The organism is Streptomyces sp. NPDC058289, assembly GCF_042880975.1.
Lineage (GTDB): Bacteria > Actinomycetota > Actinomycetes > Streptomycetales > Streptomycetaceae > Streptomyces > Streptomyces stoeckheimensis.
Genome location: NZ_JBHVYI010000018.1, coordinates 1 through 53,106, shown reverse-complemented (window position 1 = coordinate 53,106; position 53,106 = coordinate 1). Strand labels below are relative to the sequence as shown.

48 protein-coding genes and 1 pseudogene are annotated in these 53,106 nt (G+C 72.8%); 19 read left to right on the top strand and 30 right to left on the bottom strand.

Going from position 1 to position 53,106, the window contains the following annotated elements; genetic code table 11:
- Positions 1-57: 57 nt before the first annotated feature.
- Positions 58-642, top strand: a complete 585-nt coding sequence (locus ACFVX6_RS12015; protein WP_389690365.1) for a YdeI family protein — start codon at positions 58-60, stop codon at positions 640-642.
- A 45-nt stretch (positions 643-687) separates the two neighbouring features.
- Entirely contained in the window at positions 688-1,446 is a 759-nt protein-coding gene (locus ACFVX6_RS12010; RefSeq protein WP_389690363.1) for a 2-phosphosulfolactate phosphatase, read from the top strand.
- Between the two features lie 20 nt (positions 1,447-1,466).
- Here ACFVX6_RS12010 and ACFVX6_RS12005 read toward each other — a convergent pair whose 3' ends face one another.
- A complete protein-coding gene (locus ACFVX6_RS12005; protein WP_389690361.1) occupies positions 1,467-2,660 on the bottom strand; it encodes a cytochrome P450 in 1,194 nt (397 codons plus the stop codon).
- A 115-nt stretch (positions 2,661-2,775) separates the two neighbouring features.
- On the opposite strand from ACFVX6_RS12005, the gene ACFVX6_RS12000 reads away from it, so the two are divergent.
- Positions 2,776-3,540, top strand: coding sequence for a dienelactone hydrolase family protein (locus ACFVX6_RS12000; RefSeq protein WP_389690359.1), 765 nt, complete (start codon positions 2,776-2,778; stop codon positions 3,538-3,540).
- 236 nt (positions 3,541-3,776) lie between these two features.
- On the opposite strand, the gene ACFVX6_RS11995 is transcribed toward ACFVX6_RS12000, so the two are convergent.
- Positions 3,777-4,220: a hypothetical protein gene (locus tag ACFVX6_RS11995; protein ID WP_389690357.1), complete on the bottom strand. Its 444-nt coding sequence runs from the start codon at positions 4,218-4,220 to the stop codon at positions 3,777-3,779.
- A gap of 323 nt (positions 4,221-4,543) precedes the next feature.
- Between ACFVX6_RS11995 and alc the strand changes: the two genes are divergently transcribed.
- Positions 4,544-5,674: an allantoicase gene (gene alc / locus ACFVX6_RS11990; protein WP_389690355.1), complete on the top strand. Its 1,131-nt coding sequence runs from the start codon at positions 4,544-4,546 to the stop codon at positions 5,672-5,674.
- Positions 5,675-5,739: 65 nt separating this feature from the next.
- Here the strand turns inward: alc and ACFVX6_RS11985 are convergent, their stop codons facing one another.
- Complete coding sequence (locus ACFVX6_RS11985; protein WP_250741571.1) at positions 5,740-6,150, bottom strand: organic hydroperoxide resistance protein; 411 nt, start codon at positions 6,148-6,150, stop codon at positions 5,740-5,742.
- A 128-nt stretch (positions 6,151-6,278) separates the two neighbouring features.
- On the opposite strand from ACFVX6_RS11985, the gene ACFVX6_RS11980 reads away from it, so the two are divergent.
- Complete coding sequence (locus ACFVX6_RS11980; RefSeq protein WP_389690353.1) at positions 6,279-6,752, top strand: MarR family winged helix-turn-helix transcriptional regulator; 474 nt, start codon at positions 6,279-6,281, stop codon at positions 6,750-6,752.
- Here the strand turns inward: ACFVX6_RS11980 and ACFVX6_RS11975 are convergent.
- The 5 genes from ACFVX6_RS11975 to ACFVX6_RS11955 form a co-directional block, all read right to left on the bottom strand.
- Positions 6,715-7,428, bottom strand: coding sequence for a cytochrome b/b6 domain-containing protein (locus tag ACFVX6_RS11975; RefSeq protein ID WP_389690351.1), 714 nt, complete (start codon positions 7,426-7,428; stop codon positions 6,715-6,717). The genes ACFVX6_RS11980 and ACFVX6_RS11975 overlap by 38 nt on opposite strands.
- On the bottom strand, positions 7,412-8,077 hold the full coding sequence (locus ACFVX6_RS11970) for a molybdopterin-dependent oxidoreductase (protein ID WP_389690469.1): 666 nt from the start codon (positions 8,075-8,077) through the stop codon (positions 7,412-7,414). The genes ACFVX6_RS11975 and ACFVX6_RS11970 overlap by 17 nt, the downstream gene beginning before the upstream one ends.
- Positions 8,078-8,326: 249 nt before the next feature.
- Complete coding sequence (locus ACFVX6_RS11965) at positions 8,327-9,688, bottom strand: FAD-dependent oxidoreductase (RefSeq protein WP_389690349.1); 1,362 nt, start codon at positions 9,686-9,688, stop codon at positions 8,327-8,329.
- A gap of 104 nt (positions 9,689-9,792) precedes the next feature.
- Entirely contained in the window at positions 9,793-10,122 is a 330-nt protein-coding gene (locus tag ACFVX6_RS11960) for a hypothetical protein (RefSeq protein WP_389690348.1), read from the bottom strand.
- 125 nt (positions 10,123-10,247) lie between these two features.
- A complete protein-coding gene (locus ACFVX6_RS11955) occupies positions 10,248-11,042 on the bottom strand; it encodes a hypothetical protein (protein ID WP_389690346.1) in 795 nt (264 codons plus the stop codon).
- Positions 11,043-11,143: 101 nt separating this feature from the next.
- Here ACFVX6_RS11955 and ACFVX6_RS11950 point away from each other — a divergent pair, with 101 nt between their 5' ends.
- Together ACFVX6_RS11950 and ACFVX6_RS11945 are read left to right on the top strand one after the other, a co-directional pair.
- The gene (locus tag ACFVX6_RS11950; RefSeq protein ID WP_389690344.1) at positions 11,144-11,683 is read left to right on the top strand and encodes a hypothetical protein; all 540 of its coding nucleotides are present in this window, start codon (positions 11,144-11,146) and stop codon (positions 11,681-11,683) included.
- Between the two features lie 188 nt (positions 11,684-11,871).
- Complete coding sequence (locus ACFVX6_RS11945) at positions 11,872-12,594, top strand: HNH endonuclease family protein (RefSeq protein WP_389690342.1); 723 nt, start codon at positions 11,872-11,874, stop codon at positions 12,592-12,594.
- 36 nt (positions 12,595-12,630) lie between these two features.
- Here ACFVX6_RS11945 and ACFVX6_RS11940 read toward each other — a convergent pair whose 3' ends face one another.
- The 4 genes from ACFVX6_RS11940 to ACFVX6_RS11925 all read right to left on the bottom strand — a co-directional run bounded on the left by ACFVX6_RS11940 (position 12,631) and on the right by ACFVX6_RS11925 (position 16,975).
- A complete protein-coding gene (locus ACFVX6_RS11940) occupies positions 12,631-13,809 on the bottom strand; it encodes a hypothetical protein (protein ID WP_389690340.1) in 1,179 nt (392 codons plus the stop codon).
- Between the two features lie 203 nt (positions 13,810-14,012).
- The gene (locus ACFVX6_RS11935; protein ID WP_389690338.1) at positions 14,013-14,546 is read right to left on the bottom strand and encodes a GNAT family N-acetyltransferase; all 534 of its coding nucleotides are present in this window, start codon (positions 14,544-14,546) and stop codon (positions 14,013-14,015) included.
- A 314-nt stretch (positions 14,547-14,860) separates the two neighbouring features.
- Positions 14,861-15,856: an isopenicillin N synthase family dioxygenase gene (locus tag ACFVX6_RS11930; RefSeq protein WP_389690336.1), complete on the bottom strand. Its 996-nt coding sequence runs from the start codon at positions 15,854-15,856 to the stop codon at positions 14,861-14,863.
- 60 nt (positions 15,857-15,916) lie between these two features.
- Complete coding sequence (locus tag ACFVX6_RS11925; RefSeq protein WP_389690334.1) at positions 15,917-16,975, bottom strand: GNAT family N-acetyltransferase; 1,059 nt, start codon at positions 16,973-16,975, stop codon at positions 15,917-15,919.
- A gap of 215 nt (positions 16,976-17,190) precedes the next feature.
- On the opposite strand from ACFVX6_RS11925, the gene ACFVX6_RS11920 reads away from it, so the two are divergent.
- Positions 17,191-17,943 carry a VOC family protein gene (locus tag ACFVX6_RS11920; protein WP_389690467.1) on the top strand — a complete coding sequence of 251 codons (753 nt, stop codon included), beginning with the start codon at positions 17,191-17,193 and terminating at the stop codon, positions 17,941-17,943.
- Positions 17,944-18,075: 132 nt separating this feature from the next.
- Here ACFVX6_RS11920 and ACFVX6_RS11915 read toward each other — a convergent pair whose 3' ends face one another.
- Both ACFVX6_RS11915 and ACFVX6_RS11910 read right to left on the bottom strand, forming a co-directional pair.
- Positions 18,076-19,110 (bottom strand): PHP domain-containing protein, encoded by a 1,035-nt coding sequence (locus ACFVX6_RS11915; protein WP_389690332.1) that lies wholly within the window; start codon positions 19,108-19,110, stop codon positions 18,076-18,078.
- A 78-nt stretch (positions 19,111-19,188) separates the two neighbouring features.
- Positions 19,189-20,238 carry a hypothetical protein gene (locus tag ACFVX6_RS11910; RefSeq protein WP_389690330.1) on the bottom strand — a complete coding sequence of 350 codons (1,050 nt, stop codon included), beginning with the start codon at positions 20,236-20,238 and terminating at the stop codon, positions 19,189-19,191.
- Between the two features lie 184 nt (positions 20,239-20,422).
- Here ACFVX6_RS11910 and ACFVX6_RS11905 point away from each other — a divergent pair, with 184 nt between their 5' ends.
- The 3 genes from ACFVX6_RS11905 to ACFVX6_RS11895 are packed head-to-tail and all read left to right on the top strand — an operon-like array spanning position 20,423 to position 23,957.
- On the top strand, positions 20,423-20,935 hold the full coding sequence (locus tag ACFVX6_RS11905) for a DinB family protein (protein ID WP_389690328.1): 513 nt from the start codon (positions 20,423-20,425) through the stop codon (positions 20,933-20,935).
- A complete protein-coding gene (locus ACFVX6_RS11900) occupies positions 20,935-22,815 on the top strand; it encodes a carboxylesterase/lipase family protein (RefSeq protein WP_389690326.1) in 1,881 nt (626 codons plus the stop codon). The genes ACFVX6_RS11905 and ACFVX6_RS11900 overlap by 1 nt, the downstream gene beginning before the upstream one ends.
- Complete coding sequence (locus ACFVX6_RS11895; protein ID WP_389690324.1) at positions 22,812-23,957, top strand: serine hydrolase domain-containing protein; 1,146 nt, start codon at positions 22,812-22,814, stop codon at positions 23,955-23,957. The genes ACFVX6_RS11900 and ACFVX6_RS11895 overlap by 4 nt, the downstream gene beginning before the upstream one ends.
- 46 nt (positions 23,958-24,003) lie before the next feature.
- Here ACFVX6_RS11895 and ACFVX6_RS11890 read toward each other — a convergent pair whose 3' ends face one another.
- A complete protein-coding gene (locus ACFVX6_RS11890) occupies positions 24,004-25,527 on the bottom strand; it encodes an MFS transporter (protein ID WP_389690322.1) in 1,524 nt (507 codons plus the stop codon).
- A 66-nt stretch (positions 25,528-25,593) separates the two neighbouring features.
- The gene (locus ACFVX6_RS11885; RefSeq protein ID WP_389690320.1) at positions 25,594-26,154 is read right to left on the bottom strand and encodes a TetR/AcrR family transcriptional regulator; all 561 of its coding nucleotides are present in this window, start codon (positions 26,152-26,154) and stop codon (positions 25,594-25,596) included.
- Between the two features lie 107 nt (positions 26,155-26,261).
- Between ACFVX6_RS11885 and ACFVX6_RS11880 the strand changes: the two genes are divergently transcribed.
- Positions 26,262-26,543, top strand: coding sequence for a DUF6126 family protein (locus tag ACFVX6_RS11880; RefSeq protein ID WP_389690318.1), 282 nt, complete (start codon positions 26,262-26,264; stop codon positions 26,541-26,543).
- A gap of 36 nt (positions 26,544-26,579) precedes the next feature.
- Here the strand turns inward: ACFVX6_RS11880 and ACFVX6_RS11875 are convergent, their stop codons facing one another.
- Positions 26,580-26,840 carry a DUF6158 family protein gene (locus ACFVX6_RS11875; RefSeq protein ID WP_389690316.1) on the bottom strand — a complete coding sequence of 87 codons (261 nt, stop codon included), beginning with the start codon at positions 26,838-26,840 and terminating at the stop codon, positions 26,580-26,582.
- 113 nt (positions 26,841-26,953) lie between these two features.
- Between ACFVX6_RS11875 and ACFVX6_RS11870 the strand changes: the two genes are divergently transcribed.
- Together ACFVX6_RS11870 and ACFVX6_RS11865 are read left to right on the top strand one after the other, a co-directional pair.
- Entirely contained in the window at positions 26,954-27,571 is a 618-nt protein-coding gene (locus ACFVX6_RS11870; protein WP_389690314.1) for a TetR/AcrR family transcriptional regulator, read from the top strand.
- Between the two features lie 38 nt (positions 27,572-27,609).
- Positions 27,610-28,863 (top strand): annotated as a pseudogene (locus tag ACFVX6_RS11865) (MFS transporter); the annotation flags it as partial.
- A gap of 48 nt (positions 28,864-28,911) precedes the next feature.
- Here ACFVX6_RS11865 and ACFVX6_RS11860 read toward each other — a convergent pair.
- The 4 genes from ACFVX6_RS11860 to ACFVX6_RS11845 form a co-directional block, all read right to left on the bottom strand.
- Positions 28,912-29,826 (bottom strand): LysR family transcriptional regulator, encoded by a 915-nt coding sequence (locus tag ACFVX6_RS11860; protein WP_389690312.1) that lies wholly within the window; start codon positions 29,824-29,826, stop codon positions 28,912-28,914.
- A 143-nt stretch (positions 29,827-29,969) separates the two neighbouring features.
- A complete protein-coding gene (locus tag ACFVX6_RS11855; protein WP_389690310.1) occupies positions 29,970-30,368 on the bottom strand; it encodes a hypothetical protein in 399 nt (132 codons plus the stop codon).
- 108 nt (positions 30,369-30,476) lie between these two features.
- Positions 30,477-31,658: an LLM class flavin-dependent oxidoreductase gene (locus ACFVX6_RS11850; RefSeq protein WP_389690308.1), complete on the bottom strand. Its 1,182-nt coding sequence runs from the start codon at positions 31,656-31,658 to the stop codon at positions 30,477-30,479.
- Positions 31,655-32,323 (bottom strand): amino acid--tRNA ligase-related protein, encoded by a 669-nt coding sequence (locus ACFVX6_RS11845; protein WP_389690306.1) that lies wholly within the window; start codon positions 32,321-32,323, stop codon positions 31,655-31,657. The genes ACFVX6_RS11850 and ACFVX6_RS11845 overlap by 4 nt, the downstream gene beginning before the upstream one ends.
- Before the next feature lie 8 nt (positions 32,324-32,331).
- Here ACFVX6_RS11845 and ACFVX6_RS11840 point away from each other — a divergent pair, with 8 nt between their 5' ends.
- Complete coding sequence (locus ACFVX6_RS11840; RefSeq protein WP_389690466.1) at positions 32,332-32,709, top strand: SDR family NAD(P)-dependent oxidoreductase; 378 nt, start codon at positions 32,332-32,334, stop codon at positions 32,707-32,709.
- Here the strand turns inward: ACFVX6_RS11840 and ACFVX6_RS11835 are convergent.
- Positions 32,607-33,536 carry an aminoglycoside phosphotransferase family protein gene (locus ACFVX6_RS11835; protein WP_389690304.1) on the bottom strand — a complete coding sequence of 310 codons (930 nt, stop codon included), beginning with the start codon at positions 33,534-33,536 and terminating at the stop codon, positions 32,607-32,609. The genes ACFVX6_RS11840 and ACFVX6_RS11835 overlap by 103 nt on opposite strands.
- Before the next feature lie 170 nt (positions 33,537-33,706).
- On the bottom strand, positions 33,707-36,907 hold the full coding sequence (locus ACFVX6_RS11830) for a TIM-barrel domain-containing protein (protein WP_389690302.1): 3,201 nt from the start codon (positions 36,905-36,907) through the stop codon (positions 33,707-33,709).
- 236 nt (positions 36,908-37,143) lie between these two features.
- Between ACFVX6_RS11830 and ACFVX6_RS11825 the strand changes: the two genes are divergently transcribed.
- Both ACFVX6_RS11825 and ACFVX6_RS11820 read left to right on the top strand, forming a co-directional pair.
- Positions 37,144-38,496: a chloride channel protein gene (locus tag ACFVX6_RS11825; RefSeq protein WP_389690300.1), complete on the top strand. Its 1,353-nt coding sequence runs from the start codon at positions 37,144-37,146 to the stop codon at positions 38,494-38,496.
- An 86-nt stretch (positions 38,497-38,582) separates the two neighbouring features.
- The gene (locus ACFVX6_RS11820) at positions 38,583-38,951 is read left to right on the top strand and encodes a hypothetical protein (protein WP_389690298.1); all 369 of its coding nucleotides are present in this window, start codon (positions 38,583-38,585) and stop codon (positions 38,949-38,951) included.
- A gap of 617 nt (positions 38,952-39,568) precedes the next feature.
- Here the strand turns inward: ACFVX6_RS11820 and ACFVX6_RS11815 are convergent.
- Both ACFVX6_RS11815 and ACFVX6_RS11810 read right to left on the bottom strand, forming a co-directional pair.
- Entirely contained in the window at positions 39,569-40,237 is a 669-nt protein-coding gene (locus tag ACFVX6_RS11815; protein WP_389690296.1) for a response regulator, read from the bottom strand.
- Positions 40,234-41,562: a sensor histidine kinase gene (locus tag ACFVX6_RS11810; protein WP_389690294.1), complete on the bottom strand. Its 1,329-nt coding sequence runs from the start codon at positions 41,560-41,562 to the stop codon at positions 40,234-40,236. Before ACFVX6_RS11810 ends, ACFVX6_RS11815 begins: the two co-directional genes overlap by 4 nt.
- A 211-nt stretch (positions 41,563-41,773) precedes the next feature.
- Here ACFVX6_RS11810 and ACFVX6_RS11805 point away from each other — a divergent pair, with 211 nt between their 5' ends.
- Entirely contained in the window at positions 41,774-43,987 is a 2,214-nt protein-coding gene (locus ACFVX6_RS11805; RefSeq protein WP_389690292.1) for an MMPL family transporter, read from the top strand.
- A 129-nt stretch (positions 43,988-44,116) separates the two neighbouring features.
- On the opposite strand, the gene ACFVX6_RS11800 is transcribed toward ACFVX6_RS11805, so the two are convergent.
- From ACFVX6_RS11800 to malX, 5 genes are all read right to left on the bottom strand, one after another.
- Complete coding sequence (locus tag ACFVX6_RS11800) at positions 44,117-45,922, bottom strand: ABC transporter permease/substrate binding protein (RefSeq protein WP_389690290.1); 1,806 nt, start codon at positions 45,920-45,922, stop codon at positions 44,117-44,119.
- Positions 45,922-46,995 carry a glycine betaine/L-proline ABC transporter ATP-binding protein gene (locus tag ACFVX6_RS11795; RefSeq protein ID WP_389690288.1) on the bottom strand — a complete coding sequence of 358 codons (1,074 nt, stop codon included), beginning with the start codon at positions 46,993-46,995 and terminating at the stop codon, positions 45,922-45,924. The genes ACFVX6_RS11800 and ACFVX6_RS11795 overlap by 1 nt, the downstream gene beginning before the upstream one ends.
- A gap of 183 nt (positions 46,996-47,178) precedes the next feature.
- Positions 47,179-48,087: a SigB/SigF/SigG family RNA polymerase sigma factor gene (locus ACFVX6_RS11790; protein ID WP_389690286.1), complete on the bottom strand. Its 909-nt coding sequence runs from the start codon at positions 48,085-48,087 to the stop codon at positions 47,179-47,181.
- Between the two features lie 374 nt (positions 48,088-48,461).
- Positions 48,462-49,724 (bottom strand): MalY/PatB family protein, encoded by a 1,263-nt coding sequence (locus ACFVX6_RS11785; protein ID WP_389690284.1) that lies wholly within the window; start codon positions 49,722-49,724, stop codon positions 48,462-48,464.
- A 3-nt stretch (positions 49,725-49,727) separates the two neighbouring features.
- Positions 49,728-51,323 carry a maltose/glucose-specific PTS transporter subunit IIBC gene (malX, locus tag ACFVX6_RS11780; RefSeq protein ID WP_389690282.1) on the bottom strand — a complete coding sequence of 532 codons (1,596 nt, stop codon included), beginning with the start codon at positions 51,321-51,323 and terminating at the stop codon, positions 49,728-49,730.
- 202 nt (positions 51,324-51,525) lie between these two features.
- Between malX and ACFVX6_RS11775 the strand changes: the two genes are divergently transcribed.
- Positions 51,526-53,088 (top strand): S8 family serine peptidase, encoded by a 1,563-nt coding sequence (locus ACFVX6_RS11775; RefSeq protein ID WP_389690280.1) that lies wholly within the window; start codon positions 51,526-51,528, stop codon positions 53,086-53,088.
- Positions 53,089-53,106 lie beyond the last annotated feature (18 nt).

Below are 53,106 nucleotides of genomic sequence, written 5' to 3'. Positions count from 1 at the left end.
CCCGGCCGCCCTTCGGGCGACGACGGGAGTTTGACGACAGGCCCTAATCTGGCCCGCATGGACGAGCGGGACGAGCTGGACGGCGTGGAGGTCATCGCGTTCGCCGATGCCGGGGCCTTCGAGGACTGGCTGGCCGGACACCACACCCGGCACGAGGGCGTGTGGGTCAGGCTGGCGAAGAAGGCGTCCGGGATCCCTTCGGTCTCCTCGGACGAGCTGGTCGACATCGGGCTGTGCTACGGCTGGATCTCCGGACAGCGCCGGTCCCTGGACGAGCGGCACTACCTCCAGAAGTACGTTCCCCGCAGGCCCCGGAGCCTGTGGTCGCAGGTCAATGTCGACAAGGTGACCGAACTGACGGCCCTGGGCCGGATGCGCGAACCGGGCCTCGCCGAGGTGCGCAAGGCGCAGGAGGACGGCCGGTGGGCGGGCGCCTACGCCTCCCAGCGGACGGCGGAGGTGCCGCCGGACGTCACGGCAGCCCTGGCGAAGAGCCCCGCGGCCCGGGCGGCCTTCGAGGCCCTGGACCGGACCGGGCGCTACCTCGTCGTCCTGCCCCTCCTCCAGGCCCTCACCCCGGAGACCCGGCGGGCCCGCCTGGAGCAGGCCGTACGCCTCCTGGCGCGGGGCGCCTCCGACTGACCCGAGCGGTCCGGGAACGCGGCCGGGCGTGGCATGGTCTCGTCCATGGACGAATGGTTTCTGCAGGCCGGCAGCGGGGCGCGGTTCGACTGGGGGCCCGTGGGCGCGCAGCGGATCGCGGGGGAGGTCGCTTGTCTGGTGGTCGTCGACGTGTTGTCGTTCACGACCTCGGTGACGGTGGCGGTGGAGCGCGGGACGCGGGTGTTTCCGCATGCCTGGCGCGACGAGTCCGCGTCGGAGTTCGCCGAGGAGAAGGGCGCGCGACTCGCCGTCGGGCGGCGGGCGGCCACACCGGCTTCGCCGTGGTCGCTGTCACCGGCGGCGCTGCGGGAGGCCCCCTTCGTCCCGCGCCTGGTCCTGCCCTCCCCCAACGGGTCCGCCATCGCCGCGGCTGCCGCTGCCGCCGGGGCGACGGTGGTCGCGGGGTGTCTGCGCAACGCGAGGGCGGTGGGCCGCAGGCTGGCCCTTCAGGGGTACGGGACCACCGACCGGCCGGTCGCCGTCATCGCCTCGGGCGAGCGGTGGCCGGACGGCAGCCTGCGTCCCGGGCTGGAGGACCTGCTCGGGGCCGGAGCCGTCCTCGCGGCGCTGCGCGAGTACCGCCGCGGGCCGTTGTCGCCCGAAGCGGCCGCCGCGGCCGACTGCTTCGAGGCGACCTCGGACGTGATCGCCGCGGTGGTCGGCAGTGCGTCCGGCCGGGAGCTCGCGAGCGGCGGGTTCGCCCGGGACGTGGACATCGCGACCGAGCTGGACGTCTGCGAGACCGTTCCGGTCCTCGACGGCGGGGCGTTCACGGCCCACTGACCCGGGCCGGGCCGCCGGGGCTACCAGCGCAGCGGCAGGCGGCTCACTCCGTGCATCAGGCTGCCCGGCAGCCAGGCCGGCGGGCCGGCCGCCGGGTCCTCAGCCAGGTCGGGGAAGCGTTCGAGCAGGGAGCGGACGGCGATGCGGCCCTCCATGCGCGCCAGCGGGGCGCCGATGCAGAAGTGGAGTCCGTGGCCGAAGGCCAGGTGGCCCTGCGGGGCGCGGCTGATGTCGAACACCCCGGGGTCCGCGAAGCGGGCGGGGTCGCGGTCGGCGCCGCCCAGGGAGACGAACACCGTGGCTCCGGCCGGGATGGTGGTGCCGCCCACGTCGAGGGGTTCGCGGGCGTAGCGGTACGTGGTGTGCTGCACGGGGCCGTCGTAGCGGAGCATCTCCTCGACCGCCCCGTCGATCAGCCCATCCAAATCACCGCGCAGTGCCGCGAGTTGGTCGGGGTGAGCGAGCAGGGCCCGTACGCCGTTGGAGATGAGGTTCACCGTGGTCTCGTGGCCCGCGACCAGCAGCAGGAAGGCCATCCCGATGACCTCGTCGGAGGACAGGGAGTCGCCGTCCTCGTCGCTGGTCCGGATCAGCGCACTGAGCAGGTCCTCGCCCGGCTCCTTGGACTTGGCTTCGATGAGCTCCGCGAGGTAGATCCCGAGCTCACGGTGCGCGGTGCCGTTCGAGGTGGTCGAGGTGGGGGCGACGATCTCGTTGGACCAGTACCGGAACCTGGCCCGGTCCAGGTCGGGGACGCCGAGGAGCTCGCAGATGACGGTCATCGGGAGCGGGAAGGCCAGCGTTTCGATCAGGTCGCCGCCGCGCTCCGGCACGGCGGCCATCGCGTCGAGCAGCTCGTCGGTGATCTGCTGGACGCGGGCCCGCATGCTTTCCATCCGGCGCGCGGTGAACTCCCGCGAGACCAGGCGCCTCAGCCGGGTGTGGTGCGGCGGGTCGGATTCCAGCATGTTGGAGTTCACGGCGTTGAGCTGGGCGTCCGGGAAGTTGCCCGAGGTGCGCCAGTCCTTGGACAGAGCCGGGTGGTTGAGGGCGCGGCGCGCTTCCTCGTGCCCGACGATCATCCAGCTCGGCTCGACCTCGTCGGCGGCGAGGATGATCCGGTGGACGGGCCCCGCCGCACGCATCCTCTCGTAGAACGCATAGGGGTCGGCATCGAACTCTTCCGCGCTGGCACTGATGTCCACTACTGGCATCGGACCACGGTACGCCCCCTGTTGGAGCCCGGTGAGGGCGGTTTCCGGACACTCCGGGGCAAGAGCCCGATCACGGTAGTCTGCGGCCTTCGCCATACGAAAGAGGGGGACGGCCATGACGACCGCATGCGAGGTAGTCCGGACGACGCTGGAGGTCGTCACTCGGGACGGCACCGCCGATGCCTATCTGGCCCGGCCCGACGGCGAAGGCCCGTACCCCGGGGTGCTGCTGTACGTGAACGCCCTCGGGATCCGTCCGCACATCAAGTCGGTGGCGGACCGGATCGCGGCGGCCGGCTACGTCGTGCTGATGCCCAACCTCTTCTACCGCCACGGGCGCGCACCGGTGTTCGAGCTTCCGGAGTTCGTGGACTTCGGCCGGCAGCCCGAGCTCTTCGAACGGATCGGCCCGGTCCTCGAGTCACTGACGACCGAGCTGGCGATGCGCGACGCCGAGGCCTATCTGGAGCGGCTCGCGGGCCTTCCGGACGTCGCCACCGGGCCGGTGGCGATCACGGGGTACTGCCTGGGCGCCCGGCTGGCCCTGCTCACGGCGGGGACGTACCCGGAACGGGTGGCGGCCGCAGCCGGTTTCCACGGAGGGTTCCTGGCCACGGACGCGGCGGACAGTCCGCACCTGGTGGCGCACCGGGTCACCGCCGAGTTGTACTTCGGCCACGCGGACCAGGACCCGACGCTGCCGGCCGAGCAGATCGACCGGCTGGGCAAGGCCCTCTCGGCAGCGGGCGTCCGCCACCGGGCCGAGGTGTACGGGGGCGCGGCGCACGGCTACACCCTGGCCGACACGAGTTCCTACGACGCGGCCTCGGACGAGCGGCACTGGTCCGCGCTGTTCGCGCTGCTGGACCGAACGTTCTGAGCGGTGTCGGCTTCCAGGGTGACCGGACCGTTGATCGCGTTGCCGGCGCAGTCCGGGCCGCCCCCGCGTCCGCGTCGGAGCCGATCACCACGGAACCGCCGGTGTTCCGTACGCCGACCGGGCCGGTCAGCGTGGATCCGAGAGGGACACGGCGAGCGCCCCGTCGGCGGAGAACGGACCGGTGACGCTGCCGCCCGGGGCGGCGGCCGGGTTCTCGGAGCCCGTCACGGTCGCGGTCAGGGCGAGGCGTGCCCGAACAGCGGGGTGGCGGTGTCCGTGGTGAGGGTGGTCGACGTCCCGTAGCGGAAGGAGATGACGGCCTCGCCGTCTCCGTGCTGGACGCCCGACTCCAGGGAGGCCTCGGAGACACCGGCCTCGGCCGGGGCCGCGTAGCCGCTGCCGCCACCGCCGCCCGCTCCGTAGAGGTTGCCGGGGTTGCCGCCGCCGCCGTGCAGGCCGCCGCCACCGCCTCCGCCGCCGTTGCCACCGCGACCGCCGTTGCCACCGGTGCCACCGGTGCCACCGGAGCCTGGGCTGGGCAGGCCGGGGTGCTGGTCGATGTCGCTCGCGTTGCCTCCCCCTGCGCCGATCGGGTTGGTGTGGGCGCCGGTGCCGTGCTGGGTCTGGGTGCCGCCGGCGCCGGATCCCTCGGGACCCTCGCCCTGGCCGCCGTTCTCCACGGCGGGCCCGCCGCCGTTGCCGCCGCGCAGCAGGGGGCCGCCGTTGCCGGCGCCGCCGCCGGAGCCGCCACCCCCGTGCGCCCCGCCGCCTCCGGTGCCGTGGCCGAACCGCCGGGCCGGGCGTACTCGCCGTGCCGGGAGGTGCCGGAGCTGCCGACGCCTCCCCGGGTGATCTCGACGGCCTGGCCGCCTGCACCCTTCAGTTCTACTGAAAGGAATCATCGAAAACAATCGATGGACCTGAGCAATCCCGGTGGGTGAGAGTCGAGGCATCCCCCCAAGCCCCAACTCCCTTTCTCCACAACGGAAAGAGGCTTCCGCGCATGCAGCTCTCCACCACCGACTTCACCGCCGCGCCCTACGTGTCGGGCGACCCGTACGCCGACTACCGGGGCGGCACCTTCGACTTCTCCCACCTGACCGACCTCGCCGACCGGCGGCTCGGTGCGGGGGTCATCGCCGCCAACGACGAGTTCTTCGCCGAGCGGGAGAACCTCCTGCTGCGCACTCCGGCCGTCTTCGACGTGCACGACTACGGCAACAAGGGGAAGGTGATGGACGGTTGGGAGACCCGGCGCCGGCGCGGGGCGGGCGCCGACGAGCCGTTCCCGACGGGCTCCGATCACGACTGGGCGCTGATCCGTCTCGGCTCCCCCGGCATCATCCGCGGGATCGTCGTCGACACCGCGCACTTCCGAGGCAACCACCCTCAGCAGGTCAGCGTGTGGGCGGCCGCCTTCGAAGGAACGCCCTCGGCTGCCGAACTCCTCGAACGGACGGACGCCTGGGAGGAGATCATCCCCCGCACGCCGGTGCGCGGCCACGCCGCGAACGGGTTCGCGGTCGGGTCCGGGCGCCGCTGGACGCACCTGCGGATCAACCAGCACCCCGACGGGGGCATCGCGCGCCTGCGGGTCCACGGCGAGGTGCTGCCCGACCCCGAATGGCTGGCCCTGCTCGGCACGGTGGACGTGGCCTGCGTGGTCAACGGCGGGGTCGTGGAGGAGGCCTCGGACGGCTTCTACTCCTCCCCCGGGAACACGATCATGCCGGGGCTGTCGCAGAAGCAGGACGACGGCTGGGAGACGCGCCGGCGCCGCGACAAGGGCAACGACTGGATCGCGTACCGGCTGGCCGGGCAGTGCGAGATCCGTGCGGTGGAGGTGGACACCGCGAACTTGAAGGGCAACGCGGCCGGCTGGGTGTCGCTGTCCGTCAAGGACGGTGTGGACGGCGCATGGGCGCAGGTCCTCCCGCGCACCCTGCTGGAGCCCGACAGCCCGCACCGGCTGCCGCTCGCCGCGCCGGTCCCGGCCACGCACGCCCGCATCGACGTCTACCCGGACGGCGGATTCGCCCGCCTGCGCCTGCACGGCCGCCTCACCGACGCCGGAGCCGCCGCCCTCACCGCCCGCGCGGCGGGGGCGGCGGGGACGCCGAGGACGGAGCGCTGACGGGAAAGGGCGGCGGCTCCGGCATCACGCCTGGAGCCGCCGCCCTGGAGGACCGGACTGCTCGACTACTCGACGACGAGCTCGACGGGGATGTTGCCGCGCGTGGCCCGGGAGTAGGGGCAGACCTCGTGCGCCTGCTTGACCAGCAGGGTGCCGGTCTCGCCCATCAGGGCCTCGGGGAGTTCCACGCGCAGGACGACGGCCAGCCCGAAGCCCGCGCCGTCCTTGCCGATGGAGACCTCCGAGGTCACCGAGATCTCACTGGTGTCGACCTTGGCCTGACGGCCGACCAGCCCGAGGGCGCTGGCGAAGCAGGCGGCGTACCCGGCCGCGAAGAGCTGCTCGGGGTTGGTGCCCAGGCCGCTGCCACCGAGGGCCGGCGGCATGGCCAGCGCCAGGTCGATCTGGCCGTCGGAGCTGACGGCGCGGCCTTCGCGGCCGTTGGCGGTGGCGACAGCGGTGTAGATCGCGTCCATCTCGGGGGTTCCTCTCAAGGGGCGGAGGCGGGGCCGCCGACCGGCGACCTCGCTCCATCAATATGGCACACAATTCAGTTGTGCACAATTAAGTTGTCGACGCGGCACCCCCGGGTACACTTGCCCCCATGACCGAGCAATCGACCGACGCCCTCCCCGATCAGGACTTCCTGCGCCTCGACGGCCAGATCTGCTTCGCGCTCGGCGCGGCGAACCGCGCCTTCGGCGGGCTCTACCGGGTCGTCCTGAAGGACCTCGGGCTCACCTACCCCCAGTACCTGGTGATGCTGGTGCTGTGGGAGCACGGCGAGCTGCCGGTCAAACAGCTCGGACAGCACCTGCGGCTCGACTCGGGCACGCTCTCCCCCCTCCTCAAGCGACTGGAGGCGGCCGGCCTGATCGTGCGCGAGCGCAGCGCCGCCGACGAACGGTCCGTGCACGTGCGCCCCACCGAAGCCGGTACGGCCCTGCGCGTGCGAGCCGTCGAGGTGCCCCGGCGCATCGCGGCCGCGACCGGCTTCGAACTCTCCGAGGTCAAGGACCTGCAGGACCGCCTGCGGCGGCTCACCGCCGCCCTGGACGCGGCGGTTCCGCCGGAGTAGCCGGAGTAGCCGGAGTAGCCGGAGCAGGACGTACGGCCCGCGCGGCGGAGGATCCCTGCGGGCGCCACAGGGGGTGCTCGCGGCGTGCCCAGTCGGCGGCCACCGAGCCCGTGCGCATACCGCGCCGGGCCTCCGGATCGCCGACGGCCATCATGACGTGGCCCATGACGGCCACGGTCATCGCGAGGGCCAGCCAGTCGTGCACGAAGGTGGCCCCGGTCCGCCAGGGCAGCGGGGTCAGCCCGGTGAACCACATCAGCAGACCGGTGCCGAGCATCACGAGGGCGGCCCCGGCGCTCCAGCTCGCGTAGAGCTTCTGCCCGGCGTTGAACTTGCCCGCCGGGCGCGCGCCCGGCCGGTGGTCGCGGTGCAGGGCGGAGCGCAGCCAGGTGCGGTCGTGCGGGCCGAAGCGGTTCAGCCTGCGCAGGTCCCCGCGGAAGGACCGGGAGCCGAACCCCAGCAGGACGGGGGCCGGGATCAGCAGTCCGGACCACTCGTGGACGGTGACCACGAGGTGGCGGCGGCCGACGAGTTCGGCGAGGGGCGGCAGGTAGAGGCAGGCCGCGCTCGCCAGGCACACCCCGGTCAGGGTGGCGATGGCCAGGTGGACCAGCCGTTCGGCGGAGCTGAAGCGGCCCACGCGGGCGGGGTGCTCGAGTTCAGACGGTCGGGGCATCGTCGCGTCCGTTCGACTTGCCGACCCAGGCGTCGATGTCGTAGCCGAGTTCCTCCCAGTAGCCGGGCTGGACGTCGGGGGTGAGCGTGATGCCCGACAGCCATTTCGCCGACTTGTAGAAGTACATGGGAGCCGCGTAGAGGCGGACCGGGCCGCCGTGGGCGTGGCTCAGCGGCTTGTCCTGCATGTTCAGGGCGACCATGACGTCCTCGCGGCGGGCCTGCGGGAGCGTGAGGCTCTCGGTGTAGGTGCCGTCGAAGCAGGTGAACCGGATCGCGCGGGCCTCGGGGCGGACCCCGACGGCGTCCAGCAGCCGGAAGAGCGGGACGCCCTCGAAGGGGGTCTCGGGGACCCGCCAGCCCGTCACGCACTGGACGTCGCGGACGATCCGGGTCTGCGGCAGGGCACGCAATGCGTCGAGGGTGTACGTGGCCGGGCGCTCGACCAGGCCGTCGACGGTCAGCCGGTAGGCGGCCGGACCGCGTTCGGGAACCGAGGAGGCGACCGAGTAGTACCGGAACCCGCCGCCTCCCGGCAGCAGTCCGGTGAGCCCGGTGGGGTCCTTGCTCGCGGCCGCCCCCAGTACGGCGTCGAACCCCGACTGGAGCTTCGGCGCGAGGGCCAGACCGAGGGCGCCGAGCCCCACCATGCCGAGGACCAGCCGCCGGCCCACGGGGGCACCGCGGCCGTCGGGGTCGGGAACGGGGTCGGGGCCGAGGTCCGGGCCTGGTTGCTGGTCTGTGCTCACGTGGCGATTCGACCACCCTCGGCACCCCGGCGGCCAGGGTCCGCGCCCGCCCGTCAGACTTCCGTAAGGCGCGCTCACGCGCACAGGGGCCCGCACGGCCGTCCGGCCGGGCCCGCGCGGGGCGGGACCGGCCGGACCACGGGGACCCGACTACGCCCCGCTCGCCTTGAGCATGTCCTCGCGCTCCACGAGCTTCACGCGCTCGCGGCCCTGCGGCTCGCCCAGCGCCTTCTCGGCGGCGTCGAGCTTGTACCAGCCCTCCCACGTCGTGAAGCGGACCTCCCTCTGCGCGAGGAAGGTCTCGACCGCCTCCGGCTCGGGAGCGGCGGGCGTCAGCAGGTTGCCGGCCGCGTGGTCGGCGAGCAGGCTGGCGACCGTCTCGTTCGCGTCGCCCTTGGTGTGGCCGATCAGGCCGATGGGGCCGCGGCGGATCCAGCCGGTGACGTACGTGGACGCGAGGTGCGCGCCGGCTTCGATGACGCGGCCGGCCTCGTCCGGAACCGTGCCGGAGTCGACGTCCCAGGGCAGCTTGGGCAGTTCGTCGGAGAGGTAGCCGACGGCCCGGTAGACGGACTGGACGCCCCAGTCGGTGAACGTGCCGGTGCCCTTGACGTTGCCGGTGCCGTCGAGCTCGGTGCGCTCGGTGCGCAGGCCCACGACCTTGCCGTCCTCGCCGAGGACCTCGGTGGGCGACTCGAAGAAGTGCAGGAAGAGCTTGTGCGGGCGCTCGCCTATGTCGCGGATCGCCCAGTTCTCCAGGGTCTTGGCGACCATGTCCGCCTGCTTGTTGGAGCGGCGGGTGGTGATCGAACCCTCGTCGTAGTCGATGTCCTCGGGGTTGACGATGACCTCGATGTTCGGCGAGTGGTCCAGCTCGCGCAGCTCCATCGGGCTGAACTTGGCCTGCGCGGGGCCGCGACGGCCGAAGACGTGGACCTCGAGGGCCTTGTTGGCCTTGAGGCCGTCGTAGACGTTCGCCGGGATCTCGGTCGGCAGCAGCTCGTCGGCGGTCTTGGCGAGGATCCGGGCCACGTCGAGGGCGACGTTGCCGACGCCGAGGACAGCGACCTTCTCGGCCTCCAGCGGCCAGGTGCGCGGCACGTCGGGGTGGCCGTCGTACCAGGAGACGAAGTCGGCGGCGCCGTAGGAGCCGTCGAGGTCGACACCGGGGATGGTGAGCGCGCGGTCCGCGGTGGCGCCGGTGGAGAAGATCACGGCGTCGTAGAAGGAGCGCAGCTCGTCGAGGCTGATGTCGTTCGGGTAGTCGACGTTGCCGAAGAGGCGGACCTGCGGCTTGTCGAGCACCTGGTGCAGGGCGGTGATGATGCCCTTGATGCGGGGGTGGTCGGGAGCGACGCCGTAGCGGATCAGACCGAAGGGGGCCGGCATCCGTTCGAAGATGTCGATGGACACACCCGGCTCGGCGGCCGCCTCGGACTTCAGCAGGGCGTCGGCGGCGTAGATGCCGGCGGGGCCGGCACCGACGATTGCTACCCGCAGGGGGCGAGGCATGGCTGGGTTCCCTTCGAACGACGAAAGACTCGATCAAGGGAACCCTAAGCTAAGGGCAGCCTAACCCGGCACCCACCCCCTGGTTATGCCCCTATAACCCAACCTTATGGCTTCCCCAAGACTTGGTTGGAGTGGGCGTGGGCCTCGCGGGCCGTGAGCTGCCCCTGGACGAAAGCGTCCGTATCCGGAGAGTACGGACCACCATGGTCGAAGAGCAGCTCCGTGATGCGCCGCCATTCCGCGACGGCGGCGCGGGTGGGGGCGTCGGCGCTCTCCAGGTCGCCCGCGGCCTCCACGGCGGCGGCCTCGCCGGCTTCGAGCGCCTCCTCGGCCTGGTGGTGGGTCAGGCCGGTGGCCTGCTCCCGCACCCGGGCGCGGGCCGCGCGCTCCGCGTCGGAGGGGACGTGCGGTTCGTTGGCGGCGTCGTCGGTCACGGCGGTTCTGCCTCTGCTTCCTGTTTCGGGAATCGTGGGGATCGTGGGGATCGTGGGGATGGCGGGGATCGTGGGGATGGCGGGGATCGTTGTGGGCGGGCGTTCCGGGCGGAGTCGGCCCGGGGTCACCAGGTCTCGGTGACGGTCACGGGGAACTCCTCCCGCGTACGAACCGTGACGGTGCCCGCATCGGTGCCCCCGTACACCTCGTGCCGCCAAGCCGCGAAGACCCGTACCACCCTGCGGGCGTCGTCGCCACGGCCCTTGCCCACCGAGCGGGTGGTGAAGGCCACCTCCGCGAGGCCCCTCCCGCGCACCTTGCGGACGCGGACCTCGCCGATGCCGTCCGCCGAGATGAACGTGTCCTCGTCGGTGCGGTGCTCCGCGTAATAGGCGACGAAGTCCCGCCTCATGTCGAACCACCCGGCCGCGCCGCAGGGACCCGCGCCATTGGTGGCGGCGCCGGGTCCGGAGGTGCCGTCCGTGGGCGGGTCGGGCGCGCCCGTGTCCTGATCGGTGGGCGGGTCGGCAGGGCCGCCCGTCTCCTGATCGGTCGGAGGACCGGCCTGACCCCCGGTCTCCTCGTCCGTGGGCGGGCCGGCGTATCCTCCCGTCTCCTCATCGGTCGGGGGGCCGGCGTATCCACCCGTCTCCTCCTCCGTCGGCGGGCCCGCGTATCCGCCCGTCTGCTCCTCCGTCGGGACGTCGGGCGCGGCGGTGGTCCCGCCCGCGCCGGCATCCGTACCCGTCGTCCCGTCCAGATCGCAGCGCTCCGCACCGGACGCCGCCACGGGAGCGGCGGGCCCGGCCGCCTCCCCCGCCCGTACGGTGCCGCAGGCCGCGAGTCCGGCGCACAGGAGTACCGCCAGCGCGGCCAGGGCGGCCGTCCGCCCGGTCCGGGATACCGCAGTCGTCGTCATGTCATCTCCCCCTTCTGCCCGTGTAGAGGGCTCCGCGTGGGGCGCGGTTGCCTCCCGGGCCGCCGTTCCCGCAGGGCGGGGGCGTGGTATCGCTGTGCCGCATGACGAACCCCCCGACTCCCCCGGTCCCGGTCCCCCTTGAGGCGCGGCCCGTCCTCTTCCTCGACGTGGACGGACCCCTCATCCCGTTCGGGTCCGCGCACGGCTACCCGGTCTACGAGTACCCCGGCGCGCCGACCGGAGCCGACGGGCACCCCCTCCTCTCCCGGCTCGATCCCGCACTCGGGCCGCGGCTCGCCGGTCTGCCGTGCGAGCTCGTCTGGGCCACGACCTGGATGGACGACGCCAACGCCTGCGTCGCCCCTCGGCTCGGGCTGCCGGACCTGCCGGTGGCGGACTGGCCCGAGCCCTCCGCCGAGGACTTCCGGAGCGGCGTCCACTGGAAGACCGCCGGCCTCGTCGCGTGGGCCGCGGGCCGGGCGTTCGCATGGGTCGACGACGAGATCGGCGACGCGGACCGCCGTTGGGTGTCCGCCCACCACCCCGGCCCGGCCCTCCTCCACCGCGTCGACCCCCGGGTCGGCCTCGGCGACGGCGACTTCGCCGTTCTGGAGGCGTGGCTGCACGCCCACGGCGGCTGAGCCCGGGCAGTTGCGGGCCCTGCGCCCGAGCCGGGCGGCGGCCGCCCCGCCCGCCACCCGGCGTACGCCCGGGGAGCGTTCGCCGCCCGCCGGACCAACGGGGTCTGGCTTCGAGCGCCGTCCGGCATGGGTAGGCTTCCCGCGACACAGTGTGCGGCGGGTTTCGGGGTGGGGTCATGGGGCGTCAGATGCGTGTGCCCGGTGCGGTACTGGCGGCCGTGCTGCTGCTGGCAGCCGCCGGATGTTCCGGAGCGGGGAGCGGATCCGGGGCGGATCCCGGCGACGATCCGAAGCCGGGCGGCTCCGCGCCCGCCACCTCCGCCGCTCCCGCCGACGGGAAGCCCCCCTCCGGCGACGTGCTCCCCGGCATGGTCGGCGTCTCCGTGGCCCGTACGCAGCTGGCCGCGCTGAAGGTGGCTCCGCCGGGAACCATGTCGGGCTACAGCCGGGACAAGTTCACGCACTGGGCGGAGCAGGGCGACAAGTGCGACACCCGCGAGGTGATCCTCCAGCGGGACGGTGCGAACGTCACCCGGGACTCCCAGTGCAAGGCCGTGTCCGGCACGTGGAAGAGCCTGTACGACGATGTGGTGGTCACCGAGGCCTCGAAGATCGACATCGACCACATGGTGCCCCTCGCCGAGGGATGGCGCTCCGGCGCGGCCGGCTGGGACGCAGCGAAGCGCAAGGCCTTCGCGAACGATCTGACGCGCCCTCAACTGCTGGCGGTGACCGCCTCGTCGAACCGTTCGAAGGGCGACCAGAGTCCCGACCTGTGGCAGCCGCCGTCGAAGACGGCCTGGTGTCAGTACGGGCGGGCCTGGACGACGGTCAAGTCCACGTACGGGCTGACCGTCACCGAGCCCGAGAAGAAGATGCTCTCCACCATGCTGGACACCTGCGCGGCCTGACGCGGCTCACCCCGAGACCGTTCGCCCCCAGACGGTTCACCCCAGGACGGCGATGCCCAGGGGGCGCGATCCCGCCGCGAGCCGGCGGCTGCTCCCGGTGTCGAGGTCCACGACCGTGATGCCGTTCCAGTAGCCGTCCCGGGTGTAGCCCCCGGTGACGTAGGCCGTCCGCCCGTCCCGGGACACGGCCACGCCCTCGTGCGGCCCGTCCAGCGGGTACACCCGCTCCGAGCCGTCCGGGGAACGGACCGTGAGGGAGGGCCCCTTGCCCTTGCCCGGTTCCACCGCCCCCGTGCCGACCACCAGCAGCCTGCCGTCCGCCGTGATCGCGGCCCCGTGCTGATGGGTGTCGGCGGTCATCTCCTCCACCGTGGTGCGGCCCGTCCGCGGATCCACCACCGCGAGCCGCTCGCCCTCGAAGGGCAGCAGGAGCATCCCGTCCGCCGGCCGTACGACGGCGTAGTGCGGCTTCAGCCAGGAGCCGAGGCCGCCCTCCGTCCCGTACGGGGCGACCTCGATGCGTCGCGGCGGCTCGGATGCCGCGCTTTCACCGGTTCCGCCGGTTCCCCCGCAGGATCCGACGGGCACGACGGTGACGTCGAAGGAGTCGTGGCCGGTGACGTACACCTCCGAGCCGTCGCGCGAGACGTCCACGTCGAAGGGTCGGCGGCCCACCGGGACCACCGCCGTGACCTGGGTCTTCGCCGTGTCGATGACCTCCAGGACGCCGGTGGTCCCGGGCACGTTGACCCCGGCGTACGCATGCGCGCCGTCGGGCGAGAGCGCGATGCCCATGCCGCCGCCCCGGTACTCGCCGCCGGTCGCGGGCCCGGTGCCGGTGGTGCGGTACGGGATCATGGTCAGCCGGGTCCGCGTCCGCGTGTCCACGACGGCGACCCCCTCGGCCGTGGCCACCCAGGCCCGGCCGTCCGCGCCGACCACCAGGCCGTACGGGGCCCTGCCGACCGGCACCGAGCCGACCGCCCCGCGCTCCGGGTCGACGAAGGTGACGGTGTCGGCCCCGAAGTCGGCGACCAGCAGGGTGCCGCCCGGGGTGGTCGCGGCCGTCGGCAGCGGGGAGGCCGCGGGGGCGGCGGTCGGGGGCGCGTCGGGGGTGGAGCAGGCCCCCAGCAGCAGTGCTCCGGCGAGGGCCGCGACGGCGGTACGGGTTCCCCGTACGCGGCGGCGCGGGTGCGGGCGGGCGTGCTGCGGCATGGGCGTGGCCCCTTTCGGTTCCGGGGGCGGGGCCCGGTGGTGCGCCCGCTCCCCCGTACCCATCCTCACCTCGCGAGGCCGCCCGACCGCTCGGCCCGGCGGCCGACAGCGGGGTCAGCCGATCGGTCGATGCGGGGACGCACCCAGCCGGGGTGGGTGGGGCGAAGGATGCAGGTGGGGCGCCCTGGGGCGGGGTGGGCGGCTCAGCCCTCGTACTCCGTCAGGTCGATGCCGTGGAGGTTGAGGAGCGCGCCGGTCTCCGGGTGGTTGATGTCCTTCTCGGCGGTCATGCCCAGCTTGCGGATCACGTTCTCGGACTCGTCGTTGCCCGCCCGGTTGACGGCGACGACCCGGTCGAGGCCCCGATCCTGGAGGGCGAACTCCAGGGTGGCGTGCGCGGCCTCGGAGCCGTAGCCCTGGCCCCAGTAGGAACGGCCGAGCCGCCAGGTGATTTCGGCCGCCGGCAGGACCTCGGGCAGCCACCACGGCATGGAGAGCCCCACGGCTCCGATCAGCTCGCCGGAGGCCAGCAGCTCCACGGCGAAGATCCCGAAGCCCTCCTCGTCCCACTCGTCCTCCCACCGCTCGATGGTCTCGGCGGTCTCCTCCAGGTCGAGGGTCTCGCCGTCGCCGATCCAGCGCATCACCTCGGGGTCGGCGTTGATCTCCGACAGGGGGACGAGGTCGTCCTCGGACCAGCGGCGGAGGAGGAGGCGGGGGGTACGGATCTCGGTCATGCCTCCATCCTGCCGAACGCACCGGACATCGCGTAATCGGGTCCGCCGTCGGGCCTCGCCAGTGCTCTGACCGGGAAGGTTTGCCGGATTGGGACGTGCGAGATGATCGCGTCGTGACTGAGATCGTTCTGATGTCGGATCCGAAGGTCGCCGCGATACCCGTCGCGGAGTGCGGTGACCCTCTCGTGGACGTCCGCCTCGGAGGTTCGCTGCTGGTCGACCCGCGCAAGCAGGACCCGGCCGATGGATTCGGGTACCCACGGAGATCACACCTCGCCACTGACCGGCACGGACAACCCGGCGAACCTTCCCTGTCACCGCACCAGGCCGTCCGTCGGATCCCCCGCCGGGACGGTGATCGCGTCGAGCTGCGCCCGCAGGTAGACGTGCGAGTCGACCGGCTCGTGCACGATCCGCCCCAGCGGCGCCGGGAGGGATTCCACCCGGGTGTGCGGGTCGCACTCGTAGAAGTAGACCAGCGAGATCAGCTCCTCGGCGGGCGCGTCGGCGGGCGGCGGCAGTACCCGGTGGCGGCCGGCCCGCCACCGGTCGCCCGTCCAGCGCGCCATCAGGTCTCCGATGTTCACGGTGAGCGCGGCCGGATCGTACGGGGCGTCCTGCCAGCCCTCGGCGTCGGTGTGGATCTGGAGTCCGCCGGTGCCCAGCTGCCGGTCCAGGACGGTGACGGTCCCGAAGTCGGTGTGCGCGCCGATGCGGAACTGGCCGGGCAGCGGCGGCCCGACGATCTCGGTGCCGGGATACCAGTTGACGTTGAACCCCCAGGTGGGGTGGCCGGTGTGACGGGTGAAATGGTCCGTGCCCAGGCCCAGGGCGGTGGCCAGCAGCTCCAGCAGCTCGTCGGAGAGCGCGCGCATCGCGGCCAGGTACTCCGTCACCAGCCCGCGCAGCACGGGCACTTCGGCCGGCCAGGCGTTCGGCCGGAACCACTCGGCGTCCACCGAGGCGATCCCCGTCGGCTCCTCCGCCGCCCAGGACCACGATTCCTTGAGGTCCGGCGGGGATGCCGCGCCCTCCGCGTAGCTGTTGGCCTCGGCGCCCGGGCCGAGCCAGCCGCGGTCGCCGACCGCGACGGCGTACGGGGCCTTGACGGCGGCCGGGAGCCGGAAGAAGGTCCGCGCCGCCTCCCGGATCCGCCGGGGCAGCTCCGGGTCCACCCCGTGCCCGGCCACCAGCAGGAAGCCGGCCGTCCGCAGCGCCTCGTCGACACGGGCGGCCACGAGGCGGCGTGCCTCGGGCCCGCCCGTTCGCCACGGGCCGAGATCGATCAAGGGGACCTGGGAACTCGCCATGCGCGACCTGCTTTCCGGGCCGGGGGCGCGGCGGGAACCCAGGGCGTGCCTGGGCTCCGCTCAGCCCCGTAGGACGTACCGGACCAGGCCCTCCCCGGTACCGGCCTCCGTGAAACCGGCCCGCCGCAGCACCGCCCGGGAGGATGCGTTGTCGTCGTCCGTCGTGGCCTCCAGCCGGGTGACGCCCGGTCGCCCGAAGGCCCAGGCCGACAGGGCCTTCAGCGCCTCGGTGGCGTAGCCGTTGCCGCGGGCCGAGGGGACCAGGTCGTAGCCGAGCTCGGTGCGGCCGTCCGCGTCCGGGGCGGCGTGGAAGCCCATGCCGCCGATGGCCTTGCGGTCGCTCGCGCGGACGATGACGTACGGTCCCCAGCCCGCCCGGTACGTGCCTTCCTCGCGCGCCCTCGTCACGATCCCGCCGGCGTCCCGGGTGTCGTCGGCAGGTCCGTCCTCCACCCAGACGAACCCGCCGTTGCCGCCCGCTTGCAGGTCGGCCGCGACCGCCGGGGACATGGGGCAGAGCAGTACGCGCTCGGCCGCGACGGGGTCGGCGTACCAGCGCCAGGTCGTCAGGCGGGCCAGGCCGGGGAGTTCGCCCCGGCCCGTGGCCCAGAGCAGGGTCCGCCAGGCCTCGTGGCCGCGCGGGAGGTGCGGGAAGAGCCGGTCCAGGACCCGCTCGGCCAGTGCGGGGTCCGGCACCCAGTCGTGGACGCCGAGTCCGCCGAGGATGTCGTGGGTGTGCAGCAGGGTCTCGAGGACGCCCATCGCCGCGAAGCCGTCCGCGCCCGCGTCCCCGTACGGGTGCCAGGCGCGGGCGCCGGGTCCGGCGAGGGCCACGGCGGCCGACAGGAACCCGCCGGAAGCCTCGATCATGTCGACCAAGCCGGCCGGGCCGGTCCCCTCGTCGGCCCCTATCCGCAGAGGGACGTACGCATCGGTGGCGCGGACCGTGAGCTGGGCGGCGTAGGCGGTGAAGTCCTCGGTCACGTGGACGGCGGTGTCGCGGCAGCTCCACTCCAGGCCGGCGGCCGGAACGTCCCAGTCCAGGTGCGCCACCTCCCGCAGCGCCCGGGTGGTGAGCGACACCGCTGTATCGATGTCCTTGGAATTCATGATCGTCATAGGCGGCACCCTAGGGGCCCGTCCGGGTGCCGCCAAGGGGATATCCGTGCCCCACGGCCGGTGGTCCCGGTGGCGCGCCTGCGGGCCAGGGCCGGGGCGCGGGCGCTACTGCTTGTGCTCGGACGGCGCGCTGACCGCGCCCCGGTGAAGGGCGGAGCAAAACGGTGGAGATTTCGACGAGGGACGTCTTCGGGGCGCCCTGCTGGGTGAGCCTGATGGCCCGGGACCTCGGCGCGGCGCAGCGGTTCTACGGGGAGGTCGCGGGCTGGCGGTTCCGGCCCGCGCGGCTCGGCGAGGCCTTCTCCGTCGCCGAGCTGGACGGGATGCCGGTGGCCGGGATCGGGGCGCTGGCCGGGGATCTCGCGGTGGCCGTGGCCTGGACCCCGTACTTCGCCGTCGACGACGCCGACGTGGCGGTGGACCGGATCCGGGAACGCAGCGGCACGATCGCGGTCGGCCCGGTCTCCTTCGAGTCGGGGGGCCGCGGGGCGCTGGTGGCGGACCGGGACGGGGCGGTGTTCGGGATCTGGGAGGGCCAGGTCTCCTCGGGCTGGCGGGTCGGTACGGGACAGGCACCGGCCTGGCTGGAACTGCGCACCCGGGACGCCTTCGAGGCGGCGATCTTCTACGGGGAGGTGCTGGAGTGGGCCACCGGCCGCGCCGGGTGCTGCGAGGTCGCCTACGAGGAGGAGCGCGTGGTGCTGCGCCAGGACGGGGAGCCGGTGGCCCGCCTCGACAGCGGTCCCGTGGAGCCGGGTTCGTACAGCCCGTACACCCGGCCGCGCTGGCACGTGCACTTCCGGGTGCCCGCGCTGGAGCCGGCGGTGGAGGCGGCCGTCGCGCTGGGCGGCCGCGCGGTGTCCGAGACCGGGACGAGCGCGACCGAGCGGTGGGTGTCGCTGCGCGATCCGGACGGGGCGCTCTTCACCCTCACCTCGTCCCGGACGGACGGCGGGGCCGACGGGTAGGCGGGGCTCCCGGCTCCGCCGGGTCTACGGGAGCCGGTGGGTCTGCGGGCTCTGCCGGGTCTGCGGGCTCTGCCAGGGCTGCCGGGTCTACGGGAGCCGGTGGGTCTGCCGGGTCTACGGCCGTCGGCGGGTCTACGGCAGCCGGCGGGTCCGGGTCCAGTCGATGAGCTCGGCCGCGGACCAGGTATTGACCACCCGGTCGGCCGTCACCCCGCATTCCAGGGCGCGTTCACAGCCGAGGGTCTGCCAGTCGAGCTGTCCCGGGGCGTGCGCGTCGGTGTCGATCGCGAAGAGGGTGCCCGCGGCCACGGCCAGCCGGAGCAGCCGGCGCGGAGGGTCCAGCCGTTCGGGCCGGCTGTTGATCTCCACGGCGGCGCCCGACTCGGCGCAGGCCGCGAAGACGGCCTCGGCGTCGAACTCCGACTCCGGCCGGGTCTTGCCCGTCACCAGCCGCCCGGTGCAGTGGCCGAGGACGTCGAGGTGGGGGTTGCGTACGGCGGCGACCATCCGCCGGGTCATGGCGGGGGCGGCCATCCGGAGCTTGGAGTGGACGGAGCCGACGACCAGGTCCACCTCGGCCAGGAGTTCCGGCTCCTGGTCCAGCGAGCCGTCGTCGAGGATGTCGCACTCGATGCCGGTGAGCAGTCGGAACGGGGCCCAGGTCGCGTTGAGTTCGGCGACCGTGCGCAGCTGTTCCCGCAGCCGTTCCGGGGAGAGGCCCCGGGCGACGGTGAGGCGCGGCGAGTGGTCGGTGAGCACCGCCCAGTCGTGACCGAGGGCGGCCGCGGCCCGGGCCATCGCCTCGATGGGGCTGCCGCCGTCCGACCAGTCGGAGTGCAGGTGGCAGTCGCCGCGCAGGGCGGCGCGCAGGGCGAGGGCCTCGGGGCTGGGCGGTGGGCCTTCGGGGTGGGCCGCGACCTTCTCCTCCAGCCCCTGCAAGTACGCGGGGATCGCTCCGCCGAGGGCTTCGCGGACGACCTGGGCGGTTTTCGGGCCGATGCCCTTGACCGCTTCGAGGGTGCCCGCGCCGACCCGTTCGGCCAGCTCGTCCTCGCCCATCCGGCCGACGGCGGCGGCCGCCGTGCGGAAGGCCTGGACCCGGTAGGTCGGCTCCTGGGCGCGTTCCAGCAGGAAGGCGATCCGGTCCAGCGCGGCCACCGGGTCCATCGCGTGTCTCCCTCCACGAAGCGCGAAACGGCGGAGAGGGGGCCCGGGTCTCGGACCCGTGCCCCCTCTCCGCCCGGGTCAGGCGCCGTCGGCCGGGTCGGCCGCCGGACGGAACTGAAGGGCCAGGCCTGCGAGTACGGCGCCGGCCGCGGCGCTCAGCACCGCCGTGATGCCGGCCCACTCCAGGGAGCCGCCGACCGCGCCGCCGAGCGGGTCGAACCCGGCGACGCCGCCGACCACGTGGAGCGCGGCCACGCCCAGCGCGACCACCGCGCCGGCCCGCCACGCACCGGCCGTGTCCCGTACCGCCAGCAGGGCGCCGGCCGTCAGGCAGAGCAGGGTGACGGCCAGGGCGAGCAGCCCGCCGGGGTCGCCGGAGGCCAGGCCCGCCAGATCGCCGGGCACGTGCAGCGCACCGCAGAGGAGCAGTGCAAGGGCCACCGGCCAGCGCAGTATGTGGCGCAGGGCGCCCGTCCCCGGCCGTGCCGGGCGCCGGGCCGTGCTCGCGGACGGGCCCCGGGCCGGGGCCTGGGCCTGCGGTGCGGGCTGGTGGACGGGGGGCCGTACCCGGTCCGCCTGCTCGGGGCGGTGCTGCGGGGGCTGTTCGCCGGTGCCGAGGATGCTGACGAGCAGGGCCACGTCCTCGATGGGCCGGCCGAGGGCGGCGGCCTGCAGCGTGATGTCGGTTTCGACCAGCTCGTGCGGGGGCTCCCCCAGCAGGGTCACCATCTCGCGGACCTCGTGGACGGGCCGGGAGACGGCGGCCGCACGCAGCGCCGTGTGGCCGGGGTTGGGGACCTGGCCGGAGTCCTTGAGGAGGTTCACCAGATCGGTGACCTCCCGTACGGGGCGGCCGGTGGCGGCGGTCTCCAGGACGGTGTGTGCGGGTGGCGCCGCGGGCCGGGGTGCGGGGTCCGTGCGGTGTGCGCCCCCTGCCCCGGGACCGGGACCGGCCTGGGGACCAGCCTGGGCCTCGGGAGCGGTCCCGGACTCGGTCCAGGCGCCGCCGGGCTCGGGGCGGAAGTCGGGGTCGTCCGTGTCGGGGGCCGAGGGCCAGACGTCCGTGGTGTCGGGGAGCCGGCGCGGTTCTTCGTACTCCGTCGCGGCGAGCGTGATCGGGTCATTCATGGAAAGCTCCGTTCGCCGACGCGCGGGTCTACACATCGCACGCCGGTCATCGTGCGTCATGGGAAGCGCACGCTTTGTTACATTCAGCGGCACCCTGCCGCGCTGCGCCATTCGGGGCGGGCAAACGGGGGTCCCCCGCGGTGCCGCGGGCCCGGTCGGTACCCGTCGTGGGCATGGTGGGGGCATGAAGGGTACGGAGGTACTTGCCGACGCGTTCGGCCGGATCCATGGCGTGGTGCACGAGGCGGTCGAGGGGCTCGAGCCCGGGCAACTCGACGCGCGGATCGATCCCGGTGCGAACTCGATCACCTGGCTCGTCTGGCACCTGACCCGGATCCAGGACGACCACGTGGCGGATGCGGCCGGCTGGGAGCAGGTCTGGCAGGCGCAGGGCTGGGACGAGCGGTTCGGGCTCCCGCTGCCCCCCGGGTCGACCGGCTACGGGCACACCACCGAAGAGGCCGGCGCCGTCCGGGTCGACTCGGGGGAGCTCCTGCTGGGGTACTTCGACGCGGTCCACGCGCAGACGGGGCGGTTCCTGCAGGGGCTGTCCGCCGCCGATCTGGACCGGGTGGTCGACGAGCGGTGGGACCCGCCGGTGACCCTCGGGGTGCGGCTGGTCAGCGTGATCGGCGACGACCTCCAGCACGCGGGGCAGGCGGCCTTCGTCCGGGGCGTGCTGACGAGGGGCCGCTGATGGCGTCCGCGGGAGCCCTGCTACTGACGCTCCTCCTCGTGGCCGCCGACCCGGCGGCCGCCCTGGCCCCGGCCGCCCCGTCCCCCGGCCCCGAAGCCGGTGCATGGGCCAGGGCCTGGGCCGGCTCCGTAGCGCTCGACGGAGCCGGGGCCGACGGGACCGGCCACGGCTCGGGTGCCGACGCCCGCGCCCTCGCCGCCGAACGGCCCGTCGTCGAGACCGACCGGGGGGCGGTGCGCGGGCGGGAGGCCGCCGGGTACCGCACCTTCGAGGGAATCCCGTACGCCTCCCCGCCGACCGGGTCGCTGCGCTGGCGGCTCCCGGAGCCCGCCGCGCGCTGGACGGGCGCGCGGGACGCGGGTGCGCCCGGGGCCCGGTGCGTGCAGTTGCCCGCGGTGGGACCGGGCGGCCCGAGCGGCTCCGAGGACTGTCTGTTCCTCAACGTCACGGTCCCGGCGGAGACGATCGGCACCGGGCCGTCGTCGTCCACCGCCCGGAGCGGGCCCGGGGCGCACCCCGCGCCGGACCTCCCGCCGGGGGCGGCCGGACCGGCCGCGGCCACGCGCGCGACCGGCACCTCGCAGCGTGCCGGAACCACCGGCGCCCCGCCCCGGCCCGTGATGGTCTGGTTCCACGGCGGCGGGTTCATGAACGGTGCCGGGGATCCGTACCGCCCGGGCCGGCTGGCGTCGGCGGAGGGGGCCGGGGCCGTGGTCGTCACGGTCAACTACCGGCTCGGGATCTTCGGGCTCCTCGGGCATCCCGCGCTCCACGGAGCTCCCGACTTCGCGCTCGCCGACCAGCAGGCGGCCCTGCGCTGGGTGCGGGCGAACGCCGCCCGCTTCGGCGGCGATCCCGGCAACGTCACCGTGTTCGGCGAGTCCGCGGGCGGCCTGAGCGTCTGCATGCACCTCACCTCACCCGCCTCGGCCGGCCTGTTCCACCGGGCGATCGTGCAGAGCGGCTCCTGCTCGCTCACCGTCCCGCCGCACTCGTGGCTCCCCACGATGGCCGCCTACGAGCCGTTCGTGCCGGAGCCCCTGACCGTGGCCCGGGGAACCGCGGCGGCGGTCCGGCTCGGCTGCGGCCTGCCGACGGACGAAGAGGTACTAGAGTGCCTGCGCGGCCTCGCCCCGGAGGTCCTGGCGACACCCGAGCTCATGATGCTCTTCTCCGCGGTGTCCTACGGCACGCCGCTGCTCCCCACCGAGCCCCGACGGGCCCTGGAACGGGGGGAGTTCCACCGGGTCCCGGTGGTGCAGGGCTCGACCCGCGACGAGATGCGGATCTTCCTCGGGCAGACCCTGACCGCCCACCCGGTCGCCGACCCGCAGGCCTACCGGTCCCGGCTGCGCGCCGCGTTCGGGGTGCGGGCCGGACTCGTCGAGGCCGCCTATCCGGTGACGGCCCATCCGACGCCCGCGCTGGCCTTCGCCGCCGTGCTGACGGACGCCTCCTTCGTCTGCCCGCAACTGCGGGACAGCCGTGCGCTGGCGCGGCACGTGCCGACGTACGACTACGGGTTCGACGACCGGCACGCACCGGACTTCACCGGGCTGCCGCCGGTGCCGGGTTTCCCCTACGGGGCCTCGCACGGTTCGGAACTGCCGTACCTCTTCGACACCGGGCTCCCGATGAGCGCCGCGCAGCGGGTGCTCGCGGAGCGGATGACCGGCTACTGGACCCGGTTCGCGGCGACCGGCGATCCGAACGCCCCCGGGACGGGGCCCTGGTGGCCGCGCTCCCCCGCCGTGCTGTCCCTGGCGCCGGAACACTCGGGCGGCATCCGCCCGGTGGACGCGGCGACCCGGCACCACTGCGGGCTGTGGGACTCCCTCGGACACCCCCTGGGACAGGCTCTCGAAAGGGCGGGCTCGTGACCGGTTTGAACGACATCCTCCAGTCGTACGTGGACGACGGAACCCTGCCGGGGGCGGTGGCCTTGGTGGACCGGGGCGACGGCAAGGAACCCGAAGTGGCCGCCGTGGGCGGCGCGGACGCCGGGGGCGAGGCCCCGATGGTCCGCGACTCGATCTTCCGGATCGCCTCCCTCAGCAAACCGGTCACGGCGGCGGCGGTCATGATGCTGGTGGAGGACGGCCGGTTCGCACTCACCGACGCCGTCATGCCCTGGCTGCCGGAGATCGCCGCGCCGCTGGTCGTACGGACTCCCGGGAGCCCGGTCGACGAGGTGGTCCCGGCGAAGCGGCCGGTGACGGTGGCCGACCTGATGACCTTCCGGGCGGGATGGGGCTTCCCCTCCGACTTCTCGCTCCCGGCGGTCGCCCCGCTCTTCGGCGAGCTGCGCCAGGGCCCGCCGCGGCCGCAGGAGGTCGCGGGGCCGGACGAGTGGATGGCCGCGCTGGGCCGGATCCCGATGCTGTACCAGCCGGGCGAGGCCTGGCTGTACAACACCTGTTCGGACGTACTGGGCGTGCTGATCGCACGGGTGGCGGGGTGCTCGCTGCCGGAGTTCCTGGCGGAGCGGATCTTCGAGCCGCTGGACATGCCCGACACCGGTTTCGCCGTGCCGGCGGGGCAGTCGGGCCGGTTCACCCACTTCTACCGGGCCGGCGCGGACGGGGGCCTCGACCTCGTGGACGCCCCCGACGGGCAGTGGAGCGCCGTGCCCGCCTTCCCGTCCGGTGCGGGCGGGCTGGTCTCCACGGCGGACGACTACCACCGCTTCGCCCGGATGCTGCTCGACGGGGGCGGTCCGCTGCTGTCGTCCGATGCGGTGCGGCGGATGACCACCGACTGGCTGACCCCGGCCCAGCGGGACGGCGCCGCACTGTTCCTGGAGGGCCAGGGCTGGGGGTTCGGCGGGTCGGTCGACGTCATGCCTGCGGAGCCGTGGAACGTGCCGGGCCGCTACGGCTGGATCGGCGGCACCGGCACCGCCGCCCACATCGTCCCCTCGACGGGGGCCGTCACCATCCTGCTGACCCAGCGGGAGCTGACCGGCCCGTCGCCGGCCCCGGAGCCGATGCGCGCGGTGTGGGCGTACGCGGCCGCCTCGTAGGCCGCATACGCCGTCACGCCTTGAACTCTTGCTCCCCCGCGCTCCGTCAGTGGTTCTCGGTCGGCCGCAGATCGCGCGGGATCAGCGTCCAGGTGGTCGCCGCGGCGGCGATCGCCAGGACGCCGGCCATCAGGAACGCCGGGGTGATCGCGAGGGTGTAGGACTGCGAGGCGGCCTCGAGCAGGGTCCGGCCGAGGCCGCCGCCGAGCTGTTCGGCGGTGTGGGCGGCCTCGCCCACGGAGTCCCGTACGGCGGCGAGCGTCGGGGCGTCCAGGTCCAGCGCCGGGAGGTTGCCGCGGTAGAGCGCGGCGGCGGTGGAGCCGAGGATGGCGACGCCCATGGCCGAGCCGAGTTCGTAGCAGGTCTCCTCGATGGCGGCGGCGCTGGAGACCTCGTCGGCCGGGGCCGCGGAGATCAGGGTCACCGAGGCGACGGTGGTCGCGATGCCCGCGCCCAGGCCCATGATGGTCAGCGCCGCGGCGAAGGCGGGGTAGCCGAGGCCGGTGAACTGCTGGAGGGTCCAGGGCAGGGCCATGCCCGCGGCGAGGACCACCAGACCGCCGCCGAGCACGTGGCGGATCGCGAAGCGCTGCATGAGGCTCGGGGCGACCATCGAGGCGCAGATCAGCGCGAGCGGGGCGGGCAGCAGGTGCAGGCCCGCCTCCAGCGGGGTGTAGCCCTGGCCGTACTGGAACCACTGGGTGACCAGGAACAGGATCGCGCCCATGCCCACCATGGGCAGGAAGATCGCGGTGGCGGCCACGCTGAAGGCGGGCTTGGTGAAGAGCCGGACCTGGAGCAGCGGGTTGTCCAGGCGCAATTGGCGCCGGACGAACAGGGTCAGCGATATCGCGGCGAGGATCAGCAGGGCCCACGGCAGCGGGTCGGCGACGCCGCTCTTGCCGAGCTGCTTGATGCCGCCGGCGAGGGCGAGCATGCCGACGATCGACTGGGCGACCCCGGTCCAGTCCCACTTTCCGGCGGAGCGCGGGGAGCGGGATTCGGGGAGGTAGCGCAGGCCGGCCGCGACGATCACCGCGGTGACGGGCAGGTTGAGGAGGAAGGCGGAGTGCCAGCCGTAGTCCTGGACGAGGAGGCCGCCGACGACGGGGCCGAAGGCCATGCCGCCGCCGAAGACGGCGGCCCAGACGGCGAGGGCGAAGGCTCGTTCCTTGGCGTCGGTGAAGACGCTGCGCAGGATCGACAGGGTGGAGGGCATGATCGCGGCGCCGCCGACGCCGAGGAGGGCGCGGGCCGCGATGACGTGCCAGGCCTCGGTGGAGAAGACGGCGATGAGCGAGGCGAGGGCGAAGATGCCGAAGCCCGCCATGAGCAGCCGCTTGCGGCCCCAGCGGTCACCGAGGGCGCCGGCGGTGACGAGCAGCCCGGAGAGGGCGAGTGCGTAGATGTCGATGATCCACAGCTGCTGTACGGCGCCCGGCTGGAGGTCGCCGACGAGCGAGGGGAAGGCCACGTTGAGGATCGTGGTGTCCATCGAGATGAGCAGGAGACTGCCGGAGAGGATCGTGAGCACGATCCAGCGGCGCGGGTCCTGCGTGGGGGTGTGCATGGGGGTTCCGTTCACGGTTGTTTCACGGTCGTACGCGGGAGGGGTTCGCGGGTGCGGGGTGCGGGCTCAGGCCACCGGGGACGGCCGGGTTCCGCTGAGGAAGGAGGCGAGGACGAGCCGGCCGATGTCGCGTCGGGCGAGGTGCCCGTCGCGGACGCCCTCGGCAGCGGCGTCGAGCAGCCCCCAGAGCGAGTACCAGATCCAGTACGCGGGCAGGTCGACGCGGAGCCGGCCGAGGCGCTGGCCGAGGGCGAGGAAAGCGAGGGCCCGCTCGTCCTGGCGCTGGATCCCGGCCCGGAACTCGGGGTCGGCGAGCACGGTGGCATCGCGCGAGGTGAACCCGTACAGGTGCGCGGCGGGCAGCAGCCCGGTGACGAGCCGCTCCAGCGCGGCGTCGAACTCCGCCCCGTCGGCAGTGCCGGGCAGGTCGGCGGGGGCGAGGCACCCGTCGACCACGTGGATGGCCCGGACGGCGACGGCTTTGAGGAGTGCCTCGCGGGTGGCGTAGCGGCGGCTGAGCGTGGCGCGACTGGTTCCGATGCCTGCGGCGATGTGTGCCATGGAGGCACTGTGATCACCGGCGAGCACGCGTGCGGCGCCGTCCAGCAGCTCTTCTTCGTTCATCATGCGATCCTCCTTCGTATCAAACGATACAAATTTGTCTCACATGATGCAAATCTGTTCCGCGACATGCTCGCGGCGCAGCCGCCTGAGCCGTGCGGCATGATCGGCGCATGCTGATCCGGCAGGGCGGGCACTGTGCCGTGTTCCTGCGGGGAGGGCTGGACCCCGAGGAGGACGGCGTCCTCGGGCGGGCCCCATACGCTGTCCGGGTGATGACGGACGAGACCAAGGGTTCCGAGCAGGCCCGCTCCGCGGTGGCCGCGGCGGCGAAGTACGAGAAGTGGAAGGAGAACGGCGTACTGCTGCGCGCGTTCTTCTACATCGCCGGCACGCACCTCTTCGCCGGCTTCGTCTGGCTGCTGTTCATGCTGGGCGAGCACGCCGAGAAGTAGCCCGGAGACGGCCGGGCCCCGGCCTGCCCGGGAGGCTCAGTCCTGTTCCTCCGTGCCCGTGCGGGCCCGGGCGCCCGAGCGGGTGCGGCTGGTGGTCTGGGCGCGTTCCGGGTGGCGGCGTACGTACTCGCTTTCCAGTTCGTCCATCCGCCGGGTGTGCGTGACCAGCGCTTCGTCCGAACCGTGCAGCAGGGTTTCGTGGCGCGTGCGGTGGATGGCTTCGAGTTCCTTCATCAGGCGGCCTTCTTCCAGCCCGCCCGCCGACGGCCCGGCCTCGCGCGCCTCGTGCTCCGCCATGGCAGGTCACCTCTCCCTCGGCCGGGCCGGGCGCCTCGCCCGGCCGCGCTCACCCCATCATCCCGGAAGGGAAGAGATAGACACTGTCTACGGCCGCCTGGTAGACAGTGTCTATGGATCAACGGGAGCAGCAGGAGCGACAGGACGGCGGGCTGCGCGAGCGGCTGATCGACGTCGGTGTGGAAATCGTGACGGGCGAGGGAACCGCCGCGCTCGGGCTGCGCGAGATCGCCCGCCGTGCCGGGGTCTCCCACGGGGCGCCGCGGCGGTACTTCCCCACGCATCACGCGCTGCTGTCCGCGATCGCCCGGCGCGGTTTCGCGGAACTCGGCTCCCGCATCCCGGCCGCGATGGCGGGCCCGGGGGCGGACGACCCGCGCGGGCAGGTGCGGGCGCTGGGGCGCGCGTACGTCGGCTACGCGCTGGAGCACCCCGGCATGTTCGAGCTGATGTTCCGCCACGACCTGCTGGACAGTTCCGGGCAGGAGGGGCCGCCGGAGGCCCGGCTCCGCGATTCCACGCTGCCGATGTTCGAGCTGCTCGTCTCCCTGGTCGCCCGGTGCCGGACGGGCGACGAGCCCCGGATCACCGCCGCAGCACTGTGGGCCAATCTGCACGGCGTGGCCCAGCTGTGGTCCCGGGGCAGTCTGCCGCTCGCCCTCGACGGCGCTCCGGAGGGCTCCCTCGACCGGGTCGTCGACGCCGCCGTCGACGCACACCTGCGCCCGTGAGGCCCCAGCTCGCGCTCGGCGTCAGCGCGGCCGGCGCGATGCTCGTCGCCCTCGACGGGACCGTGCTGCTGATGGCGCAGCCCAGCCTGCGGCGGGACCTCGGCGCGAGTCTGGCCGAGGTGCAGTGGACGAGCGGTGCGTACCTGCTGAGCGTGGCCGCCTTCCTGGTACTCGCCGGCCGGCTGGGCGACCGGTACGGGCACACCCGGCTGCTCTTCACCGGCGTACTCGGCTTCGCGGCGACCTCGGCGGGCATCGCACTCGCCCCCGGGGCCGGCTGGGTGATCGCCCTGCGTGCGGCCCAGGGGCTGTTCGGGGCGCTGCTCCAGCCGGCGACGCTCGCCCTGCTGCGGCTCGCGTACCCGCCCGGGCGGATCGGCGGGCCGATCGCGGTGCGGACCGCGGCGATCGGGCTGGCCGCGGCGGCCGGGCCGCTTCTCGGGGGCGTGCTGGTCGAACGCTTCGGCTGGCGCGCGGTGTTCGTGGCGAACGTCCCCGCCGCACTCGCGATCGCGGCGGCGGCCCTCTTCGTACGGGTCCCCGCGCCCCCGCACACGGAGACCGGCGGCCGGATCCGGCCCGGCGGTGCCGCCCTCCTCGCGACGGCCCTCGCGGCGCTGGTCCACGCGCTGTCCGGCGTACCCGAACACGGCTGGTCGGGGCCCCGGACCCTGGCCGGGTTCGCCGCGTCGGCCGCGCTGGCGGCCCTGCTCGTACGGTCGGAGCGCCGCTCCGCCCAGCCCCTGGTGCCGCGCCCGGTGGCCCGCTCCGTCCCGGTGACGGCGTCCGTCGCGCTGCTGGCCGTGGTCTCCGCAGCCCTGTTCGGGGCGCTGTTCGGGGCCAGCTTCGCGCTCCAGGACGCGGCGGGGCTGGATCCGCTCGCCACCGGGCTGCGCGTGCTGCCGATGACGGCCGCCATGGTCGTCGGCGCACCGGTGGCGGGGGCCCTGCTGCGCCGGTTCGGGGCCCGCGGGACGGCGATGGCCGGGACCGGGCTGGTGGCGCTCGGGATCACGGGACTGGGTCCGGGCTGGGGCTTCGGGGTGCTCGGCGCGGGCTTCGCCGCGGTGATGGTGACGGCCACCGGCACGGTGGTCGGGGACGCCCCCGCCGGGCACGCGGGGGTGGTGGGCGGGCTCAAGCAGACCGCGATGAACGTGGGACCCGCCCTGGGCATCGCGGTGGCCGCGGGGACCGGGGCTTCGGTCGCGGTGCTGGCCGCGCTGGCCGCCGTAGGACTGCTGCCCGCCTCACGACTGCCCTCGTCACGGCCGGTCCCGTCAGGACCGGCAATGCCACCGCAGCCCTCGTCAGGACGGGCCACGCCACCGCAGCCCCCGTCACGGCCCGCCGGGGCCGGCCGCGCGGGTCACGCAGCTGCGGGCCACCTCGTCGGCGAAGGCGCGGGCGAGCGGGGCGAGGGCGGACCAGCGCCGGACGGCCCAACCGACGGCGAGCGGCGGCAGGGCGGGGACCGGAACCAGGCGCAGCGGCCCGTCTGATCCGGGGACCTGCCAGCCGGGCAGCGCGGGTACGACGGCGTGGCCGAGGCCCAGTTCGGCGAGGAGCAGGGCGGTGTCCCAGTCGGCGGCGCTGGTGTCGGAGCTGATCCGGATGCCCGCTTCGGCAAGGGCGGCGTCGAGGTGGGCGCGGGAGGTGGAGTTCTCCGGGAGTCGGATGTGGTGGACGGCGCCGAGGTCGGCCGGCTCCAGGCGGGAGCGGGCGGCGAGCGGGTCGTCGGCGCCGACCGCCAGGACCCAGGGCAGCCGCATGACGGGGCGCTGTTCGATGCCCCGCACGGGGGCGCCGATGGTGATCCACGCGAGGTCGAGGTCATCGGCGGCGAGGGCTTCGAAGCAGCTGCGGCTGGAGTTCTCGGTCTGGAACTCCAGGCTGACCCGGGGATGGCTGCGCCGGAAGGCGACGATCGCCTCGGCCATGAAGTGGCGCACGGTGGTGGCCCCGGTGGTGACGCGGACCGAGCCGCCGTCGCCCCGTACGAGGGCGTCGAGCCGGCGCAGGGCTCCGTCGAGCCCGGCGATGCCGTCGGCGGCGGCCGCCTGAAGGATCAGCCCGGCCCCGGTGGGCGAGACGCCGCGCGGGTGCCGCTCGAGGAGCGCGGCGCCGGTCTCCTTCTCCAAGCGGCGGATGTGCTGGCTGACGGCGGACTGGGTGCGGCCGAGGTCGCGGGCGACGGCGCTGAGGCTGCCGGCCCGGCAGACGGCGACGAAGACGCGGAGATCATCGAGGGTCACAACCCCCAAGCTATCCCTTGGGGGTTACGAGAAAACCGGAGGATTGACTTGGATGTCCGGCTGTCCGACGATCAGTTCACGGCCCAGGGCGGCAACCCGGTCCCGCCATCGCGAGGGCGGTACCGGGTGCCGACCCGCCGGCGTCAGGCCTCGGCCGTACGGGCGAGCTTGGCCATGACCTCGTCGCGCAGGAGCTCGTACTCCGTTCGCAGGCGGCGCCATTCGCTCTCCGGAGGACGGGGGATGACGATGCCCTCGGTGATCTTCTCGTCCGGGCCGAACTGCTCGCGGGTGAGGTCGATTTCTATGCCCATGCCCAGGCGGTTCCACCAGTGGTAGTCCACGCGCTCGCCGTCGACGAGGACTTCGCCGCGGATCAGCTCGCCGCCCAGCAGGTCGTTGAGGAGCATGGCGGTCACACCGCACTGGTCGCGGGCCGGGTTCTCCCGAGTCCATCGATCGCGGTACTCGGGCGTGCACGTCTGCTCACTCCAACTGCTGCGGACGGCACGGTCGATGTCGGTCAGAAGGAAGGGTGTCATGGCGCTCATCCTCGCAACCGGCACTGACATACATCCATACTCCGGCCGACCGTCCGGTCGGGTCTGTCGCGTTCTTGTCAGTCCCGCCGCCGATCGGTCGCGTTCCCGTCAGTCGTACACCGCTCGGTCGTACACCGCTCGGTCGGACACCGCTCGGTCGTACACCGCTCGGTCGTACACCGCTCGGTCGTGCGCCGGGTGGGTCCAGAGTCCCTCCCGCGCGAGCAGCGGGAGGACGCCTTCGCCGAACCAGTACGCCTCCTCGAGGTGCGGGACCCCCGAGAGCACGAACTCGTCGATGCCGAGCCGGTGGTACTCGATGATCCGGTCGGCCACTTCCCGGTGGCTTCCCACCAGGGCCGTGCCCGCTCCGCCGCGGACCAGGCCGATGCCGGCCCACAGGTTGGGCGTGATCTCCAGGGCGTCGGAGCGCCCTCCGTGCAGCGCCCGCATCCGGTGCTGGCCTTCCGATTCGCTGTCGCGCAGACCCGCTTGGACCGATCGGATCGCCTCGGGGCCGAACCCTTCGAGCAGTCGCCGGGCCTCGGCCCACGCCTGTCCGGCGGGGTCCCGGGTGATCACGTGGAGGCGGATGCCGAAACGCAGTCGCCGCCCGGCCCGTGCGGCGCGTGCTCGTACGCGAGCCAGCTTCTCCGCCACCTGTGCGGGTGGTTCCCCGAACGTCAGGTAGACATCGCTGTGGAGTGCGGCGACTTCGATCCCCTCCGGCGACGAGCCGCCGAAGTAGACGGAGGGCACGGGGTCGGGCAGCCGGCCGAGCCGGGCGCCCTCCACCCGCAGATGCGATCCGCTGAAGTCCACCGACTCCCCGCCCCACAGCCGGCGCACGATCTCCAGGAACTCTCCGGTTCTGCCGTACCGGGCGTCCTTCGCCAGGAAGTCGCCGTAGGCGCGCTGTTCCCGGCTCTCACCGCCGGTGACGACGTGGAGGAGGAGCCGGCCCTCCGAGTGCCGCTGGAAGGTGGCGGCCATCTGGGCGGTGAGGGTCGGGGAGACGAAGCCGGGCCGCAGGGCGACCATGAACTTGAGGCGTTCCGTTTCGCGCGCGAGCATGGCGGTGGTCACCCAGGCATCCTCACACCAGGAACCGGTCGGGGTGAGCGCACCGTCGAAGCCCAACTGTTCGGCCGCGACGGCGATTTGCGCGAGGTAGCGGACGGTGGCGGGCCGCTGCTCCTCCTTGCTGCCGGCCGCCACGTCGTGGCCGCCGCCCACCACGTTCCGGCCGTCGCCGTACGTGGGCAGGAACCAATGGAAGGCGAGCGTCACTGCCGGCCTGACCCGATCCGCCGGTTGGGGCCGGAGTCGTGGGCCGCGAGGAGGTCCAGGACGCTGTCGGCGCCGGCGATGTGCCGTACCAGCCGTTCCAGGCCGAGCCCGAAGCCGGCCGTCTGTATCCCGGACCGCTTCTTCCATTCCGCGTACACGCGGTTCGGCTCACCGCCGAGCAACCGGGACTGCTCGGCGATCTCGTTCGCGTCCTTCGGCCGGAGCCCTCCCGTCGCGAGTTCGCCGTGGCCCGCGGGCAGCATCAGATCGTAGGTCTCCTGGAGCCCGTCCTCACCCTGCTGGTAGAGCGAATCGCGTACACCGAGCGGATAGCGGTGGATCCAGAACGGTGAAGTGAATTTCTCGGTGAGGATCCGCTCCTCCTCATGGGTCAGATCGGTGTTCTGCGGCTCCCGCGACCCTCTCCCGGCAAGGGTGAGCGCCTCGGCGAAGGAAATGCGCGGGTAAGGGCCGCTGCGCAGGCCCGCCAGACGCTCCCCGGCCCCGCGACCCTCATCCGGGAGGATCGGCTCCAGATGGCGGGCAAGCCCGCCGAGGATGCCCTCGGTGACCGTGAACACCTCGTTCGCGTCCACGGCCCGCCACTCGACCACCACCTGAAAGAACGTGTACAGGTGCCTGCCCGACGTTTCCTCGCCCTCCATGAACCTCGATATCCGGCTCCACGGGGCTGGGAAGCAGCATTGCCTACTGCGCCGCCAAGGCGGGCCTGGACGTCATGACCACATCCCTGGCCCGGGTGCTCGGCCCGCAGGTGCGCGTCCTCAACCTCTCGCCGGCAGCGGTCGACACCGGCTTCGTCCCCGGCCGCGGTCCGTACCCAGGCGGCGTCGGCGCCGCTCCGGATCGCCGCGGACCCGGACGACGTGGCCTGCTCCTTGATCGGCGCCGTCACATCGTTGCGGCTCAGCACCGGCACCGTCGTCGTCATCGACGGCGGCGGGCACCTGTAGTCGCCGGGCCGCCGGCGAGGAGTTCGCCGATGACGTGGCGGGCGATGGCCGCCATGACGGGGTTCGTCTCCTTGTAGTAGTTCAGTTCCATGAGCGCGATCGACAGGGCCCAGCCGCGGGCGCGCGTCCACATCGCGTCGTCTGCGTCCAGTGCGGCGCGGAAGGCGGGGCGGGCGGCCGCCGGAAGGACGTACCAGGCCGCGATCAGGTCGACGGCGGGTTCGCCGAGGCCGGCGCAGCCGAAGTCGATGACGGCGGCGAGCCTTCCGTCCGCGAGGAGCAGGTTCCCCGGTTGGAGATCGGCGTGGATCCACACCGACGGCCCGGACCAGGACTCGGCCCGCAGGGCTTCCTCCCAGAGGGCGGTCACCGCTCCCGTGTCCACGTCGGCGTCGGCGCTCGCGCCCAGTTCCGCGATCGCGGTGCGGGTCGCGGCGTCCCGGGCCGCCAGGGTCTCGCTGCGGTAGGAGGCCGGGGCGCCCGCCGGATCGGCCCGGTGCAGCGCGGAGACGAACTCCGCCAGGTCCTTGGCCAGCAGGTCCGGCTCCGCGATCCGGCCGGGCACGGGGTTCTCGCCGGGGACCCAGCCGAAGACGGACCAGGCCCAGGGATAGCCCTCGGCGGGCCGCCCCATGCCGATGGGGGCGGGGATGGGGGCAGGCAGGCCCGGGGCGAGCCGCGGCAGCCAGACGTGCTCCGTGCCCACGTCGCCGGCCGCGCCCGGCGTACGGGGAAGGCGTACGACCAGGTCCGCGCCCAGCCGGTACATGGCGTTGGACGTGCCGGCGGAGTCGACGCGCTCGACGGACAGCCCCGCCCACTGCGGGAACTGACCTGCGATCAGCCTGCGCACGAGGTCGGGGTCGATGTCGGGTTCGTCGGCGTGCATCTTTCCGGCGGGCATGAGCACCTTCCTGAAGGGTTCGAAGATCGCGGCTGCCACGGTAGCCGCCGGGCCGTCAGACTCCTGAGCCCGGCCCGGCTGGATGCCGGGCCGGGCTCGGTGGGGGGTGTCGGGCGGTCCTCATCGGGCGGGGATCACGGGGAATCCGGGAACCCCCGCGGGTCCCCGGGTCAGGGTGTGAACGTCCAGCGCTGGGCCGCGGTCGTGGCGCACGCGACCCGGGTGAGCCGGGTGCCGTTGGCCGTGGCGGAGCCGGCCGGGGTCAGGCATTGGCCGGAGTTGCGCAGGCTGCCGTCCGGGCCGGTCTGCCAGGTCTGGCCGGAGCTGCCGTTGCAGGTCTGGATCGCGACGGCGGTGGCGGTGGCGGCGTCCAGGCAGACTCCGCCGAGGCCGGTCAGCCGGCCGTCGCCCTGCAGGGTCCAGCGCTGGTTGGGGCCGCCGTGGCAGCTGTAGAGGGTGGGCTGGGTGCCGGGGGTGGTGGCGCTGCCCGGGAGGTCCATACAGCTGGCCGAGGCCCCGTTGACCAGAGTCGCGGCCGCAGGCAGCGGGGTGGGGCGGCCGGTGAGGGTGATCTCGGCGGCGCTGCTCCAGGGGCCTCGGCCGCCCGCCTCGGTCAGCGCCTTCAGCCGGAGGTAGCGGCCCGCCTTCGCGGACAGGGAGACCGACTTGAGGGCCGCCGTGTCCGCGAAGGTGCCGGTGGCCACCGGGGATCCCCAGTCGGTGGTGGTGTCCGAGACGTAGACCTCGTAGCCGCCGATCCGGCCGTTGACCCCGCCGTCCTGGCGGGGCAGGTAGCCGAGGCCGTCGGCCGTGTAGCGGGCGCCGAGGTCGATCTGGATCTCGTGCGGGAGCGGCGCGGGCGCGGAGCCGGACCAGGCGGTGTGCCAGATGGTCCCGGTGTTCCCGTCGAAGGCGTTGCGGGCGGCGCCGTTCTCGCCGCTGGTCTCCTGGCTGTCGGCGGTGACCAGGGTCCAGGCCGCCTGCGGGACGGGGCTGGAGGTGACCGGGATCGGGTCGGCGGCCGGGACGGAGGTGCCGGTGGCCGAGACGCTGAAGGCGGCCGACTTCGTACCCGTCTTGGTCCACAGGATTCCGCCGCGGTCGGCGGCGTCGAAGAACCAGCCCGTCGCCGCCGCGTCGTAGGCGGCCTTGCTGGTCAGCCGGGTGAGGGCGGAACCGTCCACGGTGAGCGCGGTGGGGGCGGTGGCCACGTGGAGGCTGAACTCGTAGCCGCGCGAGGCCGGTTTGCCGGTGTAGCTGCCGACCGGGGCGGAGACGGACACGGTGACCGTGCCGGAGCCGGAGGCGGGGGCGGTGACGTCGACCTGTTGGCGGGCGAAGGCTCCCGTCTGGTGGGCGCGGGTGATTCCGTCGTCCTCGTACAGGCTGAAGGAGGTGGCGCCGCGCGGGTGGATGTCGTAGGTGAGGGTGGAGACGGGCTTCTCCCCCGTGTAGTTCATCTGCGGCCACATCGGGACGATGGCGCCGCCCTTGACGAACAGGGGCAGGGTGTCGAGCGGGGCCTGGTAGCCGTTGAGCCAGCCCGGTCCGGCGTAGGTCTTGCCCGTCCAGTAGTCCGTCCACGTGCCGGCCGGGAGGTAGATGCCGTCGCGCACGGAGGTGTCGGAGACGACGGGCGCGACGAGGAAGGAGTCTCCGGCCATGAACTGGCCGCTGGTCAGGTTCCCGCGCGCCACCGGGTCCTCGGGGTACTCCAGGACCATCGCGCGGGTGCTCGGGACGCCGGTCTCGTGCGCGGTGCGGCTCATCGTGTACAGGTACGGCATCAGCCGCATCTTCAGCTGGAGGTACTTGCGGTTGATCGAGAGGTAGGGCTCCGCGAACCGCCAGGGCTGCTTGTCCTGGTAGCCGGCGGACGGGCCGGTCGCGCCCCAGCCGGACATGGTCATGAAGGCCGGGGTGAAGGCCTTCCACTGGAGGTCGCGGGCGTACGTCTTGGGGCTGCCGGCGAAGATCCCGTCCACGTCGCCGGTGGCGTAGTTGAAGCCGGAGAGGCCGGCGCCGGTGATGGCGGGGACGTGCCAGCGCATGTCGTCCCAGGTGCCGTTGGTGTCACCGGTCCAGACGACGGCGTTGCGCTGGGTGCCGGCCCATCCGTCGACGGTCCAGACGTAGCGGCGGGCGTCGGAATTCTTCTCTATGCCGTCGACGGCCTGCTGCACTCCCGAGAAGGCCGTTTTGTAACCGCCGCCGATCCAGGCGACGTCGGTCTTCACGCCCCGCGAACCGGCCACCCCAACCTCGTCGTTGATGTTGCCCAGGCCCGTCGAGGTCCACAGTCCGGTCTGGAAGCCTTTGGCCTTCAGCGCGTCGACCGTGGACTTCAGGGGCCCGGTGTAGCCGCAGCCGTAGCCGTCGTTGGGCAGGAACCAGCCCGAGGGCATGTCCGCGGCGCGGGCGTCCGTGGCGTAGCCGACGACGTCCGGGGTGGTCTGGTGGCGGAGCCGGTTGTGGTCGCCCTGGTAGGCCGGGTTGGAGGCGTTGAAGCAGTCGGCGTTGCCGAGTTCGAAGCCCCACGCCGGAGCCATGAAGGGCTTGCCGCTGACGTCCGTGTAGGCATCCAGGACGGTCTTGAGGGAGTCGCCGGTGAAGTACCAGGCGTCGAAGCGCTTCTCGTCGTGGGCGAGGGTGGTGGGCGCGTTGAAACCGTACGAGCCCGGGGCCCAGGTGTTGCGCATCACGCCGTAGTTGTTGGTCGACACGTAGAAGGGTGCGGGGCTGGCGTTGTTGTTCTCGCGCCACTTGTTGTCGACCGCGATCGGGACGGTCTTGCCGCGCAGGGCCCATTCGCCCAGGCGCAGGCCCGTTCCGTAGAACTGCTCGTCCGTTCCGCGCGCGAGGTACTGGGTGGTCTGGCTGCTGGTCCAGGAGGTGGGCTGCGTTTCCTGCCAGACGAGGGTGGAGTTGTCGGCCCGGTAGACGGAGAACTGCAGCGGGGTCTTGTTGGCCCGGATCGTCAGGGAACCGGTGGTGATCTTGTAATAGGTGCCCGCGTCGGTCCAGGCGGCGCTCACGGGGCCGAAGTCGGTGGTGGGGGCGAGATCGGTGCCGGCCGGGTCGTTGGTGAAGGCGCCGTCGGGAGAGAGCCAGAGCCGGAAGATGTCCGCGCGGGCGACGACGACCCGGGCCTTGGCCCCGCCGGCGGTTGCGATGGTGAAGGTGTTCCCGGACTGGGTGAGGCCGGTGGCGTTGCCCGCCGTGGCGGGGGCCGGCGCCGTGGCGGCCGCCGAAGCCGCGGAGGAGAGGGGGCCGGCGCCGGCCAGACCCGCCACGGCGAGGGCCGCGGCGAGCAGTGCGGCCGCCGGGGCTCGCCGCCGCCGTTGGCTTCTGCGGATGCTGATGAGTCTCATGGGGCGGCTCCTCGTGCGGTCCGACTGCGGACACACCTTTTGGCATGCACCGGGCAACATAGCGGTCCGCAGGGCCCATTTGAAGGAAGATGATTGGAATGGCTGGTCAACGAGCATCTTTGAGCATGCGGAGCTTTGTCCGGCCCTTCACTCGTATGGCCCACCCGCCCTGCGGGGACCGCCCCGGGCCGCGACCCTGGGACGCACCACGGACTTTTCTGGAGGGCTCGGCACCCATGGAACAGGCGCAACAGCCCGCATCGCCGCAGCAGCCCGCATCGCTCCGTCAGATCCTCCTCGCCCCCGGGACCCTGCGGCTGCTCGCGCTCTCGGCGCTCATCGGCATCCCGGTCTCGCTGTTCGCCTTCGGCTTCGTCAGCCTCGAACACGAACTCCAGCACTGGGTGTGGCACACCGCGCCCGACCTGCTCGGCTACTCACGCGCCCCGTGGTGGTGGGGCCTGCCCACGCTCACTCTCGCCGGGCTGCTGGTCGCGCCGATCATCACGCGGATGGCCGGCGCGGGCGGACACGTCCCGGCCCACGGCTTCGGCGGCCCGCCGACCATGCCCCGCGAGACCCCGAGCGTGATCCTGGCCGCGCTGGCCTGCCTGCCCCTCGGTGTGATGCTCGGACCCGAGGCACCCCTGATGGCGATCGGCAGCGGTCTCGCCCTCCTCAGCGTCCGCGCCGCCCAGCGCGCCACCCAGCCCGAGCTGGCCACGGTGCTCGGCATGGCCGGATCCACCGCCGCCATCAGCACGATCTTCGGAAGTCCGCTGATCCCGGTGGTGATGGTGCTGGAGGGAGCCGCCCTCGTGGCCGGGGGCCCGCGGCTGTTCGTACTGATCCTGCCCGCCCTGGTCGCCAGCGGGGTCGGAGCCCTGGTCTTCACCGGCTTCGGGCACTGGACCGGCCTCGGCATCGGCGCGCTGACCCTTCCCCAGGAACCCGCCGCAGGCTTGCCCGACGCGGGCGACTTCCTGTGGGGCGTCCCCATGGCCGCCCTGATCGGGGTCCTCGTCGCCCTGGGCAAGTCCGCCGGCCTGCGCGTGCACGCCTGGACGGGCGCCTCCGTACAGCGGATCGTCCTGTGCGCGGTGGCCGTCGGCGTCTGCATCACCGCTTACGCGCTGATCACCGGGCGCTCCCCCGAGGAGGTGGCACTGTCCGGGCAGAACACCGTCGGCCTGCTAGCCGCCGACCCCTCGTCATGGGCCGTGGGGGCGCTGGTGGCCCTCTCGCTCTTCAAACTGATCGGCTGGAGCATCGCCCTGGGCAGCCTCCGGGGCGGCCCGATCTTCCCGTCCATCATGATCGGGGCGTCGATCGGCATCGCCTTCGGCAGCCTCCCCGGCTTCGGCATGGCCCCCGCCCTGGCGGCCGGCATCTGCGCGGCCGCTGTGGCCGGTACCCGGCTCCCGGTGACCGGCGCGGTCCTGGCCGCCGCCCTGCTGGGCAAGGAGGCCCCCACGCTGATGCCCCTGCTGGTGATCTCGGCGGTCACGGCGCTACTCGCCTCGGCCCTGATCGACCGCCAGCGCCCCGCGGACCCGGCCCACCTCCAGCCGCCCGCCGCGGCCGACTGAGCCGACCGGAAGACCGGCCGGGAAGGCGACAGCCACTGAGTGCAGTATCGACGCTACAGAAGGTAACAGCGGGTTGGGGAAGACAGTTGAGGCATGAACGTGGCCACAAGGCCAGACTGTGCCTTACCCCGTCCAGGCACTGGCTGCCGCTTTCGCTGACCAAAGACCTCCCTGTTGGTAAGCGCTCGAACACGAACGCGGCACGGCTGCGGCGCCTGGAGAAGTCCAAGGAACACAAGCGGCGTACCCGCGAACCGGGCGAGAAGAACAGCAAGCGACTGACCCGCACCTACGACCAGATCGCACAGCTCCGCGCAACAGCCAAGCGCCGGGCAATCGACGGGCAGCACAAGACCACCACCGGCATCGCCGAGAGCGCGGACACCAACGCAAGCCGCAACATCGACCACGCCGCAGGACATGCGGTGTCAGGACTGCTGAGCCCTCGCCAATAGGCGGGCAATGAAGCGTCAACCACCCACCGGGCCGCCCTGTGACTCGGACGGGATTCCGCCCCATTCACGAGGCGGAGGATGTCAATGGAGCGGGAGCAACCTCACGCTCAAACTGGAGGCCGATATCTCCAAGAGCGGGCTCATCCAGTGGATCAGCAAGCTCATGCGAGGGCCCGTCCCCAGCCCGTGACGGGTGGGGGGCTCACGGCCAGGACAGGCGCCGCCGGTGAGCCGTACCGGTGCCCGCAGGGATCGAAGACCAGAACCACCGGCTGCCCCGGACGCTGACGCCAGGAGATGCGTTCCGGGGCGTCTTCGCACACCGGGCAGCACGGCAGCGGACCCGCCTGACCCATCGGGCTCAGCGAGGTCGATGGGCTCACCGGCCGCGACGGGCTCAGCCGCCTCGGCTCCGTCCGGTGCTCGGGGGCGGCCGCGAGCTGCGTGGAGTGCGGATCGCTCATGGAGACTCCCTGGTCGTGCGGTTGGACTGCTCGCACTGTGCCATGGACGTGCCCCTTGACGCACGGGTGAATCCTCCAGTGTTCCGGCGATGTTCCGGCAGGTCAGGAGTGTGCGTCCCGTGCTCCACCCGCCGCTCCCCCGGGACTTGGCGCTCAGCGCGGCCCGCCGGCCACCTCCACCACACCCGATTCGTAGGCGGCGATGACCGCCTGGGCCCGGTCGCGGACGCCCAGCTTGCCGAAGATGCCGGTGATGTGGTTCTTGACCGTGGAGACGCTGATGTCCAGCTCTGCGGCGATCTCCGCGTTGTCGAGTCCGGTGGCCAACAGCTGCCAGATCTCCCGCTCCCGGGGTGTGAGTTCGGCCGGGACCTGCGCCGTCCGCCCGGCGGGCCGCACGGGGCCCCGTACGTACGTGGAGATCAGCCGGGTCAGCAGGCGCGGCGCCACCGCGGCCTCGCCGGTGTGGACGGTGCGGATCGCGGCGGTCAGCTCCTCCGGGGACACGTCCTTGGGCAGGAACCCGTAGGCGCCGGCCCGCAGGGCGGCGACCACGTACTCGTCCATGTCGAAGGTGCTCAGCGCCAGGACCCGGCACTCCGGCAGCAGCCCGGCCAGTTCCCCGGTGGCCCCGACCCCGTCCAGGACCGGCATCCGGATGTCCATGACGACCACGTCGGGCCGCAGCCGCTCCGCGAGGGCGACCGCCTCGGCCCCGTCCCCGGCCTCGCCGACGACCTCGAACTCCGGCTCGGGGGCCAGGATCAGGGCCAGGCCCCTCCGGACGAGCGGCTGGTCATCGGCAATGAGCACACGGATCATCCGCGTTCTTCCTCTCCCTCTCCCCCGGGCGCGTCCGGACCGGGCGGCGCCGGCAGGCGCGCCGCCACCCGAAATCCACCGCAGTCCAGGGCGGCCGCCTCCAGGGTGCCGCCCTGCAGGGCGACGCGTTCGCGCATTCCGATCAGACCGTAGCCGGTACCCGGAGCCGCCCGCGAAATGGCCGGCCGGTCCCCCGCCCCGTCGTCGCGGACCTCCACCGTCACCTCGTCCGGAAGGTACGTCAGCCGTACCTGGGCCCGGGCCCGCCCGGCGTGCTTGCGGGTGTTGGTCAGCGACTCCTGGACGATGCGGAACACCGTCAGGCCGAGGGCCGGCGGCAGCGGGCGGACCGGCCCGTCCACGGTGAACCCGGTCTCCAGGCCGCCGAGCCTGGCTTCGGCGACGATCCGGTCCAGGTCGCCGGTGCCGGGCTGGGGGGCCGGCGGGGTGTGTTCCGGTTCCTCCCCTGCCCGCAGCACGTCGAGCAGCTGCCTCATCTCGCGCAGTGCCATCCGCCCGGACCCCTCCAGGGTGACCAGGGCCTCGTGGGCCACCTGCGGGTCGTGCGCGAGGTTGGCCCGCGCTCCGCCGGCCATCAGCTGCATGGTGGTGATGTGGTGGGCCACGATGTCGTGCAGCTCCCGGGCGATCCGGCGGCGCTCCTCGGCCACGGCCCGTTCGGCGAGCAAGGTGCGGTTGGCCTCGGTCTCCTGCTGCCAGCGGCGCGTCAGCAGTGCGGCGGCGACGACGAGGAGGACGGCGACCGTGTTGCCGAGCAGGCCCGTGATGCGGCTCGTCCCCCCGAAGCCCCCGCTGCCGATCACCGTCAGCGGCACGGCCGCCAGGGCGGCCGCCGCCGTGACCACGGGGCCGCGCACGCGGGCCACGGAGTACAGCGCGACGATCGCTCCCGCGGAGAAGTGCGGGCCCTGTGAGGTGATCAGGTTCAGCGCCACGCCGAGGGCGAGCACCGCGCAGAGCACCGCCACCGGCCTGACCCGGCGGGCCAGCAGGCAGGGCGCGGTCAGGACCACCAGGGCGACGGCGGACACCGTGAGGGGCCGGCCTGCCTCCGCGGCGCCGAGCGAATAGCCGGTCAGGTCCACGACGACGGCCCCGATGGCCACGAGCGCGTCGTTGCGGGTCCAGTTCAGGGTCCGGATGCCGTTCAGGGTCCGGATCCGGTTCAGGGTCCGGATCCGGTTCAAGATCCGTGCCCCGCTCGAGCCCCGGGCGCCCTTCGAGTCCCGGGCCCGGTTCACGACCCGGTCCCGGTTCGCGTGGAGGGGCGCGCTCCCGCCCGCCCCGTCGTCCGTTCTGATCATCGGCATGCTCCATTTTCGCATCGGGGCGGCCCCGGACCGTGAGCCCTGAGGCGGAGCCCGGACCGGGACCGGAGTCCTGGTCGGGGGCCCGGACCGGCCCGTGCTCCCGGGTGGGAGCTCCTCCCGGGACCTGACGTTTCGGGGTGCGGGCGCTGATGAGCTGGTGAGCAGGCCGGGGACCCCCGGCCGCCGCCCCGTTACGGAGGACACCTTGATCCGCGCCCTGACCGCCTTCGCCACCCGAAGTCCATGGAAGGTCATAGCCCTCTGGGCGGTACTGGGCATCGCCCTGGCGATCCTCGGCCAGGCGCTGGTCTTCCGCGCCACGCAGGCCAGTACCGGCGAGTTCCTTCCGGACTCCTACGATTCCGCGGCCGCGCTGAAGGTCGCCGAGGAGCACTTCGGGGTCAAGCCCGATGCCAACCCGCTGACCGTGCTGGTGGCCCGCGCCGACGGTGCGCCGCTGACCGCCGCCGACGAGCGGCGGATCGACGCGGGGGCGGAGAAGCTGACCCGGCAGCGGATCGTCATGCCGCAGCCCAAGGACACCCCGTCCTTCCTGATGCAGGACCGTTCCCAGCTGCCCCGGATCAGCCCGGCGATGACGGCGCCCGACCGGAGCTTCCGGCTGCTGTCGGTCGAGCTGACCGGCAATCCCATGGATCCCGGAATGCAGAACCTGTACCGGGCCTTCCGGGACCACACCCGGGCCGAATTCGCGGAGACGGACCTGCGGACCGGGTTCACCGCCGGACTCGCCGACACCGTGGACACCGCCGACGCGGAGGAGACCCGGTCGAAGATCGTGGGCGCCGCCATGCTGGCGGTGATCGTACTGCTGCACGTGCTGGTGTTCCGCAGCGTCCTGGCGGCGTTGCTGCCGCTGATCGCCGTCACCGTCATCGGCGGGGCGGCGGCCGGGGTCGTGGTCGGCACCGCGCTCCTGACCGGAATCGAACTCGACGCATCCACACCCCAGCTGATCAGCGTGGTGCTCGTGGGCATCGGCATCGACTACTTCCTCTTCCTGCTGTTCCGCTTCCGTGAGCAGTTGCGCAGGCACCCCGAGCAGTCCGGCCGTGCCGCGGCGTCCGAGGTCGCCGCCCGGGTCGGTACGGCCGTCACCTGCGCGGCGCTGACCATCGTCGCCGCGTTCTCCACCCTCGCGGTGGCCACCTTCGGCCAGTTCCGGGTGCTGGGCCCGGCCATCGCCGTGTCCGTACTGGTGATGCTCCTCGGCAGCCTGACCCTGATGCCGGCCATCCTCGCGGTCACCGGCCGCAGGATGTTCTGGCCTTCGCGGGCGCTGAAGCAGGAGCCCCGCGAGGGCGTGGCCGCGCGGACGGGCAACCTGGTGGCTCGGCGGCCGCTGACCCTGGTGCTCGCCTCGGTGGCCCTGCTGGGGGCGCTGGCCGCGGGGATGGCCGGCATGCGGGTGGACTACGGGCAGAGCAGCGCGGGCGGCGAGCGTACGGCTTCGGCGGCGACGGCGGCCGAGATCGCCCGCGCCCTGCCCGCCGGGGTGTCGGATCCGGCGAGCGTGTTCGTGACCGCCTCCGACGGGGGCACCCTGACGACCGAGCGCCTCGGCGGACTCTCCCGCGCGCTGGCTTCGGTCGACGGCGTGGGCCAGGTGGCGCCCACGGTGCTGAGCCAGGACCGCCGGGCGGCCCGCATCGACCTCTTCCCCACCGCCGATCCGCACGGACAGGAGGCCCGTGACCTGGTCTCCGGTCCGGTCCGGGACGCGGTGGCCGCACACCGTCCGGACGGTACCGAGGCACATGTCGGCGGTACGGCGGCGATCTTCTCCGACATCGCGTCCGCCGTGGACAAGGACCTGAAGGTGGTCTTCCCGGTGGCGGCCGCCCTGATCGCGCTGATCCTGTTCCTGCTGCTGCGGAGCCTGCTCGCGCCGGTGGTCCTGATGCTCTCGGTGGGTCTGGGCTTCGCGGCCACGCTGGGTGCCTCGGCGCTGGTGTTCCAGCACGCGGCGGGCCGGCCGGGCGTGGACTTCTCGCTGCCACTGGTGCTGTTCCTGTTCGTGGTCGCGCTGGGCACCGACTACAACATCCTGATCACGGACCGGATCAGGGAGGAGATGGACCGGCCCGGTCCGGCCCGTGCGGCGGTGGCCCGGGCGGTGCGCCACACGGCGCCCGCCATCGCGACCGCTGGCCTGGTGCTGGCGTTCTCCTTCGGGAGCCTGGCCGCGAGCCCGGGGTCCGCGACTCAGCAGATCGGCTTCGCGACGGGTCTCGGGATCCTGCTCTCCGCGTTCGTGCTGTCGATCGTGCTGGTGCCGGCCCTGGCCGCGCTGCTGGGCCGCTTCCTCTGGTGGCCGCTCCGGCAGCGCCCGGTTGCCGAGAAGTCGGTACCGGGCGGCGGCGGGCACCGTGAGCCCGAGCGGGTCATGACCGGCTGAGCCGCCGGCCCGGTCGTGCGGGGGCCGGTGCGCGAAGCTCCGTGGAACGGACTTCGCGCACCGGCCCCCGCACACTCAGGCTCAGGCTCAGGCTCAGGCTCAGGCTCAGGCTCAGGCTCAGGCTCAGGCTCAGGCGAGCTTGTCGACCTCGGGGTGCTCGGCCAGCCAGGCGCGGACGGCCTGCTGTTCCTTGCCCTTCCCGAATTCCTGGATCTTGGCCTCCAGGCCGGTCAGCTGGGCCTCCGTCATCTTGAAGGAGCTCAGCCACTGGGCGACCTTCGGCTCGTCGGCCGCGAAGTCCTTGCGGGCGACGTTGTGGATGCCGTCGCCCTTGCCCCAGGTGCCCTGGGGATCCTCGAGCTTCGTCAGCTCGTAGGAGGCGTACGCCCAGTGCGGCGACCAGAGGACGACCGCCACGGGCTCCTTCTTCTCGTAGGCCCGCTTGAGCTCGGCGAGCATGCCCGGGGTCGATCCGTCGACGACCTTGTACTCGCCGTCGAGCCCGTACTGCGGCAGCACCTTGTCCTTGAGGAGGCCCATCGCGCCGGCGCTGGGCTCGATGCCGATGATCCGGCCCTTGAACTCCCCCGCCTTGCCCTTCAGGTCGGCGAGGGTCTTCACGTCCTTCATGTAGGAGGGGACGGCCAGCTCGATGGAGGTCGGCCCGTACCAGGAGCCGAGGTCGTCGAGCTTGTTCCCGTACTTCTTCCAGTACTCGGACTGCGTGGTCGGCAGCCAGGCATCGGTCTGGAAGTCGACCTGCCCCCCGGCGAGCCCGGTGAAGAGCGCGCCGAGTTCCAACTGCTTGGCCTCGACCTGGTACCCGCGGCGCTCCAGGAGCTCCTTCCAGAGGAAGGTGGAGGCGATGCCCTCGTCCCACGGGATGTAGCCGATGCTGATCTTGCGGCCCTTGCCGATGTTCTCGACACCGGCCCCGCCGACCGCGTTGACCTGCGATTTCCCGGAGTCGCCGAAGACTCCGAGGCCGCCGGCGACCAGGGACAGCACCACGGCCGAGGCCACGGCGAAGACGGGCTGCGGGCGGTGGCTCCACACCTTGGCGGTGCCGGTGGCGGCGGAGCGCGCCTTGGCGAGGGCGCGGCGGCCGAGCGGGGAGACCTGGTGGCCCAGGGCCCCGGTCATCCGGTCCAGATACATGGCGAGGATGACGATGGAGATGCCGGCTTCGAAGCCGAGGCCGATGTCCACGCTGCCGATGGCCCGGTAGACGGCGCCACCGAGGCCGCCGCCGCCGACCATGCCGGCGATGACCACCATGGACAGGCCCAGCATGATGACCTGGTTGATGCCCGCCATGATGGTGGGCAGCGCCAGCGGGAGCTGGACCCGTACGAGGGTATTGCGCGGGGTGGTACCGAAGGCCTCGGCGGCTTCGACGAGTTCGGCGTCGACCTGACGGATGCCGAGCTCGGTCATCCGGACGCCGGGGGCCAGCGAGAAGATGATGGTGGCGATGATGCCGGGCACCACGCCGACCCCGAAGAAGATGATGCCGGGGATGAGGTAGACCATGGCCGGCATGGTCTGCATGAAGTCCAGGACGGGCTTCAGGGTGGCGCTGACCTTGTCGGAGCGCGAGGCCCAGATGCCCATCGGGATCGCGAAGACCAGCGTGACCAGGGTGGCGACCACGACCAGCGCGAGCGTGGACATGGCCTCGGGCCACAGGGCGACGGAGTCGACCAGGGCGAAGCCGGCGAAGGCGAGCAGGGCGGCGAGCAGACCGCGCAGCCACCAGGCGGCGACGGCGAGGATGCCGGCCAGCAGCAGCGGGTTCGGCGCGGACAGGACGGCTTCGATGCCGTCGTAGAGCCCGGTGACGAGCGCGGCGATGGCGTCGAACAGCCAGGACAGGTGGCTCTGGAGGAAGTCGACACCGCTGTCGACCCAGGAGCCGAGGTTCAGGCGGGGCATCAGGCAGCCACCTCCGCGCAGTCCAGCACGGCGCGTCGCTCGTCGCCGATGAAGGCCACGAGGCGGCCCTGCGGGACGGAGCCGACGACGGTGCCGTCCTCGGCGGTGACGGCGACGTCGTGCGGGACGCGGGCGCTGACGGCGCACACGTCGGCGAGCGGGGTGCCGGCGGAGACCGTGGGGCAGCCGCAGTCCGGCCGGCCTCCGGGGTCCCCCGTCATGACGGCGTCGGCCGTCAGCACCCGCGAGCGGTCCACGTCCTGGATGAACGAGGCGACGTAGTCGTCGGCGGGGCGGGTGAGGATGTCCTCGGCCGTGCCCTGCTGGACGATGCGGCCGTCGCGCATGACGGCGATGGAGTCGCCGAGCCGCATGGCCTCGTTCAGGTCGTGGGTGATGAAGACGATGGTCTTGCCCAGGCTCTTCTGGAGTTCGAGCAGCTGGTCCTGCATGTCGCGGCGGATCAGCGGGTCGAGCGCGCTGAAGGACTCGTCCATCAGCAGCAGGTCGGCGTCGGTGGCCAGGGCGCGGGCGAGGCCGACGCGCTGCTGCATGCCGCCGGACAGCTCGTCGGGCCAGGACTTCTCCCAACCGCCGAGCCCGCAGAGGGCCAGCGCTTCGGCGGCCCGCCGTTCGCGCTCGGCCCGGGGGACACCCTGGACCTCCAGGCCGTAGCCCGCGTTCTCCAGCACGTCGCGGTGCGGGAACAGGGCGAAGTGCTGGAAGACCATGCTGATCTTGGTGGAGCGTACGCGGCGCATCTCGGCCGGCGAGAGTGCGGTGAGGTCCTCTCCGTCGAAGAGGATCCGGCCCGCGGTGGGCTCCAGCAGGCCGTTGAGCATGCGCAGCAAGGTGGACTTGCCCGAGCCCGACAGACCCATCACGACGAAGATCTGGCCGGGCTCGACGCGGAACGAGGCGTCGATCACCGCCGCCGTCGTTCCCTCGGCGCGCAGCTCGTCGCGGTCGGTCTCGCCGCTCTCGAGCGCGCGCACCGCCTTCGCGACGTCGGCGCCGTTGTCGGGTCCTCTACCGAACACCTTGTACACGTGCTCGGCTATGAGCGTGGACACATACACCCCAAGGGTCGTACCGGAGACGGCCCACCGGCGTGCGTGCGGCCGGCGGGCCGTGGAGCGCGACGGGATCCGTCCGTCACCCGCGCCCCGGCCGCTGTCGACCGGCGGACGGGTCCGCTCCAGACAGCACTACTGCCCCTACTTAACCCTTGCAAACGGTGAAGTGAGTCACGTCACTTACGCTGCGTCGCCACCCGCACCCGCGGCTGCGCCCGTGCAACCGGATTCCGCTTGCTGCGGGGATCCGGCTCCGGGGCGTTCCGGGTCGGCGAGCATCGAGGCCCGCAGATGGGCGAGCACCCGGGTCAGGAGGCGCGAGACCTGCATCTGGGAGATGCCGAGGGCGGCGCCGATCTGGGCCTGGGTGAGCTCCTCGCCGAAGCGCATCGACAGCATGCGGCGCTCGCGGTCGCTGAGGCGTTCCAGCAGCGGCGCCAGGGTCTGGATGTCCTCGACGCGCTCCAGCGCCGGCTCCTCGGCCCCCATCGTCTCGGCGAGGCTGTGGCCCTCGGTGCGGCCGTCGGTGTGTTCGGAGCCCGGGGCGTCGAGGGAGCCGCTGGTGTGGCCGTTGGCGGCGACGAGCCCCTCGATGACCTCTTCCTCGGTGAGCGAGAGGTGCGCGGCGAGGTCCCGGACCGTCGGCGGGTGGTCGAGGAGCGCGGTCAGCTCTTCCTTGGCCTTGGCCAGGTCGATCCGCAGTTCCTGGAGCCGGCGCGGTACGCGGACCGCCCAACTGGTGTCGCGGAAGTGCCGCTTGATCTCCCCGGTGATGTACGGCATGGCGAGGGAGGCGAACTCCACCTCGCGGGCCGGGTCGAACCGGTCGATGGCCTTGATCAGGCCGATGGTGCCGACCTGGAGCAGGTCTTCGAGGTCGCCTCCTTCGCCGCGGCCGCGGAAGGGTCGCATCGCGAACCGGACGAGCGAGATGTTCATCTCGATGAGGGTCTCGCGGACGTACCGGTACTCGGGGGTGCCCTCGTCGAGCTCGTGGAGCCGGCGGAAGAAGAGCCTCGTCAGCTCGCGCGCGTCCGCGGGGGCCACCTCGCGGGGCTCCGCGATGCGGGGCGGGAGCACGGTGGCCACGGGCTCTCCGGCGGCGGGGCCGGAGGGTCTGCCCACGGCGGGGCCCTGCACGGGGCCGGTCAACCGGCCGGCGCAGGGGCCGGGGCGGCGACCGGTCCGGGGACCGGGAAGCGAGCCCGGCAGGGACTCGGCGCGGGGGCCGGGAAGGGGGCCGGCGGTATGGGAGAACGGGGCGGGGGTCGGCACGGGGTCGCTCCTTGGGCTGGTCGGCTTGCGGCGCATGACCTTGATGGGCGTTCACCCTAGCCGGTTCCGCATCCGTTCCCCAGCTCCCTTCCTCCTAGATCAACCGGGCGGATCCCGGCCGCATTTGCGGCAGGGCTCCGTTCCGGTCGCACATCGGCCGTCCGGCCTCGGTTCCCTCGGCCGTCCGGTCAATTCCCTTGGGCGGCGGGCCCGGTGGCCGCGCCGGAGGGGGTTCCGGGGGCCGCTTGGGCCGTGGTGCCCGAGGTGGTGCGGAGCGCCCGGATCAGGGCCTCGATGCCGGCCTCCGCCTTGGAACGCGGGCAGCCCACGTTGAGGCGTACGAAGCCCGCGCCCTCGGGCCCGTAGGCGGTTCCCGGCATGATCGCCACCTTCTCGGTATGAATCAGCTCACGTTGGAGGACTTCGTCGGGAACCGCGAGGGGCCGGAGATCGATCCAGGCGAGGTAGCCGGCCCTCGGGGGCTGCCAGTCGAGCTCGGGGAAGGCGTGTGCGAGCCGCTCCCGCACCATGCCCAGGTTCTGCGCGACGTACGCGTTGAGCGCGTCGAGCCACGTTCCGCCCTCGCGGTAGGCGGCGATGTGTCCGGCCACGGAGAGGACGGCCGGGGAGGACAGTCCGTCGGCGTCCTTGAGGAGGGTGAGGTAGCGCCCACAGGACTCCGCGTCGCCGAAGATGCCGTAACTGCCGGTCAGCGCAGGGATGTTGAAGGACTTCGAGGCGGAGGTGACGATGGCCCAGCGGGTGCCGGGGCGGCCGTGCAGCGCCCAGGGGCGGTGCCGGTGCGGGGCATGCGCGAGATCGGAGTGAATCTCGTCACTGATCACCGCGACCCCGTGCCGTTCGCACAGCTCTGCCATCCGCTCCAGCTCGGCCGCGCTCCATACGTGGCCGGTCGGGTTGTGCGGGGAGCAGAGCAGCAGGACGGTGGTGTCGGGGCGGGCCAACTCCCGCTCCAGGGCCTCCTCGTCGCCGAGCGGGACTCCGCGCATCTCCCGGTCCCGGGCCGCGAGCAGCCGCGGGAAGGCGTCGTAGGCCGGGGTGTGGACGACGACCCCGTCGCCCGGCGAGGACCAGAGGTCCAGGATCCGGCCGAGCTGGTAGAGGACGGCGGGGGCGTAGGCGATGCGGTCCGCGGCGATCGGGGTGTCGTAGCGGGCGGCGTACCAGTGCCGGACGGCGGAGAGGAAGTCCTCGTGGCGCCAGCGGGAGTAGCCGAGGACCCCGTGCTCCAGGCGGCCGCGCAGGGCGGCGAGCACCTCGGGGGCGGTCTCGAAGTCCATGTCGGAGATCGTGAAGGGAAGCAGGTCCGGGGCTCCGAAGCGGTCCTCGACGTAGTCCCACTGGGTGCACCAGGTGCCGTGCCGGTCGACCGGCGCATCGAAGTCGTACCGGGCGAAGTCGTACGCGGCGAGGTCGTGGATGTCGGCCATGGGTCAGCCGACCGGGGTGAGCTTGGCGAGGGCGTCCTTCACGGACTGCACCTGGGGGCCGATGACGACCTGCACGTTGTGCTCGTCGAGCCGGACCACGGCGATGGCTCCGAGCTTCTTCAGCCGGACGTCGTCCAGCAGGGCGGCGTCGCCGACCGTCATGCGCAGGCGGGTGATGCAGTTGTCGAGGGCGTGGATGTTGGCCGGGCCGCCGAGGGCTTCGAGGAGGGCGACCGGGTCGTACTTGCCGGCGACCAGCTCGGCCTTCGGGGCGTCCGCGTCGACGGCGTCGTCCGCCGCCCCGGAGTCCGCGGGCTCGTCGTCGCGTCCGGGGGTCTTCAGGTTGAACCTGGTGATCGCCCAGCGGAAGAGGAAGTAGTACACGGCGAACCAGATCGCGGCGATCACCGGGACCAGGTACCACTTGGTGGTCGTGCCCTGGAGGACTCCGAAGACCAGCAGGTCGATGACGTTGCCGTCGGTGTTGCCGATGTACACGCCGAGGACGGCGGAGACCAGGAAGCCGAGGCCGACCAGGACCGCGTGGATCAGGTACAGCCACGGGGCGATGAAGAGGAAGAGGAATTCGAGCGGCTCGGTGACCCCGCCGACCACGCACGCGACGACGCCGGAGACGAGCAGTGCCTTGATCTCCGGGCGCATGGTGCGCTTGGCGCAGTGGTACATGGCCAGCGCCGCGCCCGGCAGGCCACCCAGGTACGCGGCCATCTTGCCCTGGGACAGGAACTGCGTCGAGGTGTGCGCCGCACCGGAGGGGGTGGGGCAGGAGAGCTGCGCGTAGAAGAGGTTCAGGGCGCCGCTGACGTTCTCGCCGCAGACCACCCCGGCGCCGCCGGCGTCGGTGAAGCGGAACAGCGCGACGAGGATGTGGTGCAGTCCGATGGGGCGCAGCAGCACCTCGCCCATGCCGAAGAAGAAGGGGCCGAAGACTCCGGCGTGCGCGATGCCCGTGCCGACGGAGGCGATCCAGCTTCCGAGGGTGGGCCAGACCAGCGGGACGAGGAGTCCGACGATGCTCATGGCCAGGGCGGAGACGATCGGTACGAAGCGCAGACCGCCGAAGAAGGCGAGCGCGTCGGGCATCTGCTTGGTGCGGTAGCGCTTGTGGAGCAGGGCCACGATCACACCGACGGCGACCGCGCCGAGCAGTCCGGTGTCGATGGACTTCACGCCGAGCACGTCGGCGATGCCGTAGTGCGCGATCTCGCCCTTGTCCTCGAAGTCCACGCCGCGCGTGGTGAGGAAGAAGTTGACGGCGAGGTTCATGGAGGCGAAGCCGACGAAACCGGAGAAGGCGGCGACGCCCTTGTCCTCACGTGCGAGGCCGAGCGGAATCGCCATCGCGAAGAGGACCGGAAGGAACTTGAAGGCGACCAGACCGGTGTTGGACATCCAGGTGAACGCCAGCTGGAGGGGTTCGTTGTCCAGGAAGGAGAGGTTCTGCAGGACGGCCGGGCTGGAGAGCGAGGAGCCGACGCCCAGCATGATGCCGCAGAAGGCCAGGAGCGCCACGGGCAGCATGAAGGTCTTGCCCAGGCCCTGGAGGAATTCCCAGAGCGCTGCCTTCGTCTTCTTCATGGTGGATCTTTCGTCCGGATTCGGAGGGGGTCTCGCATAAAGATTCCGTTCTGTAAACGGACGGCGCTAAGAGGAGAAGGGCCCCAATCCATAAGGCCCGACGCCTCCCGCGCGCGCCTTCGTGCGGGCGCTCGTACGGGCCTCTTGTGCGGAGCTTGTGAACGCAGCACTCTGAGCGGACGATTCAGGGGGGTCCGATTTCATGATCATGCGATCACATTTACTGCGGCGGTACGGAGCCTCGCTCGCACTCGCTTCGGCGCTCGCGCTCGGGGTGGACACCGGCGCTTCGGCCGCCTCTCCACCGGAGGGTGAGGTTCTGTACGCCGGAGCGCCCGGAGCCGTCGGCGACAGCTACCTCGTCCTGCTGGACCCGGCGCGCGCGGCATCCCGTACGGAACAGGGCCGGGCCGTGATCGAACGGTTCGGCGGCGCGGTCGGCCGGACGTACGAATCGGCCGTCAACGGGTTCTCCGTCAAGATGACGGAACGTCAGGCGCGCCGGCTCGCCGCCGATCCGGCGGTGACCACGGTGGCGCAGAACCGGAAGCTGCGCCTGGACTCCACCCAGCCGAGCCCGCCGTCCTGGGGCCTGGACCGGATCGACCAGCGCAGGCTGCCGCTGAACGATTCCTTCACCTACGCGACCTCGGCCGGCCTGGGCGTGACCGCCTATGTCATCGATACCGGGGTCAACATCAGCCACCAGGACTTCGGCGGGCGTGCCCGGTACGGCTACGACGCGATCGACAACGACTTCGAGGCCGACGATCTGCACGGGCACGGCACGCACGTGGCCGGGACGGTCGCGGGCAAGACCTTCGGCGTGGCCAAGAAGGCGAAGGTCGTGGCCGTCCGCGTCCTCGACTGGAACGGCGAGGGCACGACGGAGCAGGTGGTCGCCGGCATCGACTGGGTCACGCGCAACGCCGTGAAGCCGGCCGTCGCGAACATGAGCCTGGGCGGGGACCCGGACACCGTGCTGGACGCGGCCGTCCGCGGCTCCATCGCTTCCGGGATCACCTACGCGGTGGCCGCCGGCAACCAGAACAAGGACGCCTCCACGCACTCGCCGGCCCGGGTCTCCCAGGCGCTCACGGTCGGGGCGGTGGGCGTCCACGACGCGCGCTCCTCGTACTCCAACTACGGTCCGCTGGTGGACCTCTTCGCCCCGGGCGACTCCATCACCTCGGCGGCCTACTGGAGTGACGACTGGAGCACCGTGATGTCGGGCACCTCGATGGCCAGCCCGCACGTGGCGGGTGCGGCGGCGGTCTACCTGGCCCTCCACCCGACCTACACCCCGGCCCAGGTGGCCTACTACCTGAAGGCCAAGGCCACCACGGGCGCGGTGCTCTCGCCGGGCAAGGGCTCGCCGGTGCTCTCCCTCTACATGGGGAACGCGCCGAACAAGGTGCCCGGCAAGCGCTTCGCCAACGGCACGAACTACAACGTCGGGGACCTCAAGACCATCCAGGCCCCGATCACGGTCAGCGGGGTACCGGGCGCTGCTCCGGCCCAGCTGGACGTGGAGGTGTACGTCAAGCACCCGGACTCCGGGACCCTGCGGATCGACCTGATCGCACCCGACGGGACGGTGTACCCCATCAAGGACGAGTACACGGACTGGGGCGAGACCAACCTCACCGGGCTGTACGGGGTGAACGCCTCGTCCGAGACGGCCAACGGGGTGTGGAAACTGCGCGTGTTCGACGCCTTCGCCGGTAACACCGGGTACCTGGACGGGTGGGCGCTGCGGTTCTGAGCGGGCACTGCCGTTCCG

What these genes read in the sequence shown, in the direction of transcription:
- ACFVX6_RS12015 (WP_389690365.1), top strand. Translation starts at nt 58, where the DNA reads ATGGACGAGCGGGACGAGCTGGACGGCGTGGAGGTCATCGCGTTCGCC.
- ACFVX6_RS12010 (WP_389690363.1), top strand. Translation starts at nt 688, where the DNA reads ATGGACGAATGGTTTCTGCAGGCCGGCAGCGGGGCGCGGTTCGACTGG.
- ACFVX6_RS12005 (WP_389690361.1), bottom strand. Translation starts at nt 2,660, where the DNA reads ATGCCAGTAGTGGACATCAGTGCCAGCGCGGAAGAGTTCGATGCCGAC.
- ACFVX6_RS12000 (WP_389690359.1), top strand. Translation starts at nt 2,776, where the DNA reads ATGACGACCGCATGCGAGGTAGTCCGGACGACGCTGGAGGTCGTCACT.
- alc (WP_389690355.1), top strand. Translation starts at nt 4,544, where the DNA reads ATGCAGCTCTCCACCACCGACTTCACCGCCGCGCCCTACGTGTCGGGC.
- ACFVX6_RS11985 (WP_250741571.1), bottom strand. Translation starts at nt 6,150, where the DNA reads ATGGACGCGATCTACACCGCTGTCGCCACCGCCAACGGCCGCGAAGGC.
- ACFVX6_RS11980 (WP_389690353.1), top strand. Translation starts at nt 6,279, where the DNA reads ATGACCGAGCAATCGACCGACGCCCTCCCCGATCAGGACTTCCTGCGC.
- ACFVX6_RS11975 (WP_389690351.1), bottom strand. Translation starts at nt 7,428, where the DNA reads ATGCCCCGACCGTCTGAACTCGAGCACCCCGCCCGCGTGGGCCGCTTC.
- ACFVX6_RS11970 (WP_389690469.1), bottom strand. Translation starts at nt 8,077, where the DNA reads ATGGTGGGGCTCGGCGCCCTCGGTCTGGCCCTCGCGCCGAAGCTCCAG.
- ACFVX6_RS11965 (WP_389690349.1), bottom strand. Translation starts at nt 9,688, where the DNA reads ATGCCTCGCCCCCTGCGGGTAGCAATCGTCGGTGCCGGCCCCGCCGGC.
- ACFVX6_RS11955 (WP_389690346.1), bottom strand. Translation starts at nt 11,042, where the DNA reads ATGACGACGACTGCGGTATCCCGGACCGGGCGGACGGCCGCCCTGGCC.
- ACFVX6_RS11950 (WP_389690344.1), top strand. Translation starts at nt 11,144, where the DNA reads ATGACGAACCCCCCGACTCCCCCGGTCCCGGTCCCCCTTGAGGCGCGG.
- ACFVX6_RS11945 (WP_389690342.1), top strand. Translation starts at nt 11,872, where the DNA reads ATGCGTGTGCCCGGTGCGGTACTGGCGGCCGTGCTGCTGCTGGCAGCC.
- ACFVX6_RS11940 (WP_389690340.1), bottom strand. Translation starts at nt 13,809, where the DNA reads ATGCCGCAGCACGCCCGCCCGCACCCGCGCCGCCGCGTACGGGGAACC.
- ACFVX6_RS11935 (WP_389690338.1), bottom strand. Translation starts at nt 14,546, where the DNA reads ATGACCGAGATCCGTACCCCCCGCCTCCTCCTCCGCCGCTGGTCCGAG.
- ACFVX6_RS11930 (WP_389690336.1), bottom strand. Translation starts at nt 15,856, where the DNA reads ATGGCGAGTTCCCAGGTCCCCTTGATCGATCTCGGCCCGTGGCGAACG.
- ACFVX6_RS11925 (WP_389690334.1), bottom strand. Translation starts at nt 16,975, where the DNA reads ATGACGATCATGAATTCCAAGGACATCGATACAGCGGTGTCGCTCACC.
- ACFVX6_RS11920 (WP_389690467.1), top strand. Translation starts at nt 17,191, where the DNA reads ATGGCCCGGGACCTCGGCGCGGCGCAGCGGTTCTACGGGGAGGTCGCG.
- ACFVX6_RS11915 (WP_389690332.1), bottom strand. Translation starts at nt 19,110, where the DNA reads ATGGACCCGGTGGCCGCGCTGGACCGGATCGCCTTCCTGCTGGAACGC.
- ACFVX6_RS11910 (WP_389690330.1), bottom strand. Translation starts at nt 20,238, where the DNA reads ATGAATGACCCGATCACGCTCGCCGCGACGGAGTACGAAGAACCGCGC.
- ACFVX6_RS11905 (WP_389690328.1), top strand. Translation starts at nt 20,423, where the DNA reads ATGAAGGGTACGGAGGTACTTGCCGACGCGTTCGGCCGGATCCATGGC.
- ACFVX6_RS11900 (WP_389690326.1), top strand. Translation starts at nt 20,935, where the DNA reads ATGGCGTCCGCGGGAGCCCTGCTACTGACGCTCCTCCTCGTGGCCGCC.
- ACFVX6_RS11890 (WP_389690322.1), bottom strand. Translation starts at nt 25,527, where the DNA reads ATGCACACCCCCACGCAGGACCCGCGCCGCTGGATCGTGCTCACGATC.
- ACFVX6_RS11885 (WP_389690320.1), bottom strand. Translation starts at nt 26,154, where the DNA reads ATGATGAACGAAGAAGAGCTGCTGGACGGCGCCGCACGCGTGCTCGCC.
- ACFVX6_RS11880 (WP_389690318.1), top strand. Translation starts at nt 26,262, where the DNA reads ATGCTGATCCGGCAGGGCGGGCACTGTGCCGTGTTCCTGCGGGGAGGG.
- ACFVX6_RS11875 (WP_389690316.1), bottom strand. Translation starts at nt 26,840, where the DNA reads ATGGCGGAGCACGAGGCGCGCGAGGCCGGGCCGTCGGCGGGCGGGCTG.
- ACFVX6_RS11870 (WP_389690314.1), top strand. Translation starts at nt 26,954, where the DNA reads ATGGATCAACGGGAGCAGCAGGAGCGACAGGACGGCGGGCTGCGCGAG.
- ACFVX6_RS11855 (WP_389690310.1), bottom strand. Translation starts at nt 30,368, where the DNA reads ATGACACCCTTCCTTCTGACCGACATCGACCGTGCCGTCCGCAGCAGT.
- ACFVX6_RS11845 (WP_389690306.1), bottom strand. Translation starts at nt 32,323, where the DNA reads ATGGAGGGCGAGGAAACGTCGGGCAGGCACCTGTACACGTTCTTTCAG.
- ACFVX6_RS11835 (WP_389690304.1), bottom strand. Translation starts at nt 33,536, where the DNA reads ATGCCCGCCGGAAAGATGCACGCCGACGAACCCGACATCGACCCCGAC.
- ACFVX6_RS11830 (WP_389690302.1), bottom strand. Translation starts at nt 36,907, where the DNA reads ATGAGACTCATCAGCATCCGCAGAAGCCAACGGCGGCGGCGAGCCCCG.
- ACFVX6_RS11825 (WP_389690300.1), top strand. Translation starts at nt 37,144, where the DNA reads ATGGAACAGGCGCAACAGCCCGCATCGCCGCAGCAGCCCGCATCGCTC.
- ACFVX6_RS11815 (WP_389690296.1), bottom strand. Translation starts at nt 40,237, where the DNA reads ATGATCCGTGTGCTCATTGCCGATGACCAGCCGCTCGTCCGGAGGGGC.
- ACFVX6_RS11810 (WP_389690294.1), bottom strand. Translation starts at nt 41,562, where the DNA reads ATGATCAGAACGGACGACGGGGCGGGCGGGAGCGCGCCCCTCCACGCG.
- ACFVX6_RS11800 (WP_389690290.1), bottom strand. Translation starts at nt 45,922, where the DNA reads ATGCCCCGCCTGAACCTCGGCTCCTGGGTCGACAGCGGTGTCGACTTC.
- ACFVX6_RS11785 (WP_389690284.1), bottom strand. Translation starts at nt 49,724, where the DNA reads ATGGCCGACATCCACGACCTCGCCGCGTACGACTTCGCCCGGTACGAC.
- malX (WP_389690282.1), bottom strand. Translation starts at nt 51,323, where the DNA reads ATGAAGAAGACGAAGGCAGCGCTCTGGGAATTCCTCCAGGGCCTGGGC.
- ACFVX6_RS11775 (WP_389690280.1), top strand. Translation starts at nt 51,526, where the DNA reads ATGATCATGCGATCACATTTACTGCGGCGGTACGGAGCCTCGCTCGCA.